At 38.8% G+C, this 47,501-nt stretch carries 46 protein-coding genes and 1 pseudogene (1 of these 47 cut by a window edge); 11 read left to right on the plus strand and 36 right to left on the minus strand.

What is annotated here, in order from left to right:
• Together J4G36_RS16085 and J4G36_RS16090 are read right to left on the minus strand one after the other, a co-directional pair.
• Window positions 1-963, minus strand: partial view of a C40 family peptidase gene (locus J4G36_RS16085; protein WP_246880670.1) — the 5' portion only. Its footprint begins 309 nt before the window's first position; the window shows 963 of its 1,272 coding nt (coding positions 1-963); the start codon lies at window positions 961-963; its stop codon lies beyond the left edge, outside the window.
• Between the two features lie 77 nt (window positions 964-1,040).
• On the minus strand, window positions 1,041-1,931 hold the full coding sequence (locus tag J4G36_RS16090) for a LysR family transcriptional regulator (protein ID WP_210471415.1): 891 nt from the start codon (window positions 1,929-1,931) through the stop codon (window positions 1,041-1,043).
• A 125-nt stretch (window positions 1,932-2,056) separates the two neighbouring features.
• Here J4G36_RS16090 and J4G36_RS16095 point away from each other — a divergent pair, with 125 nt between their 5' ends.
• Complete coding sequence (locus tag J4G36_RS16095; RefSeq protein WP_210471416.1) at window positions 2,057-3,247, plus strand: coenzyme F420-0:L-glutamate ligase; 1,191 nt, start codon at window positions 2,057-2,059, stop codon at window positions 3,245-3,247.
• A 113-nt stretch (window positions 3,248-3,360) separates the two neighbouring features.
• On the opposite strand, the gene J4G36_RS16100 is transcribed toward J4G36_RS16095, so the two are convergent.
• The 3 genes from J4G36_RS16100 to J4G36_RS16110 form a co-directional block, all read right to left on the minus strand.
• Complete coding sequence (locus J4G36_RS16100) at window positions 3,361-3,978, minus strand: NUDIX hydrolase (protein WP_210471417.1); 618 nt, start codon at window positions 3,976-3,978, stop codon at window positions 3,361-3,363.
• Between the two features lie 98 nt (window positions 3,979-4,076).
• On the minus strand, window positions 4,077-4,589 hold the full coding sequence (locus J4G36_RS16105) for a YehS family protein (protein WP_210471464.1): 513 nt from the start codon (window positions 4,587-4,589) through the stop codon (window positions 4,077-4,079).
• A 49-nt stretch (window positions 4,590-4,638) separates the two neighbouring features.
• Window positions 4,639-5,829: a DUF4317 domain-containing protein gene (locus J4G36_RS16110; RefSeq protein WP_210471418.1), complete on the minus strand. Its 1,191-nt coding sequence runs from the start codon at window positions 5,827-5,829 to the stop codon at window positions 4,639-4,641.
• A gap of 319 nt (window positions 5,830-6,148) precedes the next feature.
• Here J4G36_RS16110 and J4G36_RS16115 point away from each other — a divergent pair, with 319 nt between their 5' ends.
• Entirely contained in the window at window positions 6,149-7,213 is a 1,065-nt protein-coding gene (locus J4G36_RS16115) for a PTS sugar transporter subunit IIC (protein WP_210471419.1), read from the plus strand.
• On the plus strand, window positions 7,210-8,205 hold the full coding sequence (locus J4G36_RS16120) for a D-2-hydroxyacid dehydrogenase (RefSeq protein ID WP_210471420.1): 996 nt from the start codon (window positions 7,210-7,212) through the stop codon (window positions 8,203-8,205). Before J4G36_RS16115 ends, J4G36_RS16120 begins: the two co-directional genes overlap by 4 nt.
• 144 nt (window positions 8,206-8,349) lie before the next feature.
• On the opposite strand, the gene rlmH is transcribed toward J4G36_RS16120, so the two are convergent.
• The 17 genes and pseudogenes from rlmH to rpsF form a co-directional block, all read right to left on the minus strand.
• Window positions 8,350-8,829, minus strand: coding sequence for a 23S rRNA (pseudouridine(1915)-N(3))-methyltransferase RlmH (rlmH, locus tag J4G36_RS16125; protein WP_210471421.1), 480 nt, complete (start codon window positions 8,827-8,829; stop codon window positions 8,350-8,352).
• 79 nt (window positions 8,830-8,908) lie between these two features.
• Entirely contained in the window at window positions 8,909-9,073 is a 165-nt protein-coding gene (locus J4G36_RS16130) for a CxxH/CxxC protein (RefSeq protein ID WP_210471422.1), read from the minus strand.
• 148 nt (window positions 9,074-9,221) lie between these two features.
• Window positions 9,222-10,514, minus strand: coding sequence for a S1C family serine protease (locus tag J4G36_RS16135; protein WP_246880673.1), 1,293 nt, complete (start codon window positions 10,512-10,514; stop codon window positions 9,222-9,224).
• 106 nt (window positions 10,515-10,620) lie between these two features.
• Window positions 10,621-11,409 (minus strand): MBL fold metallo-hydrolase, encoded by a 789-nt coding sequence (locus J4G36_RS16140; RefSeq protein WP_210471423.1) that lies wholly within the window; start codon window positions 11,407-11,409, stop codon window positions 10,621-10,623.
• Window position 11,410: 1 nt separating this feature from the next.
• On the minus strand, window positions 11,411-12,265 hold the full coding sequence (locus J4G36_RS16145; RefSeq protein ID WP_210471424.1) for a two-component system regulatory protein YycI: 855 nt from the start codon (window positions 12,263-12,265) through the stop codon (window positions 11,411-11,413).
• Window positions 12,252-13,577, minus strand: coding sequence for a YycH family regulatory protein (locus J4G36_RS16150; RefSeq protein WP_210471425.1), 1,326 nt, complete (start codon window positions 13,575-13,577; stop codon window positions 12,252-12,254). Before J4G36_RS16150 ends, J4G36_RS16145 begins: the two co-directional genes overlap by 14 nt.
• On the minus strand, window positions 13,574-15,397 hold the full coding sequence (gene walK / locus J4G36_RS16155) for a cell wall metabolism sensor histidine kinase WalK (RefSeq protein WP_210471426.1): 1,824 nt from the start codon (window positions 15,395-15,397) through the stop codon (window positions 13,574-13,576). Before walK ends, J4G36_RS16150 begins: the two co-directional genes overlap by 4 nt.
• Window positions 15,398-15,402: 5 nt before the next feature.
• Entirely contained in the window at window positions 15,403-16,113 is a 711-nt protein-coding gene (yycF, locus tag J4G36_RS16160; RefSeq protein ID WP_210471427.1) for a response regulator YycF, read from the minus strand.
• 217 nt (window positions 16,114-16,330) lie between these two features.
• Window positions 16,331-16,534 (minus strand): annotated as a pseudogene (locus J4G36_RS18885) (M23 family metallopeptidase); the annotation flags it as partial.
• A gap of 15 nt (window positions 16,535-16,549) precedes the next feature.
• Window positions 16,550-17,788, minus strand: a complete 1,239-nt coding sequence (locus J4G36_RS16170; RefSeq protein ID WP_210471428.1) for a G5 domain-containing protein — start codon at window positions 17,786-17,788, stop codon at window positions 16,550-16,552.
• A gap of 333 nt (window positions 17,789-18,121) precedes the next feature.
• A complete protein-coding gene (gene dnaB, locus J4G36_RS16175) occupies window positions 18,122-19,474 on the minus strand; it encodes a replicative DNA helicase (RefSeq protein ID WP_210471429.1) in 1,353 nt (450 codons plus the stop codon).
• A 13-nt stretch (window positions 19,475-19,487) separates the two neighbouring features.
• On the minus strand, window positions 19,488-19,937 hold the full coding sequence (gene rplI, locus J4G36_RS16180) for a 50S ribosomal protein L9 (protein WP_210471430.1): 450 nt from the start codon (window positions 19,935-19,937) through the stop codon (window positions 19,488-19,490).
• A 5-nt stretch (window positions 19,938-19,942) separates the two neighbouring features.
• A complete protein-coding gene (locus J4G36_RS16185) occupies window positions 19,943-21,916 on the minus strand; it encodes a DHH family phosphoesterase (protein WP_210471431.1) in 1,974 nt (657 codons plus the stop codon).
• A gap of 16 nt (window positions 21,917-21,932) precedes the next feature.
• Window positions 21,933-22,871 carry a YybS family protein gene (locus J4G36_RS16190; RefSeq protein WP_210471432.1) on the minus strand — a complete coding sequence of 313 codons (939 nt, stop codon included), beginning with the start codon at window positions 22,869-22,871 and terminating at the stop codon, window positions 21,933-21,935.
• A gap of 221 nt (window positions 22,872-23,092) precedes the next feature.
• A complete protein-coding gene (gene rpsR, locus J4G36_RS16195) occupies window positions 23,093-23,329 on the minus strand; it encodes a 30S ribosomal protein S18 (RefSeq protein WP_172370283.1) in 237 nt (78 codons plus the stop codon).
• Window positions 23,330-23,402: 73 nt separating this feature from the next.
• Window positions 23,403-23,927: a single-stranded DNA-binding protein gene (ssb, locus tag J4G36_RS16200; RefSeq protein ID WP_210471433.1), complete on the minus strand. Its 525-nt coding sequence runs from the start codon at window positions 23,925-23,927 to the stop codon at window positions 23,403-23,405.
• A 60-nt stretch (window positions 23,928-23,987) separates the two neighbouring features.
• Window positions 23,988-24,275 carry a 30S ribosomal protein S6 gene (rpsF, locus tag J4G36_RS16205; RefSeq protein WP_210471434.1) on the minus strand — a complete coding sequence of 96 codons (288 nt, stop codon included), beginning with the start codon at window positions 24,273-24,275 and terminating at the stop codon, window positions 23,988-23,990.
• A gap of 144 nt (window positions 24,276-24,419) precedes the next feature.
• On the opposite strand from rpsF, the gene J4G36_RS16210 reads away from it, so the two are divergent.
• Complete coding sequence (locus J4G36_RS16210) at window positions 24,420-25,001, plus strand: DUF3267 domain-containing protein (protein ID WP_210471435.1); 582 nt, start codon at window positions 24,420-24,422, stop codon at window positions 24,999-25,001.
• Window positions 25,002-25,023: 22 nt separating this feature from the next.
• On the opposite strand, the gene ychF is transcribed toward J4G36_RS16210, so the two are convergent.
• The 3 genes from ychF to J4G36_RS16225 all read right to left on the minus strand — a co-directional run bounded on the left by ychF (window position 25,024) and on the right by J4G36_RS16225 (window position 27,288).
• Window positions 25,024-26,124, minus strand: coding sequence for a redox-regulated ATPase YchF (ychF, locus tag J4G36_RS16215; RefSeq protein ID WP_210471436.1), 1,101 nt, complete (start codon window positions 26,122-26,124; stop codon window positions 25,024-25,026).
• 101 nt (window positions 26,125-26,225) lie between these two features.
• The gene (locus tag J4G36_RS16220; RefSeq protein WP_210471437.1) at window positions 26,226-26,420 is read right to left on the minus strand and encodes a DUF951 domain-containing protein; all 195 of its coding nucleotides are present in this window, start codon (window positions 26,418-26,420) and stop codon (window positions 26,226-26,228) included.
• On the minus strand, window positions 26,410-27,288 hold the full coding sequence (locus J4G36_RS16225; RefSeq protein ID WP_210471438.1) for a mechanosensitive ion channel family protein: 879 nt from the start codon (window positions 27,286-27,288) through the stop codon (window positions 26,410-26,412). Before J4G36_RS16225 ends, J4G36_RS16220 begins: the two co-directional genes overlap by 11 nt.
• A gap of 72 nt (window positions 27,289-27,360) precedes the next feature.
• On the opposite strand from J4G36_RS16225, the gene yyaC reads away from it, so the two are divergent.
• Window positions 27,361-27,918, plus strand: coding sequence for a spore protease YyaC (gene yyaC, locus J4G36_RS16230; RefSeq protein WP_210471439.1), 558 nt, complete (start codon window positions 27,361-27,363; stop codon window positions 27,916-27,918).
• Here the strand turns inward: yyaC and J4G36_RS16235 are convergent.
• The 11 genes from J4G36_RS16235 to rpmH all read right to left on the minus strand — a co-directional run bounded on the left by J4G36_RS16235 (window position 27,913) and on the right by rpmH (window position 37,827).
• Window positions 27,913-28,617, minus strand: a complete 705-nt coding sequence (locus J4G36_RS16235) for a DUF554 domain-containing protein (RefSeq protein ID WP_210471440.1) — start codon at window positions 28,615-28,617, stop codon at window positions 27,913-27,915. The genes yyaC and J4G36_RS16235 overlap by 6 nt on opposite strands.
• A gap of 66 nt (window positions 28,618-28,683) precedes the next feature.
• Entirely contained in the window at window positions 28,684-29,541 is an 858-nt protein-coding gene (locus tag J4G36_RS16240) for a ParB/RepB/Spo0J family partition protein (RefSeq protein ID WP_210471441.1), read from the minus strand.
• Entirely contained in the window at window positions 29,534-30,295 is a 762-nt protein-coding gene (locus J4G36_RS16245) for a ParA family protein (protein WP_210471467.1), read from the minus strand. The genes J4G36_RS16240 and J4G36_RS16245 overlap by 8 nt, the downstream gene beginning before the upstream one ends.
• 73 nt (window positions 30,296-30,368) lie before the next feature.
• Window positions 30,369-31,229: a nucleoid occlusion protein gene (gene noc / locus J4G36_RS16250; protein ID WP_210471442.1), complete on the minus strand. Its 861-nt coding sequence runs from the start codon at window positions 31,227-31,229 to the stop codon at window positions 30,369-30,371.
• Between the two features lie 98 nt (window positions 31,230-31,327).
• Window positions 31,328-32,044 carry a 16S rRNA (guanine(527)-N(7))-methyltransferase RsmG gene (gene rsmG, locus J4G36_RS16255; RefSeq protein ID WP_210471443.1) on the minus strand — a complete coding sequence of 239 codons (717 nt, stop codon included), beginning with the start codon at window positions 32,042-32,044 and terminating at the stop codon, window positions 31,328-31,330.
• 74 nt (window positions 32,045-32,118) lie between these two features.
• Window positions 32,119-34,011 (minus strand): tRNA uridine-5-carboxymethylaminomethyl(34) synthesis enzyme MnmG, encoded by a 1,893-nt coding sequence (mnmG, locus tag J4G36_RS16260; RefSeq protein ID WP_210471444.1) that lies wholly within the window; start codon window positions 34,009-34,011, stop codon window positions 32,119-32,121.
• Window positions 34,012-34,034: 23 nt separating this feature from the next.
• Complete coding sequence (mnmE, locus tag J4G36_RS16265; protein ID WP_210471468.1) at window positions 34,035-35,420, minus strand: tRNA uridine-5-carboxymethylaminomethyl(34) synthesis GTPase MnmE; 1,386 nt, start codon at window positions 35,418-35,420, stop codon at window positions 34,035-34,037.
• Between the two features lie 185 nt (window positions 35,421-35,605).
• Window positions 35,606-36,370 carry an RNA-binding cell elongation regulator Jag/EloR gene (jag, locus tag J4G36_RS16270; RefSeq protein WP_210471445.1) on the minus strand — a complete coding sequence of 255 codons (765 nt, stop codon included), beginning with the start codon at window positions 36,368-36,370 and terminating at the stop codon, window positions 35,606-35,608.
• Complete coding sequence (gene yidC, locus J4G36_RS16275) at window positions 36,367-37,137, minus strand: membrane protein insertase YidC (protein ID WP_210471446.1); 771 nt, start codon at window positions 37,135-37,137, stop codon at window positions 36,367-36,369. The genes jag and yidC overlap by 4 nt, the downstream gene beginning before the upstream one ends.
• Before the next feature lie 59 nt (window positions 37,138-37,196).
• The gene (gene rnpA / locus J4G36_RS16280) at window positions 37,197-37,547 is read right to left on the minus strand and encodes a ribonuclease P protein component (RefSeq protein ID WP_210471469.1); all 351 of its coding nucleotides are present in this window, start codon (window positions 37,545-37,547) and stop codon (window positions 37,197-37,199) included.
• A 142-nt stretch (window positions 37,548-37,689) separates the two neighbouring features.
• On the minus strand, window positions 37,690-37,827 hold the full coding sequence (rpmH, locus tag J4G36_RS16285; protein ID WP_172370265.1) for a 50S ribosomal protein L34: 138 nt from the start codon (window positions 37,825-37,827) through the stop codon (window positions 37,690-37,692).
• A 491-nt stretch (window positions 37,828-38,318) separates the two neighbouring features.
• Between rpmH and dnaA the strand changes: the two genes are divergently transcribed.
• The 6 genes from dnaA (at window position 38,319) to gyrA (ending at window position 47,002) form a co-directional block, all read left to right on the plus strand.
• Window positions 38,319-39,668 carry a chromosomal replication initiator protein DnaA gene (dnaA, locus tag J4G36_RS16290; RefSeq protein WP_210471447.1) on the plus strand — a complete coding sequence of 450 codons (1,350 nt, stop codon included), beginning with the start codon at window positions 38,319-38,321 and terminating at the stop codon, window positions 39,666-39,668.
• A 166-nt stretch (window positions 39,669-39,834) separates the two neighbouring features.
• Window positions 39,835-40,971, plus strand: coding sequence for a DNA polymerase III subunit beta (dnaN, locus tag J4G36_RS16295; protein ID WP_210471448.1), 1,137 nt, complete (start codon window positions 39,835-39,837; stop codon window positions 40,969-40,971).
• Between the two features lie 99 nt (window positions 40,972-41,070).
• Window positions 41,071-41,310: a S4 domain-containing protein YaaA gene (gene yaaA / locus J4G36_RS16300; protein WP_210471449.1), complete on the plus strand. Its 240-nt coding sequence runs from the start codon at window positions 41,071-41,073 to the stop codon at window positions 41,308-41,310.
• Window positions 41,300-42,418: a DNA replication/repair protein RecF gene (gene recF / locus J4G36_RS16305; RefSeq protein WP_210471450.1), complete on the plus strand. Its 1,119-nt coding sequence runs from the start codon at window positions 41,300-41,302 to the stop codon at window positions 42,416-42,418. The genes yaaA and recF overlap by 11 nt, the downstream gene beginning before the upstream one ends.
• A gap of 80 nt (window positions 42,419-42,498) precedes the next feature.
• Entirely contained in the window at window positions 42,499-44,418 is a 1,920-nt protein-coding gene (gene gyrB, locus J4G36_RS16310) for a DNA topoisomerase (ATP-hydrolyzing) subunit B (protein WP_210471451.1), read from the plus strand.
• A 31-nt stretch (window positions 44,419-44,449) separates the two neighbouring features.
• Window positions 44,450-47,002 (plus strand): DNA gyrase subunit A, encoded by a 2,553-nt coding sequence (gyrA, locus tag J4G36_RS16315; protein WP_210471452.1) that lies wholly within the window; start codon window positions 44,450-44,452, stop codon window positions 47,000-47,002.
• Window positions 47,003-47,501 lie beyond the last annotated feature (499 nt).

The raw sequence follows: 47,501 nt of genomic DNA on the forward strand, positions 1-47,501 counted from the left end.
TGACGTGCCCGCCCAGAGATACGGCAAAGATAAAAACTGTTCACCTGCTTGAACTAATGTTTCCCCGGTTGGCTTTGGAATATCCTGTTCAGATTGAAAAACAGCCACTTCTTCAGATAAAATCCACTTTTCACCATCGCCGGGCGTCATAATCCGCGTGACTCCGCCTTCCAGCGAAATTACAGGGAGTCTAGTATTATAGCTGACTTCCATGAATTTCTTTTGCAATTGTTCATCAACGTATAGCCAACTGGTCGGTTTCATGATAACGACGAAATCGTTTTGTTCTTTTACCACAGCGAAGTCATAGCTTGTAGTTAGTTGTGTTTTGGGCATCCATCCCAGATAACCGAGCTCACTTTTCGGAGTCAGTTGGCCGTGAACTGCTACTTTCGCCCACTCGCCTGATTCTTCTACAATAGTGACTGATTGACCTAAAAGCGCTTGCGTTTCCAATCTTCCAACAAGCCATTTTCTTTGATCTATCGACATGCTCGTCGTCCATTTCCATAGGTCTACAGGATTCTCAGCAGAAGGGCTATCAATCGGCCGCGTATTCTCCGGTTCTGACCAAAGCGTTGCAACGGCCACGTTAATAAACGCTAAATCAGGATTGCTTTGTTCTATTTGTTTCTTTTCCAACGCTTCTTTTGCTTTCGCCTGAGCAGCTTTCCTTTTCTCTTCAGCTTCTTCCTTGGCAATCGCGGAACCTATCTCTTTATCTATCTGTTGATTGTCTGAAACAACGGGCTCATTTTCATGAACTTCTGATTCGTTGACCATTAGAATGATGGAAATAACCAATAGTAGGGCTAAATAACATGAATACACTTTTAAAAACTTTTTTCTCTTCGAGGGTTTACCGTGGAATTTCAGAAAGACTTTGGGCATACTTAACCACAACAACAAATAAATTATACTTGCTAGAAATATCCCGATAAATAGTAGTGTAATCGACGCCATTTAGATCCCCCCGTTCGTTACTTTATAAATTTAGAATAGCATGATTCTATGAAGATAAACCATCCTAGTAAAAACTATTACAGCATTTTATGCTCAATAATCTCAACAAAACGAGCTGCAGCTCTCGTCAGTGGAACACTTTTTAACGAACAGGCGCCGATACTCCTTTTTGGAATCTTTTCAACGAGCTCTACTTCATTCAATAAACCATTGGTTAAGTATTCCTGAGAGAATTCTTTCGTTACACAAGCTATTCCTAAATTGATTTTTGCAAACTCCAATAACAAGTCATGCGAACCTAATTCGAATTCTGGTGCTATCCGTATACCTTTTGAAAGTATAAAGTCTTCTACATATTTCCGTGAATTCGATTTCGATTCTAGAAATATTAAGGGCAACTTCACTAATTTATCGAAGCTAATGGGTTTAGATAATATACTTTTGTATTTCTCTCCACAGACAAAAACGTCGTGAACATCCGTAAAGGGTCGAAGCTCCAGCGTCGGATCATCTAATGGAAAATTACAAATGACAATATCCACTTCTCCCGCTTTTAGGATTGAAATCAATTCTAATGTCGTACCATTTTCAATTTTATATTTAATATTTGGATATCGATTGTGGAATACTTCTAAATAAGGAAGTAAATAATACCTAGAGATGGTGTCGCCAACGCCGATTCTTAATTCACCGGCGGTTAAGTTTTTGAATTCCAAAATCTTATCTTCACCAACATGCAACAGGTTAATTGCTGAATTGGCATACTCAAAGAGAAGCTGGCCTTCATGAGTGAGCGTCACACCCTTGGGCGTACGATTAAACAGACGCACGTCTAGTTCCCTTTCCAACTGCATAATCGCTTGACTGACTGCCGGTTGAGTCATATACATATCTTTAGCCGCTTCGGAAAAACTTTCACTTTTTCCGACCTGACAAAACACCTTGTATAAATCTAATTTGCTAACCATATAAGCACCCCTTATACCTACCATTCGTTATATTAATTTTACTTATACCATTAACCTAGTGTATATTACAAGTAGATACTTATCATAACTGACAGTGACGTTTATGTTAGTAAGGAGCGATTTGTGTGGAAAGAGTTGTAGGAACAGTTGCGAGAGGGCTTCGCTGCCCGATTATTAACGAAGGCGATAACATTGAAGAAATCGTTGTAGACAGCGTTTTAAAAGCTGCTGAAATTGAAAAACTAACCATTAATGATAAAGACATTGTGTCCATAACTGAATCGATTGTTGCACGTGCACAAGGGAACTATGCGACGATTGATCATATTGCTACAGATATTCAAGCTAAATTTGAAGACGATACGATTGGCGTCATTTTCCCCATTTTGAGCCGTAACCGTTTCGGGAATTGTTTACGTGGGATTGCCAAAGGTGCGAAAAAGATTGTGTTAATGCTTAGCTATCCTTCAGATGAAGTCGGTAACCACTTAGTTGATCTTGACATGCTTGATGAAAAAGGCATCAACCCTTGGACCGATGTGCTGACGGAAAAAGAGTTCCGTGATCTTTTCGGTATTAATAAACATGCATTTACGGGTATTGATTATATCGAGTACTATAAATCATTAGCTGCTGAATTTGGCACTGAGTGCGAAGTCATCTTCTCCAATAAACCAGAAACGATTTTGGAATATACAAAAAGCGTTCTCGCTTGTGATATCCATTCAAGAATTCGCACAAAGAAAATCTTGAAAGCCAATGGTGCAAAAAAGGTGTACAGCCTTGATAACCTGTTAAATGAATCAATCGATGGCAGCGGTTATAACAAAGAGTTTGGCCTTTTAGGTTCAAACACCTCAACTGATGACGGAATGAAATTATTCCCGCGTGATTGCCAACCCGTTGTCGACAATATTCAACAAATGTTAAAAGACAAAACTGGTAAAACGATAGAAGTAATGGTTTACGGAGACGGCGCATTTAAAGACCCTATCGGAAAGATTTGGGAATTAGCGGATCCAGTCGTATCCCCTGCTTACACTGCAGGACTTGACGGGACGCCAAACGAAGTAAAACTGAAATACCTTGCAGATAATAATTTCGCTGACTTAAGAGGCGACGAGCTAAAACAAGCAATCTCGGAGTTCATCGATACCAAAAATGACGACCTTACAGATTCCAAAGAGTCTTTAGGAACAACACCTCGAAAACTAACGGATCTAATTGGTTCATTAGCTGACTTAACTTCAGGTAGCGGGGATAAAGGCACGCCGATTGTCTTCATACAAGGTTATTTCGATAACTTCACAAAATAATACATGCGAAAACACCACCAACATGGAAAATTGTTGGTGGTGTTTTATTATCGTTTCTCACTGTATTTACGTTAACGGATTAGCTATAGAAGACTTGTATTTCCTTTTATCGCTTACTTTATGACTTCAATAAAATGTTTTAATATCCGAGCCGTTAGCCCCCAGATTGTGTACTGCTCATAGTCAAAGAACCATTCTTCAATTGAATGCGTTCTCCATTGATATTCGGCACCATTCGCTATCTTTTCAAAGGGAAAGTTTGCTGAAGGTACAGGTTCAACAGATACCGAATGCATATAAGGCTCATAATTCAATAGCCATTCGACCGGAACAGTAAATACCTCTTCAACCTCATCTGTGTTATAAGAAGGAATAATTTGATCATAATCTATGATAGCGACAAATGGATAGACAACAAATGTCGGGGAGGCAATATAAGGGCTTAACCCGCGTGTATGCGAGACCGTCTTCGGGTCTATCCCCAACTCTTCATGCGTTTCCCGCAAAGCAGCCGCTAAAGGAGTTGGATCCGAGGCGTCAATCCGACCACCTGGAAAACTAATGTCGCCAGGTTGCCTTCTCATTGTGGCTGAACGCACTTCGAAAAGAATATGCCATTCCCCGTTCACTTCAACTAATGGTATTAAAACAGCTGAACGGAAAGCAGTGTCCTCCCCTATAAATAGAGGCTGACCTTTGTTCAGCTGGTTTTTCAGTTTATCTAAGAACAAAGAATTCTCCTCATTTCAATGATTATATTAGTAATAGCGTATCACTAATTATGAGTGAAGAAGAATAGAATTGTAGACAAAAATTCATCTTCTTTAAATCAATCCCGGTAGCGCATTGCCAATCCCTTCAAGAAATTTCTGGCATACCGATCGCCGCATTCCTTGTAATTTCGGTGCCCTTCTTTTCTGAGTACAGCACTCAATTCGCTATTGGACAGAATGGTTCCTGTGTCACTTAAGATATCAAGCATATCTTCACTGGTAAGTGTAAGTGCAATTTTTACTTTCTTTAACAGGATATTATTCACGTTTCGATCATTCATTGTCATTGGAACTGGTTTTTCAGAATCAGATGCCCCTCTTTTAAATGTGATTAAACCATTTAAAAAGGATTCTAACATGTTGTTATCGAGTTTTTTCTTATAGTCATTCGCCTGGAATTCCTCTTCATCTACTTCATGACCATCTTTTTTTACTTTGGATAAAATCGCTTGAATATCATCTTTTGCGATTTCAATACCGCCCAATCCAAAAATCTCAACCATTTCAGCATCTTTTAGATTCAATGCATAGCGCAATCTAGTTAAAATATCATTATTATTCATTTTTATCATCAAAACCTTTCTGATTTATATTTGTAATAAGGTAATTATCGTTAAACTACTCCAGCAGCTCTTCTGAAAGTAGCGTAAACCCTTCAATCATCGTATCTTCTTCTACCTCAATCAATAAGCAGCGCTTACCATTGACATTGACCTGTCTGACATATCTCAAATCCTGCGGGCTAATGGCGATATTTGCGACTTTCGTTTGGATTTTAATCGATTTCGACGTATAACTCGGAACAACGTGGCTTGCTTTCAGTTCGTATGTTTCATCTTCAATCACTTGTTGGAAAGCTCTTTCCACTTTTTCCGAATTCACTTCTTCCACACCGCTCGCCTTCAGCACCCGGGTAACCTCTACCGTATCCAAAGTAGGAATGCTTTCCCCTACCTCTTCATCGTCTTCCACCTCCAACATGCGTTGGATTTCATCATACACACCTGCCAGAGTTTTTGTATCCATCTCATCACCAACAACCGATTTCACAATTTCTTCAAAAACAGCTTTATCATCGTCGGCTGTCATGATTTCTTCCCCGTTCAGCACATTCTCAATAAATTGGTAATCCGGCTTATTCGCTTTACCAGCAGCATAAAGGATGTGATTAACATCTGCCGCGTTATCTGTGAAGCAGGGGAACAAGAATCCGCCAATTGGCGACGTTAAGTTGACGACCGGATCAAGCATCGTAGGCGACCTAAATTCCTTCTCGGTGAAATCAAATACCAGTGACCGTTTCGGCAATACAGTCTGGTTCATACTACAAAGGATAAAAGGCGTGGTGTACACTTCATCCCGATCAGCCACTTCCCTTTCATCACTACGGCGTTTCGTTGGTTTGAAGTAGTCCCCGCGAATGAAAGTAATCACCACGTCCTTTTCATATTGAACGTCTTCGAACATCTTTTCAGCGATTCGTTGCATAGCCGCTTTCCATTCTTCTACATCTTTCGAATGGAGGCTTTCATATAAAAGCTGCTGTGTATGATCTGTTTGCTCTTCCTCTGGACGCTTGAACTTCACCTCAAACAGTTTCACACCCAATTTCCCGCCTAAGACCTTTTTAAAGTTTGTAAGAAATAACTCCTGCTGCTCCATATCCAATAGAGAAAATGACTGACTTTCCTCATGATAGATTTCACTGCTTTCCTGCCTAATATACACCTTGTAAATATCCGCGATTTTTAGTAAATCATTGTCTAACTTAAACTGCTTGCGAATCGCAGCAATATCCTTCTTGTTCATATATAATTCCAACTCCCATACTAGAATGAGTAGCCATATTGACTATAAAATCAAAAAGAGCATCCAAAGCTACTCTTTCACTTTAGACGTTCCTTTATTATAGCAATGTTTTTTAATGATGACAGGAACACAGTCCATTTCGAATAATGATTTCTGGGAATACACGGAAATCACCTCAGGGCTCGTCTAAAAACATAACTACTTGAATTCTAAAATATTGATCAAAAATGAACACTTTGTGAAACATTTCACAAACCCTTGTGAAGTATTTCACAAGGTGTTATGTTTTAGATAGCCAAACAAGAGGAGTTGAACATCTATGGAAAAAGTCAACGTAAAGGAATTTATTAATAAAGTATTAGCAGGCGTTGCGATGGGAATAGTTGTTGGCTTAATTCCCAACGCTATATTAGGTGAATTGTTTAAATACCTATCCCAATACCATGAAATATTTGCTACCTTGCAAAGTGTTGTTGTGGGTATCCAATTCACAGTACCGGTAATTGTCGGGGTACTAATAGCTATCCAATTTAAAATGAACCCGCTTCAAACAGTTATTGTAGGTACTGCAGCATTCGTTGGTAGTGGGGCAGCCAGCTTCCAAGAAAACATGTGGGTTTTAACTGGTATCGGGGATTTGATTAATACGATGATTACAGCCAGTATTGCTGTACTAATTATTCTCCTTATTAAAGATAAACTCCAAAGTCTAACGATTATCTTTCTACCCATTATTGCCGGAGGTATTGCAGGTTTTATAGGAATTTTATTGCTACCATATGTGCAATTACTTACCACAGGAATCGGACATGTCATTAATAGTTTTACAACTTTACAACCATTAGTCATGTATATTCTCATTGCAGTAGCGTTCAGCGTTTTGATTGTTTCTCCAATTTCAACCGTAGCTATTTCCATGGCCATTGGACTTTCGGGTTTAGCTGCCGGTGCTGCGAACATTGGTATTGCCGCGGCAGCATGCATGCTTGTTATTGGAACGGTAAGGGTTAATAATAGCGGCGTTCCGATTGCTGTCTTTTTAGGGGCTATGAAAATGATGATGCCAAACTTATTAAGACATCCAATCATTACAGTACCAATTGGATTAACGGCGGTAGTGACAGCTATTACCGCAAACTTTTTTGGAATCCAAGGTACAAAGGAGTCTGCAGGATTTGGTTTTTCCGGTTTAGTTGGCCCGATCAATGCGATTAAATTTATGGAAGGTAGCATGTTAGGGAATGTTTTCACCTTAGCCACTGTTTATTTTATCCTACCGTTTGTCGCTGCGTTTATTATTCATCATTTATGTACAAAAGTTTTCAAGCTTTACGATCCTTCAGTATTTAAATTTATTACAGAAGAAAGTGGGAATGAAAAATGAAAAAAATAATGATGTTTACTATTCGGGAACATGAAAGAGAAGCTGCAAAAGCTTGGGCAAAAAACAACCAAGTAGAAGTTACATTGTCTGAGGATGTATTAAACATGGAGACCGTTGAACAATTAAAAGGATACGACGGTGTTACTACACAACAAACAGGGAAATTAGATGATCGTATTTATGAAAGGTTAAATGAGTTAGGAATAAAGCAGATTGCCCAACGAAGCGCGGGATATGATATGTACAATCTTGAAAAAGCATCAAAAAATAACATTATTATCTCCAACGTACCGAGCTATTCACCAAACTCCATAGCAGAGTATGCTGTAACATCAGCTTTACAACTTGTGCGTAAAACCCATTTAATAGAACAAAAGGTTATGAAGAGAGACTTTAGATGGCAAGTTCCTATTATGGCGAAAGAGATTAAAAGCCTAGAAGTGGCCATTATTGGTACGGGGCAAATCGGCCAAATAACAGCGAAAATCTTTAATGGTTTTGGTTCTAAAGTTGTCGGCTACGATTTATATCCAAACGAACAAGCGAAGCAATACCTTGAATATAAGGAAAGTATTGAAGAGGCAGTTGCAAATGCAGACATCGTTTCCATTCATATGCCTGCGACAGCGGATAATCATCATTTATTTAACGAAGTATTATTTAATCAATTTAAAGACGGTGCAGTCTTTATCAATACGGCAAGGGGTTCCATTGTAGATACAAAGGCGCTACTTCAAGCATTGGATAGCGGTAAGCTTTCTGGGGCTGCGTTAGATACGTACGAAAATGAGAGCACCTATTTCCCCAAAGATTTCCGTGACAAAGAAATTTCTGATCCGATACTAGAGGAATTAATGATGCGCCAAGATGTTATCTTAACACCACATATCGCTTTTTATACGGATATCGCAGTTAAAAACTTGGTGGAAGGCGGACTAGATGCATCCCTATCCGTAATAAATACTGGTACGTATGAAACAAGGGTGAACTAAAAAGGTTATGCTCTCCTCGATGATTTAAACCCCCGATAAGTGGACACTTTAAAAAGTTGACCCAATCGGGGGTTTTTCTGTTAAGAAAACTTATATACTTTTAAAAAAACTTGGAATTACCGCCGCATTTCAACATGCTTGGCCCTATTTATGATAAGGTTCATTTTTCATAATTTTAAACGCCCGATACACCTGCTCCATCAAAATCAGTTTCATCAGTTGATGCGGAAAAGTCATTTTCGAAAACGACAAGAGTTCGTCTGATCTACTATAAATAGACTCATGCAAACCGAGTGATCCACCGATAATAAACGAAACCTTACTTCGACCATATGTCGCAAGTGATTCTAATCCGGCCGCCAACTCTTCCGAAGACTTCATCTTCCCTTCAATTGCCAGCGCAATGACATAATCATTATCACCGATTTTAGCCAGCAGTCGTTCAGCCTCATTTTTCTTTACAATTTCCATATCTGCTTCACTTAATGTTTCGGGAGCTTTTTCGTCAGCCACCTCAACAATATTTATTTTGGCATAAGGTTTTAACCTTTTACTAAATTCTTCAATACCCATTTTCATATATTTATCTTTTACCTTGCCCACAGTCGCAATCGTGATGTTCATAAGTTATCCACCCTTTTTTTATCGTTACAAACACATCTTATGCACATATCCACAGAAGTTATCTACATATTGTGTCCGACTATTTGTTCGCCACAACATACAATGCAGACTCATTACAGTATGTACACTTTGTGGATAACTTCTCGGATTCCGGTACCGCTTTCATTACCGGATAAACTTCTTCTTTTTCAATTAATTCGTCAAGTGCTTGATCTATATGCATTTGACAGCTATAAATTTTCATTAATAACCCTACTTTCGTTCATTTTCTTTTAAACATACTTATTCACAAATTCTGAGAACTATCCACAACTGTGAGAATTGACAAATAAATAAGCGGAACAGCCATCATTTTCGCTACTCCGCCTATTTGTGGATAAGTTATTTAACCTTTAAAACGAATTGCCATTTTCTAGCGTCATTTCAACTTCAAGCAATTGTCCCTCACGATATACTTTCATCGTCATCTTGTCGCCAACTTCTTTTACATTATATAGATGTTTCCGCAAGGCAACCATATCCTCTATTTTTTCGCCATCCATTTCAACAATGACATCATAACGTTGAATATCGGCTTTGGATGCTGGAGAATTCGGAACAACTTCATTAATGACAACGCCTTCTGTAACATCATTCGGTAACTTTAATACAATCTGTTGTTGCGCAGGAATACTCGAAAGATCGATTAATGTAACACCCATTGTCGGACGAATCACTTCGCCGTGCTGTTCAAGCTTTTCTATTATGGGAATCGCTAAATTTATAGGAATGGCAAGGCCGATGCCTTCAACTGTTTCCTGAGATATTTTCATCGAATTTATGCCGATTAACTGACCCGCCATATTAATAAGTGCACCGCCAGAGTTTCCTGGATTTATCGCCGCATCGGTTTGCAATACATCTGAATACCAGTCAACAATCCCATCTTCATTGAAATCTACTGGAATCGATCTGTCCTTACCAGATACAACACCTTGTGTTACAGAACCTGCGAATCCTAACCCCAACGGATTTCCAATCGCGATGACCGTTTCACCCCGTTTTAGCGCATCAGAATCTCCAAACTCCGCAACCGCTTTTACATCAGCGGCATCGATTTCAATAACAGCTAGGTCCGTCCACATATCGCTTCCAACAAGACGTCCTTGTGCTTTTTTACCATCATCAAATGTGACATCGATTTCTTGCGCGCCTTCAACAACATGATGATTTGTCACAATGTATGCTTTTCCATTCTGTTTTTTATAAATTACGCCTGATCCTGTTCCAGTTTCTTGCGTCGTTTCAGATGATGACCAGAAGTCACGAACCGTTTGTAAATTTGTCACACCAACGACTGCGTCAGTAACTGATTGAACAACATCTGTAATGTCTGTGTTAATATCAATCGATAATCGCTCTTCTTGCATGCCGATATTATTTTTTTCACCCGTATTATTTAGCACTTTATTCGATGTGGTTTCATTGGGAAGTAGAAACCATACAAGTAGCGCACCTACAACAACGCCAAGTAATCCATAGATAAACCCGCCGCCTTTTCTGGGAGGTCGAGTTTCTCGCTTTATAGGCCGATCATAATCCGTTTTTTCTATTTCAGGTGAATGTGTTTCGGTATTGTTCAATGGTGTTTTCGACTCAATCGATTCGGATTCAGTCGGTTTATTGTATTCATCCATACGCTTCATCCTTTCTATTCTTTCTTTACTTAAACATACCCTTATTTCGTTCAGTATAACGAAAAAACCTCACCAATTAGAGCGTTGACAACAACTCTTCAGGCAAGGTTTTCCCTCATACTCTAACTAATTCAGTTGGCGCGTCTGCATCCGTGTCAAATAGATGAACGTATTCACCCGTAATGATGCCGCAAGTTTCCAACGTTTGCGTAACACTCATCCTCGCCAAGTCCTTCATATTATTATCCTTACTTAAATGAGATAGGTAAATTTTTGTTTCTTTCTCAAATACAACCTCACTCATAGCCACTGCCGCATCTTCGTTTGATACATGACCAACATCGCTTAAAATTCGTCTTTTGACGGACCATGGATAACGACCCATTTGCAACATGCTAACATCGTGATTACTTTCGAACACAAATGTATCAGCCCCGCTAATGATGCCTTTCATGCGATCGCTCACATAACCGGTATCCGTTATTATCGCCAGCTTTCGATCGTTTTGATGAAAGGTATAAAACATAGGATCTGCTGCATCATGCGACACTGCAAAAGACTCGACATCTAAACTTCCAAATGATTGAACGGTTTCCATATCGAATTGAAAACGTTGATCAAGCGGGATTTTCCCAATGAGTCCATCCATCGCTTTCCACGTCTTTTCATTCGCATAGATCGGTGTTCCGTACTTTCTGGCAATCACACCAAGGCCTTTTATATGGTCGCTATGTTCATGCGTAACAAATATTCCATCCAAATCATCCATTGAACGATTGATATTTGCAAAAAGGCTTTCTAGTTTTTTTCCACTAAAACCGGCATCTACTAAAAATCTATGTTCATCATTCTCTATATATATTGCATTCCCGCTACTTCCGCTTGCGAGTACACTAAAACGCATATCAAAAATCTCCTTGATTTTCTATTTCCAAGTCTTCAACATTCTCATCTATTTCTGGTTCCTCTAGTTCATCTGTAAACTCAATCACTTTACCATCTGTCGCATTGATAAAATAGTCTACAATTTCATCATCCTTTAATTTTACACGAACATGCCATGTCGGTGCAAACACTTGAGTTTTGGTTAATTGAATATGTGTTGAATACCCAAGCGAGATATCTATGACAGTTGAACCTCTTTCCAAGTAATCCTTCGAATACAATGCGTTTATGGCTTCAATCGGCAATAAAATGTCTTTTTTCTTATTGAAATTAATAAACTCTCCAAACATACTTTGCTCGTAACTGATAATATTCTCGTCTTCATCCCAATTAATTGTTAGCATCGCATTTTTGTTGAAAAAGATTGGATAGTCATCAACCTTTTGAAAAAATATCGCCTGTTTTTTTTCCTTATCACGATTCCACAGAACATATTCTTTGCCGTTCAACACATGTGTTGCAAGAAATTGTGAAAACTGTTCTTCACCTTTGGCATTTTTCAATGGATAAGGGACTTCCAACATCGAAATGAGATGAGCCTCGTCTTCGAACGTAAAACTTTGGTCGTCAAACTTCTTAAGTTTTTCTTCTGGAAATTCGGCTATATCCGCTGATACATAATAAGATTCATCAGTAAAGATTGGAAGTTCGCCATAAGATATATCATCTAGTTTCAAAGACTCTTCAATCGATGTTTCGCCCATTACTTTCAGGCTCTGGGCATCATTATGACGGTCCAAATAAAGCGAGTATAGAAAAACATTTAAAATAGAAAACACGACAATCAGAATCGTTTTTGTTTTATTCCAATCCAATCATTTCACCCCCAAAGTTTTCCGGTGAAAAGCGGGTCCAATTGCCTTTAATTCGATAGAACCATGAAGGCTCTAGCATAAACAGGTTCGGATTCGTATCGTGTTTCATATAATACCCTGGAATAATTTCATCGACTAGACTACCCGTAACGTCATCTGATTCCAGCAACATTTTTACAACATCTACACCCGATGGCAGGGAGACCGTTTCAGTTTCAGATGGTAAATTGGAATCTAATATATAATAGGGGCGTTTATAACGAAAAACCCGGTCAACTCCCCATACTTGTTCAATCATTGTTGAAGTAGAATCACTAAAGACTGGTAATCCATGAACATGCAGTTGAAACTTTACCGTACGCGACAAAGGATTCAAATTTGCTAACCTATATTCATTCGACCATCCGCCATGTTCATTAATATAATCAAACACGTCCAGAAATAATTCAGAAGGAATGGATACATCACTCGTTTTCGGTGTTGTTGGATGAACATAATCAAGAATTTTCTTGTCCGTATTGATCGTCATAAGCGCATTATCGTCTTGAAACTCTTCTACATTTTGTCCAACTTGACTGCGACGCACTGCATTTGGATCATTAAATAGCGCATCCCTGAAACGTGATGGACTTATCGCGTCTTGATAATACGTATTTCGAATAATCTCCAATGAGTTTACGGGTATCATTAGTAAACTTTCCTCATTCGTTTTTACTTGGGTATATGGTGAGAAGTTTTTACCTCTTAGCAATATCGTTTGGTTAAACTTCTGCATATCTGGAACATGAACTTGCGCACTATAGCGCCATTTATGCAAACTACTTACAAGATGCATATCCAATCTTGTATTTAATGAATTCCATTCAATAATTACTCGGTCAAATGACGTATCAGGTCCTTTCATCTCATCAATGTTTACAAGGTCTTCAAAGACCCCCAGTGGTATTTCAGTGTGATAAAACAATGTAAAGCTATTTCTTTTATTCAATAACAAATTCAATTTTCCAGCGTCAAAGTTTTGGTCTTTTGATACGACGTCTGATATCGTCCAATTCTTCATCGCCTTTAATATATGTTCAATTTCAGTCGAATCCGTCGTTCCAGTTAAACTGTCTTCAAAACGGAATGTTGACTTGTACGGTTTAATAACATCGTCAATGGTAGCTCTCTTGGAAATGGAGATATCGACGGTCGGTTTTTGTTCTAGTGTTTTTAAGTTTGGCGTATATGTCCAGATGGAAAAAGTTAAGGTAATACTCAAGGCAACGAGCAAGAAAAGAACAACCGACTTAATGATTTCTACTTGTTTCATTCCCACTCACCGCCTTCATCAAGTTCGAACGGCAATGTGAAGAATATTGTCGTTCCTTGTCCTTCTTGGCTCTCCGCCCATATTTCCCCTCCGTGCGCCGCTATCATTTCCCGGGCAATCGCAAGTCCTAAACCCGTGCCCCCCATGGCTCTGGAGCGTGCGCGATCGGCACGGAAAAACCTGTCGAAAATTCGGTTAACGTTTTCATGAGGAATTCCCATGCCATCATCTGAAATCATTACTTTAATGTATTTATCCAAAATGGAGACACCAAAGTAGACATCTCCACCTTCTGGAGAATATTTTAAAGCATTTGAGATAATATTATCGATGACTTGTGTCATTTTATCGGTATCAATTTCGACAAATAACTCGACATCAGGAAGAATCCGCCTAAAACTTACATTTTGCGATTTAGATAATTCAAATCGATCAATGATAAAGTTGAAAAACACATTAAACTCGACCCATTCCTTATGCAAATCATAATCCTGACTATCCATTCGCGATAATTTCAGCAAATCCTCGACAAGTCGTATCATTCTCTCTGTTTCAGTTTGTGTAACGTGTAAAAATGATGGTGCAATTTCTTTATCTTTCCAAGCACCGTCCGCAAGAGCTTCCAAATAACTACGCATCGTTGTTAGAGGCGTGCGTAATTCATGCGAAACATTGGAAACAAATTCACGACGTTCCATATCTATTTTTTCTTGCTCTGTATTATCATGAAGAACGACGATGAGCCCATTGACGAACCCAGTTTCCTTTTGCGTTACTGAAAAACTTGCGCGTAAAACATAGGATCTTTCAATCGTGCTGAAGTCTAGCGCTAGAGACTCTTTAAGCTGTACCAAATCCTCAAAGGTATAGTCGGCTTCAAGGCCAAGTACGGATGTTATAGGCCTGTTCAATACATTATCTGCAGTTACTTTCAACATTTGAAGTGCTGCATCGTTTATGAGCACGACACGACCTTTACGATCTGTAGAAATTACGCCATCAGTCATATTTTCAAGGACCGATTCAAGCTTTTTTCGTTCTCCTTCAGTCGAAGCCTGTGATTCCTGCAAGCGATTCGTTAAATGGTTAAAGGCGACAGCAAGTTGTCCCATTTCATCATTTCCGTATACACGTACTTTGCGAAGGAAGTTACCTTTTGCCATTTCCTGCGCTTGCCTTCGCATATCAGAAACGGGTCTCGTTATTGTCTGAGCAATAAAAATGCCTAAAATAACTGTAATTGTTAAAGAAACGAATGCCCCACCTGCAAGAATTTGATTGATTTCGTCCATTTGTTTATATACTTTTTCGATATTTGATTTTAGATAAAGTGTTCCAATTACTTCATCCTCGACTTTAATAGGGGTTACCCAGACCAAAATTCGATTCCTCGTATGTTCATCAAGATAAGTGTTATCACTCGGTGCCCCAGATGCAATAGACCGTCTTACTGAGTCATCCATTGAACGCTGCCCAACCATCACTTGATTATCCAACGCTGAAGACGCTAGAATTCGATTACGCGAATTGATGACACGGATTTCAATAATATCATCTGAAGGGAACCCTGAAAGGACGGTCCGTAAACTCTCTTCGAGTTTCGGATCGTCCTCAGATCGATCTTTTTGCATTTCTTCTCGCACGCTAAATTCAACAAGTTTCATCCTGTCTGCAATAGAAGTTGTAAAGTTTGTTTTCAATGTTTCCTCAAGCTCTCTAGCAAAATAAAGTCCAATAATTTGCATGGCAATTAATATGAGCAAGACATAGATGAGCACAAGTTTTACGTGAATGGACCGAAAAAAACTAACTTTTTGCATGCTAGTTACTCCTGTTCTGGGTCTCGTAAGTAATAACCAACGCCACGTCTAGTTACAATCCAACCTGGATGGCTCGGATTATCTTCAATCTTTTCGCGAAGCCGGCGAATTGTAACATCTACAGTGCGCACATCACCAAAATAGTCATAACCCCAAACAGTTTGAAGAAGGTGTTCACGGGTCATTACTTGTCCGACATGCTTGGATAGATAATGTAGCAATTCAAATTCACGATGGGTCAACTCAATCGTTTCTCCGCGCTTTAACACTAAATACGCATCGGGCTGAATAATCAAATTCCCAACTGTAATATTGTTGGTCTCATTTTCGTTTTCTTCTGATTCAACTTTCATATGTCTGCGTAAATTCGCCTTCACGCGCGCAATAAGTTCACGGGTGCCAAATGGTTTTGTAACATAATCATCTGCCCCTAGTTCGAGACCGAGAACTTTATCAATTTCAGAGTCTTTGGCAGTTAACATAATGATTGGAAAATCATATTTTTTTCGAACTTCACGACAGACTTCCATACCATCTACCTTGGGTAACATTATATCAAGAAGCATTAAATCTGGCGAAACCTCTTCAACTTTCTTAAGGGCTTCCTCACCGTCATATGCACAATAAACATTAAAACCTTCTTTTTTCAAATTAAATTCGAGTATATCAGCAATCGGTTTCTCATCATCAACAACGAGAATTGTTTTATCTTGCATGTTTAACCCCTTTCCCGCTCTACTAGCGCCTCTTATTCGTTCCTACTACTCTATCACTCTTTACAAGCTTTCGCACGTTCTAAAGCGCAGTAACACGTAGTCATTTAATGGGAATGGTTAACGGACAAAGTGTATAACATGAGTACTTGAATAATATTTTTTGCAAACAAAAAAAGTACAGAAAGAGCATTAAGCATCTCTTCCTGTACTTAAACATTTATTTTAACACACTCAAAGGATTCACAAGCGAACCATTTTTCGTCACTTCAAAATGAAGGTGAACGCCTGTTGAACGACCCGTTGAGCCCATTACACCAATCTTAGATCCTCTTGAGACTGTTTGACCTACGCTAACATTAATCGAAGATAAGTGCGCATACAGCGTTCTGTATCCATTATTATGATCGATTTCGATGCGATTACCATAAGCTCCGCTCTAACCAGCAGAAACAACCACGCCATTATCCGACGCTAAAATTGAACGGGATGACGGTCGGGCAATGTCTATTCCGCGATGCATTCTACCCCAACGCGTTCCCATTTTGCTAGAAATATAACCGCCAACAGCCGGCCATGCGAACGAACCTTCACCTCTTGACGGCATTACCTTCGTTCCAACGACAGTTATTTCATCTTTCGGTTCAATAACTATTTTCTTATCAATTTCTTTTTTACCAATCACTTTTCCATTCAGTTTAACGATTTCTTCAGTAACAACTTTTTCTCCATCAGAACCTTTTTGTATTACCTTTTTATCGCCCTTATTGAGCGATTTGTCATTTTTGGAAACCTTTTTAAAAGAAATCGTTTCTCTTTTTTTAGACTCAAAGTACACTTCAACTTCCACAAGTGGTTCTAAGATTGTTACGTTTAATTTATCTCCTGGCTTTATGACTGACTTGTCACTCAAACCTGGATTAATTTTAAGCAATTTAGCTGTTGCCATACCATGCTTATTAGCAATTTTACCGAGTACATCGCCTTTTTGCACAGTATATTCCTTTTCTTCTAGCGTTCCTTTGTTTAAAAGTTTAACTGCTTCCTCTACAGTCAATACTTCTTTCGGAGGCACAACTGACTCGACTGCTTTTAAGTCTGCATTCATATCTATTTTAGTAACTCTTGTTTCATTTTCTTTTAATGGTGGTATATCTGTAGTAGATTCTTCAAATTCAATCAGTTCCTGTTCGGTAACCGATTGTAGTTTTAACGTGCGAACGACTTCATCATAGGCGGTTTTATCTTTGACGTTGAGTTGCCGCTCTCCGTCAACTTCAATCCCGACCGCTTCCGCTTCTACGGATAATAGCTTTTGAAGTTTTTCAATGACTACACTATCGTTAATCTCTATTTTGAAAACCCGTTCAGGAACGATTGATAGATCCGTTGTTATCCTAAGCGATAAACCTCTGAATTCTTTAGCTGCTTCATCTAGTTTTAAAGCTTTCAATTCGTCTAACTTGGCCTTATCTGAGAGGCCACCAATATACTCCCCGTCCCAATACACATGGTAAATCGTTTCTATTTCTGATTGATCTTCTTTTGCGAATGTTGCTTCAGTGCTTAATCCTGTAAGCAGCAACAAAATAATAAGAATTTTTCCGACTACTTTTAACAATGACTTTCCAAAAATAGAGGGTGAAATCTTATTATCCTTTATTCTGTTCGAAAACATATAAATCTCCTTCCATCCTGCCAACAATATATAACTCTAGTAATTACGTATTTTTTACACCTCCTATAATTTATCACACCTTTTTGACTAATAGTTGAATTGTCGAGCTTTGTAATAAGAATGTATAATAGCATCCATTTTCTTGAAAATTGTAGGCAATGGAGAGTGTATTGCGTCCTTTCTTTTTGAATTATGTATATTTTAATCTATTTCCTTGTCTTTTTGTCATATTCCCGACTAGTATTTTATATTAAAAAAGCCCCCTCATTGAACGGAAATTCCATTGTTAATGAGGGGGCTTTTTATTTGTATAGTAGATTAATCAGAGAGTAATTAAAAACCTGCTGGTGAATGTTGACTCCAATCAACGTTCACAAACTTGTTGTACTCTTTGGCAAAGGCCAGCGTAACCGTTCCTGTTGGACCATTACGTTGCTTTGCTATAATAATTTCTATCATATTTTCATTTTCTGTTTCTTTATCGTAATAATCTTCACGATATAAGAACGAAACAATGTCCGCATCTTGCTCAATACTTCCCGATTCTCTCAAGTCTGACATCATTGGACGCTTGTCTTGTCTTTGCTCAACTCCACGTGAAAGCTGCGATAGTGCGATTACTGGTATTTCTAATTCTCTCGCTAATCCTTTTAATGAACGCGAAATCTCGGAAACTTCTTGTTGCCGGTTTTCGCCGGTTTTTCCGCTTCCTGAGATTAGTTGCATGTAATCGATGATAACCATTCCCAGACCGTGTTCTTGTTGAAGACGGCGACACTTTGAACGAATTTCGTTAACTTTAATACCTGATGAATCATCTATGAAAATACCGGCGTTCGAAAGACTACCCATTGCCATCGTCAGTTTACGCCAATCTTCTGCCTGAAGGGCACCTGTACGCATTACTTGTGCATCAATATTACCCTCTGCGCAGAGCATCCGCATAACTAGTTGGTCAGCACCCATCTCCAAACTGAAGATTGCCACGTTTTCCGTTGTTTTTGTTGCGACATTTTGAGCAATGTTTAATGCAAATGCTGTCTTACCAACTGACGGACGTGCTGCAACAATAATTAAATCATTTCGCTGGAATCCAGCGGTGATCTTATCTAAGTCTGTAAAACCCGTTGGAATTCCCGTAACATCGCCTTGTTGCGTATGCAGAAGTTCGATATTGTCATACGTCTGTACAAGTACGTCTTTTATATGCTTGAAGTCCCCTGCATTTTTACGATTTGAGACTTCCATCATATTTTTCTCAGCTTCGGAAAGAAGTGCTTCTACTTCATCCTCGCGCGTATATCCGTCTTCGACAATTGTCGTAGCAACGCGTATGAGTCTGCGCAGTAGTGCCTTTTCCTCTACAATATTAGCGTAATGGACAATATTTGCTGCAGTTGGAACTGAGTTTGCAATTTCCGTTAAATAAGAAATTCCACCGACGTCTTCTAGTTCTTTTTTCGCGGAAAGTTCTTCTGTGACTGTGACAACATCGATTGCTTGGCCCTGGTCGCTAAGATTCAGCATCGTCGAAAATATTTTTTGATGCGCCATCCGGTAAAAGTCCTCTGGCATTAACACTTCAGATGCGGTTAATAATGCCTGCGGTTCCAGGAATATTGCCCCGATGACCGACTGTTCCGCTTCGTTGTTATGTGGTGGGATTCGATCGATCATCTCATTCATTTCTCATATCTCCTTAAGATTCCTCAGTTACATGGACCTTTAATGTTGCCGTGACTTCCTGATGAATTTTAATTGGAATATTTGTATATCCAAGGGAGCGAATTGGATCAGGTAGGTCCATACGGCGGCGATCGACTTTAATGCCATTTTCTTTACTTAGTTCATCTGCAATTTGTTTTGACGTGATTGAACCAAACAAACGACCGCCTTCACCAGATTTAGCCTTCATTTCAACAGTCACTTTCTCGATTTGCTCTTTCAAAACTTTGGCTTCTGCTAATTCTTCAGCTGCATTTTTCTCTTCTCGTTTTTGTTGCCCTTTTAATTTGCTTAAATTTGCAGGCGTTGCCTCAATTGCAAGGTTATTTTTTAGTAAGAAGTTTTGAGCATAACCGACTGAAACATCTTTTATTTCGCCTTTATTCCCTTTACCTTTAACATCTTTTATAAAAATTACTTTCATTATAATTATCCCCTTTCCATTTCCATTATGTTTTCGATTATTTGCTTTAATTTTTCAATAGCTTCTGCTATCGTATCTACATCTAATTGGCATGCCGCATTCGTCAAGTGTCCTCCGCCGCCGAGTTCTTCCATTATGACTTGAACGTTGACCTCGCCAAGAGAACGTGCGCTAATGCCAATTTTTCCATCAGCACGTGATGCAACAACAAATGAAGCAGAAACATCTTGCATGGACAGTAATATGTCAGCGGTCTGCGCAATCAGAACAGATCCATACACTGCACCTTCTTCTCCTTTTGCAATGACAATTCCTTTTTCCAACCATTCAACGGTTTCAATAATTTTAGCTCGTTCCATATAAGTATTTATATCTTCTTTTAACAAGCGTTGAACGAGAACGGTATCCGCACGGTTCGTACGAAGGAATGACGCTGCCTCGAACGTCCTAGAGCCAGTCCGAAGGGTGAAGCTTTTTGTATCGACAATGATGCCTGCAAGTAACGCTGTGGATTCTAGCATCGATAATTTTTCATGCTTTGGTTGATATTCAAGCAATTCCGTGACCAGTTCTGCAGTCGATGATGCATACGGCTCCATATAGACTAGCATTGTATTATTGATAAATTCCTCACCGCGCCTATGGTGATCAATTACAACAACTTTTTCTGTCTTATCCAGTATCCGTTCATCAATGACCATACTTGGTTTATGTGTATCTACAACTATCACAAGTGATTGCTCGGTAAGCAATGATAAGGCATCATCCGGTTCGATAAATTGAGAATACAATTCCTCATCTTGGCGTATTTCGTGCATTAAGCGTGTAACGCTTGCATCGAGTTCATCGTAGTTAATAACGACGTAACCATCCACGTTATTCATGCGCGCCATTTTTCTGACCCCAATTGAAGCCCCAATCGCATCCATGTCAGGGAACTTATGCCCCATGATAAACACTTTATCACTATCTTGTATTAAATCTCGTAGTGCATGCGAGATGACCCTAGCACGGACTCTCGTTCGTTTTTCGGCAGGATTTGTTTTCCCTCCGTAAAACTTAACTTTTCCATCCAGTTGCTTAATCGCCACTTGGTCGCCACCGCGTCCTAATACTAAGTCTAGACTTGACTGCGCAAGTTCACCAAGTTCAATCAGCGACGTGGAGCCTGTACCAACACCAATACTTAATGTCAGCGCTGTGCTTTGTTCTTCTGTTGCCTCGCGTATATCATCCAGGATTGAAAATCTAGCTTTTTCTAGAAGTCGAAGAGAAGCCTCGTTGAAAACCGTTAAAAACCGGTCGGATGCAATGCGTTTTACGTAAATCCCGTTTTCTTTCCCCCACTTTGTAACAAGTGACGTTACGAGTGAATTTAACTGGCTTCTTGTCTGATCATCCATTGCCTGGGAAAGTTCGTCGTAGTTATCGACGAGTAAAATTCCTAGGACGGTTCGATCTGCATGATACAGTGTTTCAATCGCCAGTTGTTTTGTGACATCAAATAAATAAATCAATTTTTCTGCTGCATTATAAGAAACTTTATATGATTTTTCGTTCACAGACAGAATATCCTGCTCGCCATTTTCAAGGTCAACAATCGAATATAACTGATTTGATAGGTCTTCTAGTTCCATACCAATCAGCGAATTCAAATCGAATATATTAGATGCATAAGGGTTTGCCCACTCAATGCCTTTTTTATCATTTATAAGTATAATCCCGATTGGTAGTTCGAGAAGTGCTTCTTCCCCAACCTTTTTCATACGATAGGAAAGTGTTTGAATATGTTTTTCAGTTTCAAGATAGGTTTGCTCTTCTACCTTCCACGCAATTCCAATCGCCAAAGTAAACAGAACAGCGAATATTAGCCCTGGCCAAAATTGAAACATAAGTAAAAACACTGCCGCCATCAATCCCAGAAGCGACAACACTGCCAATGGATAGCGTATTGATCTTTTCCTGAAAAAAGAAGTCATTGTTGTCATCTCCTAGTTATTTCGATTTCTTTCTTCCGATCCATGCCCGAATGTTCATACCTACATCAAGTACGCCAAGTAAAACAGTTAGTTGACTTAATAATATGGCAACAATAGTTGAAATGACAACCAACCATTTTTTTGATTTCACTTCATTCAAATAATAATGAAGGAATGAAATCCCTTGGATGAAAAATAGAAACCTTAAAATCACGGAAGCATTCACGATAGACAGCTCCATAGTAGATCCCGGTTCTGGCGTTGAAAATAGCGGCAATAACATGACAACTAAATAACACCATAAAAGAATTAATGGTAATTTCATGTTTCTAAATAACGGGAATTTAGGCGGATCAAATCCAAAACGTTTTACGACGAACAGGTTAAGAACAACGATGAGCAAGGCTAAACAAAAGGAAACAAGAATAATAAACGATGGAATCGCAAGTTCGTAGAACGCAATTATTTCGTCCATTTGTGTTTGAAAACTTTCAGGCAGTTCCCCGAATTCCACTAAAGTTGTTGAGATAAAGTCTTGCGTTTGCTGTAGCTGGTTCACCATTTTGTCGATAACATTTACCCCGAAAATTAATACAGCGCCAACGTATGCCAAAACTAGGCCTAATAATAGTGTTAGACCAGTTGCCATGAACGTATACAATTTGGTTTTTTTCAGGCTAACTGTATCTCCAATGACAAATCCGATAACGCCGCATATTAAGGCAAAAGACGCTAATAATACGCCACCTACGACGAGTGATAAAATTATACTGATTCCTAGTATGAGAAGAGATGCATTACGGTCATAACGCAACCTGAAGAGAATAATGGGTAGTGGAATGAAAAGTGCCGTTAATCCGCCTACTAGCGGAATAAAAATTGAAACGGTCAGTAAGATTGTAAATAACGCAATCATCAACATTCCGTCTATAAGTCGTTTGGTGTTATCTTGCATAGTTGTAATTCCTCCGATAATTCGAATGCTCGTTTCTGTCTCTATTCAGCGCAAACGGATTCCGATTTATAAATCCGTGTCATAACTTTAATTATATCATGATTATTGTTTATAAACCAAAGAAGAATATACGTTCCTATAATGATTCGCCCGCTATAAAGTTAAAAAACCGCCCTAGACTGGATTAAGCCAGTGTAAGACGGTCTATATATAGTGTAAGATTATCTTTCTTCCGAGCTAAACGGAAGAAGTGCCATCGTACGTGAACGTTTAATTGCAACTGTAAGTTTACGTTGATATTTAGCGCTAGTTCCAGTTACACGACGAGGTAAGATTTTTCCACGCTCAGAAACGAATTTTCTAAGTAGGTCTGTATCTTTATAATCGATGTGTGTAATATTATTTGAGTTGAAATAACATACTTTACGGCGTTTGCGGCCTCCACGGCGTTGTCCCATATCATTTACCTCCTTGGTAAAAGGAATAATCGCTTATTCCTCGTTTTAATTTTGGTACAAAATCGCTAATCATTTAGAACGGCAAGTCGTCGTCCGACACTTCTATCGGACCTCCTCCTGTCGAAAATGGATCATCGTTTGTACGTGTATAGTTTTGCTGATTTGGTTGGTGATTCGATTGCTGATACGATGGTTGTTGTTGTTGTTGGTTGCCACCTTGGAACGATGCTCCTTGATAAGGCGCATTCGAACCTTCTTCGGACCTTCCAGCATTTGCACCACGCGGTTCAAGGAATTGCACGCTATCAGCTACAACCTCTGTCATAAAGACACGGTTGCCATCCTTACCTTCAAAGTTACTCGTCTGTATACGACCTTCAATTCCAGTAAGGCTGCCTTTCCTTAAAAAGTTCGCCGTGTTTTCTGCTTGCTTGCGCCAAGTTACACAGTTTACAAAATCAGCTTCACGCTGGCCTTGTTGGTTAGTGAATGGTCTGTTCACAGCAAGTGTGAAACGAGTGACCGCAACACCACCTTGGGTATACTTAAGCTCAGGGTCTTTAGTTAAGCGGCCAACTAAAACGACACTATTAATCATCAGAATTCGACCTCCCTCATCATCTTGTAGGTTTCAACTGTTACGTCATCTATAAATAGATTAAGCATCAAGGCGAATAGCCATATGGCGAATAATGTTTTCGTTGATATTCGCAAGACGTTTAAATTCTTCAAGTGCATTTTCTTCAGCGTTAAGCGTTACAAGTTGGTAATAACCTTCACGGAAGTCGTTGATCTCGTAAGCGAGACGACGTTTACCCCACTCTTTCGACTCGATGATTTCTGCACCGTTTGATGTAAGAACCTCATCGAAACGTTCGATTAGCGCTTTTTTTGCATCTTCTTCAATTGTTGGTTGCACAATGTACATAATTTCGTATTTTCTCATCTTCAGTCACCTCCTTATGGACTTTGGCCCTACTGATGACAGTGGGCAAGGAGCAAGTAATTGTATTACTCACATCAATACATACTACCATGTTTCTATCTAATATACAACCTTTTATACTATAATTGAATTGAGGTGATCATTATGAATGAACTTCCGGCACCAGATGAAATCGTAGATGTCGATTTAAGCACGATTGCCAAGAAAGGAATTTACCTTACAACTATCCCATTAGCCATTTTACTGCTTATTCATTTTATAATTGAAGCGGGACTTTATTTCAAAGTTACTGGCTATACCTTGCTACTGTTTTCTGTCGGTTATATCCTATTGGTCGTTTTGCATGAATTTTTTCATTTATTCGGGTTCCGCGTATTCGCAAATGTTCCGTGGAAGAAAATGAAAGTGGGTATTGACATAAAAGCAGGCATTGCCTATGCCACAACAGATCAGCTTATGACGAACCGTGCGATACGCAAAGCTCTCCTACTGCCATTCTGGTTAACAGGTATCCTGCCAGCCCTCATTGGCCTTTATATCGGCAGTGGTGTGCTTGTAATATTATCCGCGCTCTTAATTGGCGGAGCTGTCGGTGATTTCGCTATGTATAACCAACTAAAGAGGTTACCCGACGATTGGCTCATTAAAGACGATCCGCAATTGCCCCGTTTATATGTTTATTCTCCTGATAGAATTAAAAAGAACACTCTACGCAGCGGTAGCTGACGTAAAGTGTTCTTTTTTACGATTAAACGTTAAAACGGAAGAGGATTACGTCCCCGTCCTGGACAACGTATTCTTTTCCTTCTTGTCGAACTTTCCCATTTTCTTTTGCAACAGTCATCGAACCCGCTTCGACTAAGTCATCATAAGCAACTGTTTCCGCGCGTATGAATCCTCTTTCGAAGTCCGTATGAATAATTGCAGCACATTGCGGTGCCTTCATCCCTTTACGGAATGTCCATGCACGAACTTCTTGAACGCCCGCTGTAAAGTAAGTGGCGTAGCCGAGTAGATTATAGGTCGCTCTGATTAATTGATCCAAACCGGATTCTTGAATGCCAAGTTCCTCGAGGAACATTTCTTTATCCTCGTCATCAAGCTCAGCCATTTCTTCTTCAATTTTTGCACAAACAACAATCACTTCTGCGTTATCTGATTTCGCAAAATCACGCACTGCTTTTACATATTCATTTTCTTCAGTATTCGCAATTTCATCTTCATCAACGTTTGCTACATATAACATTGGCTTGATTGTCAATAAATGCATGCCTTTTATAAGAGAAAACTCATCGTCAGTAAATTCGACTGAACGTGCTGGACGTTCTTCTTCAAATGCTTCTTTCAACTTCAACAGTACTGGCTCTTCTAACATCGCTTCTTTATCTTTTTGCTTTGCCATCTTAGACACGCGCTCTAATCTTTTGTCGACACTTTCCATGTCGGCAAGGATTAGTTCAAGATTAATCACCTCGATGTCATTAATCGGGTTAACTTTTCCTGAAACATGAGTAATGTTTTCATCCGCAAAACAACGAACAACCTGACAGATCGCATCCACTTCACGAATATGTGATAAAAATTTATTCCCCAATCCTTCACCCTTGCTCGCACCTTCTACAATTCCAGCGATATCTGTAAATTCAAATGCCGTTGGGACGGTCTTTTTAGGTGTTACAAGTTCCGTTAGTTTCGCGAGTCTTTCATCCGGTACTTCAACAATTCCGACGTTTGGGTCAATCGTACAAAACGGATAGTTAGCGGCTTCTGCCCCGGCTTTTGTAATTGCGTTAAATAATGTGGATTTTCCAACGTTCGGAAGACCAACAATTCCTGCTGTTAATGACATTCAAGTCAACTACCTTTCATCTATATGAATTCTTATTAGTTTATATAATGCAACCCTTCTAGTATAAAGACTAGGGTTGTAAATGTCCATTTCCTCAAGTTTCAGACAGCTTTTTCAATGACCTTTTTCATTTTCTTTGCAAACTCATTTCGCGGCATCATAATACTATGTCCGCAACCTTCACATTTAATGCGAATATCAGCGCCCATGCGAATAATTTTCCACGCATTCGTTCCGCAAGGGTGTTGTTTTTTCATTTCAACAATATCATTTAAAGCAAATTCTTTATTGTTCATCTTGACTGATCCCCTCTTTCCTTTGATAAGTCATAATTTTAGGATATGGAATTTCGATGCCATGCTTATCTAAAAAGACCTTTAAATCCTTTCTGAACTTACGAGCAAAAGCCCATTGCATAACAGGTTCGGTCTCAGCCGTAACCCTAAAAACAATTTCCGACACGGCCAGATCTTGAACTCCGATCAAAGTCGGACTATCGATTAATCCTCCATAGCCTATCGGCAAGGTAGTCAAAAATTCTTCTAATAACGTTTCAGCTCGGTTAATATCTACTTCATAACCAATTCGCACATCAATGATTGCGAGCGAGTTATTAATCGAATAATTGATAACCTGGGTGATTTCACCATTCGGAAGAATATGGATTTCACCACCATAGGCACTGACTTTTGTTGTGCGCAGCCCGATTTCTTCGACTGTTCCAACGGTCGTCCCGATTTCTACATAATCCCCGACTGAAAACTGGTCTTCAAAAATAATGAAAAATCCTGAAATGATATCCTTCACCAAGCTCTGAGCACCAAATCCCACAGCCAACCCAAGGACCCCTGCACTTGCTAACAATCCGCTAACATTCATAAACTCCGACAAAATCGCAAGAATTGCCGAGAAATAAACAACATAGGCAAGCGTGTTTTCCAATAACTTTAACAGCGTTTTTTCCCGCCGCTCAGACGGTCTTAATCTAGATTTAATTTTCAGTGTAAACATTCGCCGAATGATCATTTTTCCAATCGCAACGACAATCATCGCGGCCAACACAATTGTTGCAATTTTAATAGCTAAGAGCCCTAATTCAATCCAAGTTTCCTGATTGAATAAAATCTTTTCGACTTTCTTAGTTGTCTCTCCTATACTTTCCACATTACTCCTCCTCTCGTATAATCACCATTCAGTTTGCATATACTAATTTAAAAAATGAAATGGAGTGTTCACATGAGGGCTACAGTCACAACAACATATGATTACCGTATTCATTATAAAGATTCCGGTGCTATTTGGAAATTAAGTACGCATTTTCTTGAACATATTCCATTCCATAGCCCCGACCTGGTTTTTTTCTGTATTGGTACCGATCGCTCCACGGGAGATTCTTTTGGCCCTCTCACAGGGTCAAGATTAACGGAGTTTCAGGCTTTCCCCTTTCCCGTATTCGGGACACTTGAAAGCCCGCTACACGCACTTAATCTAGAGCAAAGGAATAGCGATGTCATAAATGAAAATCCGAACGCCTACATAGTTGCAATTGACGCATGCCTCGGAAAGGACAGCGCGATTGGACAACTTATCGTTCAAGATGGTTCAATGCAGCCTGGACTAGCTGTTGGTAAAATTTTACCCGCGGTCGGTCATGTTTCGATTAAAGGAATTGTTAACATTGGCGGGTTCATGGAATTTGCGGTTCTGCAAAGCACCCGACTTCACCTTCCATTTGAAATGAGCCGAACAATCGCACGTGCTTTACAGCTTGCCTATAATCGTTCTAAATTATAGAACAAAAACAACTGAAACAACAATGGCTACGACTAAAATTCCCGGGATTAAATTAGCAACTCTAATTTTAGTTAGTCCGATTAAATTTAACCCAATCGCCAAAATCATAAGACCGCCCGTTGCTGTCATTTCCGAGATAAAAAAACTTAACAGTTCATCGGGTATGTACTTACTAATTTGTGTTGAAAATAGTGTGATAATACCTTGATATAAAAGTACTGGAACCGCTGCAATCGCAACGCCGATTCCAAGCGTTGAACTTAATATGATTGACGTAAAACCATCGATAATGCCTTTCATCAATAATACGTCATGATCATTTCTTAAACCGCTATCGATAGCGCCTATAATTGCCATTGATCCGATAACAAAAATAAGCGTAGCCGTTACGAATCCCTGTGCAACTCCGGGACCTTCTGTTTTTTTCGGCATTTTACTTTCAATCCAATGGCCTAACTTGTTTATCTTTTCATCCAGATCAATCCATTCCCCAATGACAGCACCTACTACAATACTTACGATGACTATGAGAACTTGAGTACTTTCAAAGGTCATTTGAATCCCTATAACTGAAACCGCCAAGCCGATGCCGTACATGACAGTTTCTTTCATACGTTCAGGTATATTATGTAGGAATCTACCAATTACTGCCCCGATAATAATTAACAAAGCGTTTAAGACCGACCCGAATAAAATCAACTTATCACTTCCAATTAATAAATTAAAAAGATACCTATTCTGCATAGCTGCAAAATAGGTACTATATTACTCATTCAATAAATCTAGTATTCTTTCTAAATCATCTTCCGAGAAGAATTCAATTTCAATTTTACCTTTATTTTTGTTCTTTTTAATGACTACATTCGTCCCAAAATAATCTCTTAACGTTGATTCACGTTCCATTAAAAACAAATCTTCAGTTTCCTTCTTTTTTGTTTCACGTGGAACATTTTCGTTTATTTTTTGTACAAGTCTTTCTAGCTGTCGTACGTTTAATCCTTCTTTAAGCACTCTTTCCGCAACTACATGCATTTGCTCTTTTGTTCTTAGACCGAGTAATGTTCGTCCATGTCCCATTGACAATTTACCTTCAGTAATTGTATCTCTAATTTTCTTTGGAAGAGATAGTAGACGAACATGGTTTGCGATATGTGATCTACTTTTCCCAAGTCGAAATGCTAATTGCTCTTGCGTGAGTTTTAAGTTTTCCATAAGATTGTGATACGCTTCTGCTTCTTCAATTGGCGTCAAATCTTCCCTTTGAAGGTTCTCAAGTATCGCCAATTCCATTGTCTCTTCATCCGTTAATTCACGAACGACAGCCGGTATTTCGTCCAATCCTGCGAGTTTGGCTGCTCGAAATCTTCTCTCGCCAACTACAATTTCATATGTCATTCCAGTTTTCCTTACAATGATAGGTTGAAGAATTCCATGTTCTTTAATCGAGTCACTTAATTCTTTGATCGCAACCTCATCAAACACTTTCCGTGGTTGGTATGGATTCGGCTTTATACTTTTCACATGTACTTTTTCAACAGTTTCTGCTTTACCTGCTTTATCTGCTTTCAATAATGATTCGCCTGGAAATAATGCATTAATTCCTTTCCCAAGACCTCTAGCCATTGTGCACCACTTCCTTTGCAAGCTCTAAATACACTTCTGCACCACGTGATCTTGAATCATAAACAATGATTGGTTCTCCGTGACTCGGTGCCTCGCTCAGTCTTACGTTTCTCGGAATAATTGTTCTGTATACTTTGTCTTGAAAATACTTTTTAACTTCATCAATTACTTGAATCCCTAAATTTGTTCTCGCATCAAACATTGTCAGTAAAACGCCGTCGATTGATAATTCTTCATTCAGATGTTTTTGAACAAGACGAATTGTACTTAATAATTGACTTAATCCTTCAAGTGCATAATATTCACACTGCACCGGTATTATTATTGCATCTGATGCCGTTAACGCGTTGATTGTCAATAAACCGAGCGAAGGTGGACAATCTATAATGATATAATCATAGATATCCTTAGCCTCATGAATGGCATGTTTCATTCGAACTTCTCTTGAAATTGTTGAAACCAGTTCAATCTCTGCCCCTGCTAATGAAATTGTAGCCGGGATAATATCTAAGTTATCTACTTTCGTTTGTAAAATAACGTCATTCATATCAACATCATCAATCAAAATATCATAAATGCAGTTTTGGACGTCTCCTTTATTGATACCTACCCCACTTGTCGCATTACCTTGTGGATCTGTATCAATTAGTAAGACCTTTTTGCCTATATGGGCAAGGCAAGCACTTAGATTTACAGATGTTGTCGTTTTCCCGACGCCCCCCTTTTGGTTGGCGATCGCTATAATTCTTCCCACGCTTGCACCTGCTTTCCTAGATGAAATTAAATAAGTCATAAAAATACTCCTGCCATGACTTAGCAAGAGTATTTTATTTTTTCTTAGGTATTTTAACTGTAATCGTGTAAAAATCCTCTGAATCTTCTTCCTCTGTTTCTACATCGATTCCACTTTTGGATACAAGACTTAGAGATTGTTTAATGGTATTAAGTGCTATTCTAACATCGCGGCTTACTGATTTTCTCTTTGGTGTTTTATTCTTTGGATCTTCTTTTTTTGGATGTAAAACTTTATAAACTCTTTCTTCCAATTGCTTCACGTTTAATTGGTTCGCAATGGCTTCTTCATGCAAGGCTATTTGAAGTTCAGGATCTTTTAATGGCATCAAAGCACGTGCATGTCGTTCAGATAGTTTTTTGCTCATAATTGCCGCTTTAACTTCTTCAGGCAATTTTAGTAGTCGTAACTTATTTGCAATTGTGGATTGCCCTTTGCCCAACCTTTGCGCTAAAGCTTCTTGCGTCAATGAGTGTAACCCCAATAATTGTTCGTAGGCATAGGCCTCTTCTATCGGTGTTAATTCCTCCCGTTGCAAGTTTTCTATTAAAGCAATGGAGGCAGTTTCCCTATCATCTAAGTCCCGGACAATGGCCGGAACTTCTGTCCATTCTAAAAATTTCATCGCTCGATATCTTCGTTCACCTGCAATAATTTCATACTCACCATTACCGACAGAACGAATAACAATTGGTTGAATGACGCCATGTGTATGAATTGTTCTTGCAAGTTCCTCAATTTTCTCTTCAGAAAATACAGATCTAGGCTGATATTTGTTAGGTTTTATCGCGTCAATTGCAATTTTTTCTATCTGTTCTTGACGTTCCCCACTTGGTTCAATATCAGCTTCAGTTTCTTTTTCTCCACCAAAAAAACGTGAAAAAGGACTTTTCATTCATTGCACCACCTTTTCAAACTTCCCCGTACTATATTACTAATTCGACAAATCTATTAATAAACCTTCTATCAATAAAACGTTCCACGTGAAACATTTTATTGAATTGGTGCTTTATTTGGAATACCAGGTTTACGAGGATATTTTCCTGGAGTGTTTTTCACCTTAGTAAATACAAATATATTACGTTCACTTTCTTCGATCGGCAATAAAAATGAATGTTTTTCCTTAATCTTTGCGCCGAGAACAGCAAGTGGTTTTTCAGCATCTATTAATTCATCTTTCGCTGCTGCACCTTTCATCGCAATGAATTGACCGCCTTTTTTAACGAGTGGAACACATAATTCCGATAACACGGATAATCTTGCCACCGCCCTAGCAGTAACAATGTCAAATTTCTCACGGTATTGTTTATTTTGTCCGAAGTCTTCTGCTCTAGAATGGACAAAGTTCACATTTTCGAGTTCAAGTTCTTTTGCTAAATGTTCCAAAAAACCAATACGTTTATTTAATGAGTCCACGATTGTCAATTCTAGCTCAGGATAACAGATTTTGATGGGAATACTCGGAAATCCCGCACCAGCACCGACATCGCAAAGTGTAGTTTTTTTATCGAAATCTATATAAAACGCGGCTGATATAGAGTCGTAAAAGTGTTTCAAATAAACATCAGGCTCATCAGTAATCGCCGTAAGATTCATTTTTTCATTCCATTCAACAAGTTGATTGAAATAGATATCAAATTGACGCTGCTGCTTTTCGGATAATTCAATACCATGTTCTTGTAAAGCGACTAGAAATTGATCTTTATTCACATACATTCCTCCTTATGTACAAAAAGCTGGCGCGGATAACATATATCTCCGCACCAGCAGGCTCAACGCACCCTTTAACCGGATACTTTTGCAATTCTACCTTGTTCAATATAGACAAGTAAAATTGATATATCCGCTGGGTTTACGCCCGGCATACGTGATGCTTGAGCTATTGAAAGTGGTCTAACTTTATTCAACATACCTTTCGCTTCTGATGCAATACCGGAAATTGCATCATAATCGATGTTTTCAGGAATTTTTTTATCTTCCATTTTGTTCATTCTTTCAACTTGTTGCATGGATTTCTCAATATAACCTTCATATTTAATAAAGATTTCTACTTGTTCAGCAACTTCGCTCGATAATTTCTCTTCCGGTGGAACGATTCTTGAAATTTGCTCATAACTAATTTCTGGACGTTTTAATAGATTAGCAGCTTTCATCGGTTCTTTTAACTCAGAACTTGTTGTTTCTTGCATAACTTCATCTACATGTGCTGCAGGTTTTACAGTAACTTTTCGAAGTCGATCAACTTCTCCTCTAATTTGTTCTTGTTTTAACGTATATTTTGCATAACGTTCGTCACTAACAAGTCCAAGCTTATAGCCGATTTCAGTAAGACGAAGATCCGCATTGTCATGACGGAGAAGCAAACGATATTCTGCACGTGATGTTAGAAGTCGATAAGGCTCATTCGTACCTTTCGTTACTAAATCGTCAATGAGAACGCCAATATAGCCATCGGAACGACCAAGGATAAGTTCATCTTTTCCGAGTGCTCGAGCGGCTGCGTTAATACCAGCCATTATCCCCTGACCTGCCGCTTCTTCATAACCGGATGTTCCATTTAGTTGTCCAGCCGTGTATAAATTACGGATTTTCTTAGTTTCCAGTGTCGGCTTGAGTTGTGTAGGCACAATTGAATCATATTCAATCGCATAGCCCGCACGCATCATTTCAGCTTTTTCCAGTCCTGGAACACTTTCGATGAGTCTTTTTTGAATATGTTCAGGCAAACTCGTCGATAAGCCTTGAACGTAGACTTCTTCTGTATTTCGACCTTCAGGTTCAAGGAAGATTTGATGACGAGATTTATCGTTAAATCGGACAATTTTATCTTCGATTGATGGACAATAACGTGGTCCGGGACCAATCTTCTCTCCAGAATACATAGGCGACAAATGAAGATTTTCATTTATGATTTCATGTGTCAGTGGTGATGTATGCGTGAGCCAACAAGGTAATTGATCTAAAATATACTCTGTCGTTTCAAAACTAAATGCACGAGGTTCTTCATCGCCCGGTTGAATTTCAGTTTTACTATAATCAATCGTGCGGCTATTAACACGTGGCGGAGTTCCTGTTTTGAAACGAACCATATCAAAACCTAATTCGCGAAGATTGTCTGCAAGTTTAATGGATGGCATTTGATTATTCGGACCGCTTGAATACCTTATATCTCCGATCACAATTTCACCGCGTAAAAAAGTACCCGTCGTGATAATAACAGTTTTAGCGCGGTAAATTGCGCCGACTTGTGTAATAACACCTTTTACTTCGTCGTCTTCTATGATTAACTCATCTACTGAAGCTTGACGTAAAATTAAGTTTTCCTCTTCTTCCATAATACGTTTCATTTCTTGTTGGTAAAGCACTTTATCTAGTTGTGCACGAAGCGCACGAACTGCTGGGCCTTTACCGGTGTTTAACATTCTCATTTGAATATGTGTTTTGTCGATGACTTTACCCATTGCGCCGCCAAGTGCATCGATTTCTCGCACAACAATTCCTTTAGCGGGTCCTCCAATGGATGGATTACACGGCATAAAAGCTACCATATCTATATTTAACGTTAATACGAGCGTTGATGCGCCCATACGAGCTGATGCTAATGCTGCTTCTACGCCAGCATGACCGGCTCCGATGACAATACAATCGAACGTGCCGGCTTCAAATTTGTTTGGCATGTTCTTTTCCTTCCTTCTATAAGTTATTTTCCAAGGCAAAAACGAGAAAATAATTCATTTATTAAACCTTCTTGTACAGTATCCCCAACAATTTCTCCGAGAATTTCCCACGTACGTGTAACATCGATTTGAATCATATCGACTGGAACGCCTGCTTCAGCAGCTCCAAGTGCATCTTCAATCGTTTTATGTGCTTTTTGCAGCAATGCAATATGTCTTGCGTTTGAGACATATGTCAAATCCTCTGATTCAAGGTTCCCTTCAAAAAAGAGCGTTGCAATCGCTTCTTCTAGTTCGTCAATTCCTTCATCTTTAAGAAGGGATGTTGTAACGATTTTGCCCTCTTCAACGAGGCTTTCTACCTTTTTCAAATCGACTTTTTGAGGAAGATCCGTTTTATTACTCACAACTATTGTATCCATTCCAGATACTGCTTCAAAAAGTCGTTCATCTTCCACCGATAACTCTTCAGCGCTATTTATCACCAGAAGAATTAAATCAGCTTCTTTTAAGACTTGTCTTGACCGTTCTACACCGATCCGCTCGACAATATCTTCCGTATCGCGAATACCCGCAGTGTCAACCAAACGCAATGGGACACCCCGCACATTCACATATTCCTCAATTATATCACGCGTTGTCCCTGCTATGTCGGTAACAATCGCTTTGTTTTCTTGCACCAAGCTATTTAAAAGCGAAGATTTCCCTACGTTCGGTCTACCGATAATTACCGTAGATAAGCCTTCCCTTAATATTTTTCCCTGAGAAGAAGTCAGAAGTAATTTGTTGATTTCTTCTTTAACCCATGTACATTTTTCCAACATATGAGGTATTGTCATTTCTTCAACGTCATCATATTCAGGGTAATCAATTGTTACCTCAACTTGAGCAAGTGTTTCAACGAGGGCATTTCTAAGTTCGCCAATGAGTTTTGAAAGTTTTCCTTCCATTTGACCCAATGCGACATTCATCGCGCGATCGGTCTTCGCACGGATTAAATCCATGACGGCCTCAGATTGCGACAAGTCAATACGACCGTTTAGAAATGCACGCTTTGTAAATTCACCAGGTTCTGCAAGACGAGCCCCTTCATTTAAAATGAGCGTTAATACTCGATTCACCGCCACAATCCCACCATGACAGTTCACTTCAACAACGTCTTCCCTAGTGAAAGTTTTTGGTGCTTTCATCAAAGAGACCATTACTTCTTCTACAGTTTCACCTGAAACTGGATCGACTAAATGTCCGTAATGAATTGTATGTGATGGTTCTTCTATTAACTTTTTTCCGCTTGGGGATTGAAATACACGATCAGCTATTTGTACTGCTTCGTCTCCGCTCAATCTAACAATGGCAATTGCTCCTTCTCCCATCGGAGTTGAAATTGCAGCTATCGTATCAAAATGCAAAGTTCTCACCTTCCTGGTTAGTTACTCACATGTGGATAAAGTGATTCCGGACATGACTTCCTAACATAGTATAATAACATAAATACGTCGAACGTCATAGTCCTACATCGCATTTTTGTGGATAAATCAAATTTTTGAACATAAAAAAACCGTAAAGCGTTGAACTGCTTTACGGTTTTTTACTATTATCGAATTGGTTCAATGACTAGATAGCGGTATGGATCAGATCCTTCTGAATAAGTTTCAATATCCAATCGGCTCGACAAAGAATGATGAATGACTTTTCTTTCATAAGCCGGCATCGGTTCAAGTTGAACTTTTCGTCCTGTTCGAACTGCTCGGTCTGCCATTCTTTCCGCTAATTGTTCCAATGATTGTTCACGTCGTCCGCGATAATCGCCAACGTCGATTCGAACAACTTTAAATTGACTTGAATTTTTATTTGCCACCAGTTGACCTAACTGTTGCAACGCATTCAATGTTTGACCACGTTTACCAATTAATAAAGCAGCTTTTTCACTTTCCAATTGAAAATTAACATACTTCCCATCTATTTCATAAGAAATATCAAGATCATCGATTTTCATTTCTTCTGCTACACTGGATAAATACTGCTTAGTTTCCTTTATTGCATCTTCATCTGAATCTACATCTACATCATTTGATAAATTTCTACCTTCTTTTACAACATCTTCTATTGATTCAATAGATTCGTCGTCAAGCGCTATACTTTTCGTTTCGGGCGTCTCTTTTTCATTCGTGTGAATAGGAATAACTTTGTCAATGACAGTAATTTTCACTTCTGCTTCTTTTGATCCGATACCAAAAAAACCTTTTCTTCCTTGATCAAGTACTTCAACTTTTACTTTATCACGGGAGACATCGAGTGTTTGTAATGCCGCTTTGATCGCCTCTTCAACAGTGGCTCCCCTTTGCGTCATCATTGTCATTTTCTTTTCCCTCCTACTTTTGCAGGTATCACTTCATCTTTTTTCGCTGGTTTATAAATGAAATAGTTTTGAATGACAGAAATAATATTACCGATTACCCAATAAAGTGATAGTGCTGCTGGTAATACAGTACCGATTCCGATAATAAATAAAGGCATAATATACATCATCATTTTCATCTGCGGATTGCCCATTGCAGGACCAGTACGGAGAACAATGAATTGCATGATTCCTGCAATAACTGCAAGTGTAATACTCGGCACGGCTAGTTCGAACCAAAGAATCGATCCAAGTTCAATTTCCGGCGTATTATTCATACGGCTAATTGCATGATAGAAACCAATCAGAATCGGCATTTGAACAAATATCGGTAAACAACCTGCTGCTGGATTGATTTTTCGTTCCGACATTAATTGTTGCATTTCAGTACGATACTTTTCTTGCGTCACTGCATCTTTTGATTTGTATTTTTCTTTTAAAGCATTTAGTTCAGGTTGCAACTCTTGCATTTTTTTCGAGCTTTGTGTTTGTTTAATCATTAATGGTAGTAAGACAAGTCGAATAATGATTGTTACCGCGACAATTCCATAACCGTAAGTACCCAATAGGTCTTTAAATAGTGTAATTAGAGAAACTAACGGCCAAACAATGTATTTATTCCAAAACCCATCACTGTTTTCATAAATTGGTTCACTAAATTCAGTACATCCAGCCAAAAATAATGTCAGCATCGTCAACATTAGGACTAATCCTATTCTTTTGTTCAAATCGGCTCCCCCAAATCGTATCTTCTTACATTAAGTTTATCATTTTCATATGTATGTTTCTACTTACCATTTTTTTTTATCACACGTGCAATACGCAAAACATGCTGCAAACTTTTCTTCGTTTCATGAAAGTCCTTTGATGCCGCTTGATGCCTTGCAATAATAATGTAATCCATATCATTTTGAATTTCATCTTTCATTTCCAAAAAAGATTGTCTAATATAGCGTTTTATGCGATTTCTTGTCACCGCATTGCCAATTTTTTTGCTAACAGAGAGTCCAATACGAAATTCGGCTTGTCCCTCTTTTCGGTAACAATAAACGACAAATTGTCGATTCGCAAATGATTTTCCTCTTTTAAAAACAAATTGAAATTCTTTATCTTTTTTAATTCGCTGGCGCTTATTCATTAAACTTACACCTGCTCCGTTACTAGTATTGGTTTTATATAAAATTTCGAAAAGGCTGTCTGGCTTCATAATATCATGTTCCAGATCAACCTTTTCGAAACAACAAGTTCTACAAAAAAAAGACCACTGGATGTCAGTGGCCTTATGCTGAAAGTTTTTTTCTTCCTTTGAGCCTACGAGCTGCGATAATTCTGCGCCCGCTTTTCGTGCTCATTCTTGCACGGAAGCCGTGAACTTTACTACGTTTTCTTGTATTTGGTTGGAATGTACGTTTTGTCATATTAAGACACCTCCTGCTTGATTGTCATTGAAACCGCGTGACAGTCCTAATAAGTATAATGAAATTCTTATAAGATGTCAATCATTTATTTTAACAAAGTACTCTCCACATTTATTCTTTCCAAGATTAGTTATCCACATACCGAAATCAAAAATCTGAAAATCCTTGTGCATACAAATTTAATTATTTTTTTCTCTGTCGACAGTTATCGACAAGATTTTCACATATAAACGCCTGTGGATAAGGGTTTTATCAACAACGAATTAGATTGTGGATAAGGCCTTAGACTCCTTGTAATAATCGACGTTGCCTGTTACAATGAGAAAGATTTAATTGTGCACAATCTAAAAACCAAATTTGTTATCCACAATTGTTGATACGTTGTGGATAATTTTTTCCCCACTTTTGCATAATTGTTATCCACACGAGTGAATTATGTGTATAATACATATTTCCGCATATGTAGATTACATAGTAAAGGAGGTAACTAGTTGAAGCACTTAGAAGAATTATGGACAAAAGTGTTGTCGCAAATAGAAGAAAGAATTTCAAGGCCTAGTTTTGAAACGTGGCTCAAATCGACGAAATTAATCTCTTATGAAGAAGAGGTTGTTACAATCGCCGCTCCAAATACGTTCTCTAAAGATTGGCTTGAAAATCATTATGTCCATTTAATAACTGGCATTTTATCCGAATTAACTGGGGAGGATCGGTTAATTCGATTTATCGTGCCTAAAGACATGCAAGAAAATGACTTTATGTTACCGAAACCGATTGAAAAAACTGTCGAAACGGTGAATTCAAATTCAAGGGCTGGCATGTTGAATTCCAAATACACGTTTGACACATTCGTTATTGGCTCGGGTAACCGTTTCGCGCATGCTGCTTCGCTAGCTGTTGCAGAGGCACCAGCCAAGGCTTATAACCCTCTCTTCATATATGGAGGCGTTGGTTTAGGAAAAACGCACTTGATGCATGCGATTGGTCATTATGTAATTGATCAAAAACCAGATGCAAAGGTCGTTTATTTAACATCTGAAAAGTTCACCAATGAATTTATTAATTCAATTCGTGACAATAAAGCCGTTGAATTCCGAAATAAGTACCGGAATGTAGATGTCCTATTAATTGATGATATTCAGTTCCTTGCTGGAAAAGAACAAACACAAGAAGAATTCTTCCATACATTCAATACGTTGCATGAAGAATTCAAGCAAATCGTCATATCCAGTGATCGGCCGCCAAAAGAGATTCCAACTTTAGAAGATCGCCTCAGATCCCGCTTTGAATGGGGGCTTATCACAGATATAACGCCGCCAGATTTGGAAACGAGGATTGCGATTTTACGGAAAAAAGCTAAAGCAGATGGTCTACTGGATATTCCAAACGAAGTCATGATGTATATCGCAAATCAAATCGACACGAATATACGTGAATTAGAAGGCGCTCTTATTCGAGTCGTCGCTTATTCCTCATTGGTTAATAGCGACATAACAATGGATTTGGCAGCAGATGCTTTAAAAGATATTATTCCAAATGACACGCCGCGTACTGTGACAATCTTAGATATCCAAAAAACAGTTGGTAGTCACTTTAACATGCGTTTAGAAGACTTTTCTGCGAAGAAACGTACGCGTGCTGTTGCATTTCCGCGTCAAATCGCTATGTATTTATCACGAGAGCTTACTGATTTTTCTTTACCGAAGATTGGTTCTGAGTTTGGTGGACGAGATCACTCAACTGTTATACACGCGCATGACAAAATTCGATCAATGCTAAAAGATGATCAATTACTACAACAAGATATTCAAGATATAAAGAAACTACTTGGGCGCGGTTAGACTGTTAGTAACCTAGAATAACTAGTGCATACTTATAAACTAGTTATGAACATGTGGAAAACGTGAGACTAGTAATGAAATAGGACTTATCCACGTATCCACAGGCCCTATTACTATTACTACTATTTTTAATAACTAATATAAATATATAGGCGAGGGGTATGACATGAAATTTGAAATTAAAAGAGATGAACTTCTCGATGGCTTAAATGATGTAATGAAAGCAATCAGTCAAAAAGTAGCCATTCCAATTTTGACAGGTATAAAAATCGAAGTGAATGAAAAAGGAATGACGATGACAGGTAGTGATTCTGACATTACAATCTGTACATTCATTCCAGCGGAACGTGACGGAGAATCATTAATTAAAGTAATCGAAACTGGTAACATCGTTTTACAAGCAAGAGTCTTTAGTGAAATTGTTCGTAAACTACCGACCAATGAAGTGAAAATCGAAATTAAAGATGGTTTCCAAACATTAATTCGCTCAGGTAAATCTGAATTTAAATTAATCGGTTCAAATCCTGATGATTACCCTGTTCTTCCGGATGTAAAGGACGAACATAGTTTTTCACTTCCTGCCGATCTCATGAAATCAATTATTCGTGAAACGGTATTCGCCGTATCTCAACAAGAAACGCGGCCAATTTTAACAGGCGTACAATGGGTAGCTGAAAACGGAAAACTTTCTTGCGTAGCTACAGACAGTCACAGACTTGCAAGAAGGCTTACTTCTCCAGAAGAAATGCCGACAGATCCATTAAGCATTGTTATTCCAGGTAAAAGCCTTCAGGAATTAAATAAAATATTGCCTGATAATAATGATCCGATTGAAATTCTAATCACTGAACAACAAATACTATTTAAAACGGCTAACGTATTGTTTTATTCCCGATTACTTGAAGGAAATTATCCCGATACATCTAGATTAATCCCAAATGAAAATAAAACATCGGTGATAGTTAACGGTCGTTCTTTACTACAAGCGATTGATCGTGCATCATTACTAGCAAGGGAAGAACGTAATAATATCGTTCGTTTTTCAACAGATGAAGGCAAAGTCATTGAAGTTTCTTCAAATTCACCTGAAGTAGGAAATGTTGAAGAAATGGTTGAAGCCATTAACGTAACAGGTGAAGAACTAAAAATTTCATTTAGTGCTAAATACATGATGGATGCTTTACGTGCAATTGACGGGCAAGATGTAGAAATACAATTTACCGGCGCAATGCGACCATTCATTTTAAAATCAGTGAACGATGACTCAATTCTTCAACTGATTCTTCCGGTTCGAACATATTAATAAAAAAGGATAGTCGATAAAAGACTATCCTTTTTTACTTATTGCCGAACTTCTTGTAAAATAGAAAGAACCATTAAATTATGAAAGGTTGAACGCGAATTGAATGATTTAAAAATAAATACAGAATTCATAACGCTTGGCCAGCTACTCAAGATGACGAACGCTATTAGTTCCGGTGGCATGGCTAAATGGTATCTCGATGAACATATTGTTTATGTGAACGGTGAAGAGGAGCAGCGTCGTGGAAAAAAACTACGCAATGATGATGTTATAAAACTGCCCGAGGTCGGCACTTTTAAAATTATTGAAGAGACAAATGGCTCATCGGATGTTTATTGAGCAACTTGCTTTAACTAATTACCGAAACTATAAAACCCTTGATTTATCTTTTTCCCCGCAAATCAACGTATTAATCGGCGAAAACGCACAAGGAAAGACGAATATCATGGAAGCAATCTATGTACTTTCAATGGCAAAATCGCACAGGACATCAAATGATCGTGATTTAATACGTTGGGACGAAGAATATGGTAAAATAGAAGGTAGCGTCCAGCGTAAATATGGGAGACTTCCGCTAGAACTTATTATTTCTAAAAAAGGAAAGAAAGCGCGAGTCAACCATCTCGAGCAAAATCGTTTAAGCCTTTATATCGGGCAATTAAATGTTGTGATGTTCGCACCTGAGGATTTAAATCTCGTGAAAGGAAGCCCGTCCGTAAGAAGACGATTCCTTGACATGGAGATTGGCCAAATATCTCCGGTATATCTTCATGATCTTTTAACGTTCCAAAAAATATTAAGGCAACGAAACGCGATATTGAGAGATAATCGCGGTAAATCTAATTTTAATGATGTCATGTTTGATGTATATACAGAGCAGTATATTCAAGTGGCTGTACAAATTATTCGTAAAAGATTTTATTTCATGGAACTTCTTCAAAAATGGGCGGAACCGATTCACCAAGGTATTTCCCGCGGAATGGAATCACTTAAAGTATCATATGGAACACTAAAAGGCATTGAATCGGGGCAGACTCAAGAAGAAATGGAATCCGTGCTTGAACAAAGACTACTTGAAATGCGGCAACGCGAATTGGATAGAGGTTTAACACTCATCGGTCCTCATCGTGATGACCTGCATTTTTTCGTCAACGGATATGATATCCAAACTTTCGGTTCGCAAGGTCAACAACGAACAACAGCTTTGTCTTTGAAACTCGCTGAAATTGAACTTGTGAAGCAAGAAGTCGGGGAATCACCCGTATTACTTTTGGATGATGTGTTATCTGAGCTAGATGATTATCGACAATCTCATTTATTAAACACGATTCAAGGAGAAGTTCAAACCTTTGTTACAACGACGAATATAGCTGGGATTGATCATGAAACAATTCGCCAAGCCAATATTTTTGAAGTAAATGCAGGATCAGTAGTTAACAAAGAGTAAAAGTTAGGTTTTGTGCATATGCACGCACGTATCATGCTAGGTGGTATACGTTCAGAAAGGAAAGGTGAACAAGCTTGGCAATGGAAGAAAAGAATTTACAGGCCTATGATGAAGCCCAGATTCAAGTACTAGAAGGATTAGAAGCTGTACGAAAACGTCCCGGCATGTATATTGGGACAACAAGTTCAAGAGGCCTTCACCATCTTGTATGGGAGATAGTTGATAATAGTATTGATGAAGCGCTGGCTGGTCATTGTGATCACATTGAAGTAGTAATGGAGAAAGATAATTGGATTCGCGTCGATGATAATGGTCGTGGGATTCCGGTCGGGATTCAAGAATCTACAGGAAGACCTGCTGTTGAAGTAATTTTTACAGTTCTTCATGCCGGAGGTAAATTTGGCGGTGGTGGGTATAAAGTTTCAGGTGGATTACACGGTGTTGGTGCTGCTGTAGTTAACGCATTATCCGAAACTACTGAAGTTTACGTTAACCGAAACGGGAAAAGGTATTATATTAAGTTCGAAAAAGGTGTACCTGTAGTTGAATTGAAAGAAATAGGTACCTCTGAAGAAAACGGTACAAGTGTGCGATTCAAGGCCGACCCTGAAATTTTTAAAGAATCAACGACATTTGAATATGATATTCTTGCAAATCGTTTACGTGAGCTAGCTTATTTAAACCGCGGTCTTCGTGTTTCTATTTTCGATGAACGTGATGACGAAGAAAGAACTAACTCATACCACTATGAGGGCGGTATTAAATCTTACGTAGAGCATTTAAATAAGAAAAAAGAACCGATTCATGAAGAACCTATTTTTATTGAAGGTGAACGGGATGATATAGCTGTTGAAATTGCGATGCAATACAATAGCGGTTTTTCAGAAAATATCCATTCATTCGCGAATAACATTAATACGTACGAAGGCGGAACGCACGAGTCAGGTTTCAAGACCGCATTAACACGTGTTGTAAATGACTATGCGCGTAAAAATGGTGCACTTAAAGAAGCCGACCCGAACTTATCGGGAGATGACGTTCGAGAAGGTCTAACAGCGATTATTTCGATAAAACATCCAGATCCGCAATTTGAAGGCCAAACGAAAACTAAACTGGGTAACTCTGAAGTAAGTACCATTACAAACTCATTGTTTTCAGAAGGACTGCAAAGATTTTTACTTGAAAATCCATCGACTGCCCATAAAATTATTGATAAAAGTTTAATTGCAGCACAAGCACGATTAGCTGCAAAAAATGCGCGTGAATTTACACGTAGAAAATCTGCATTGGAAGTTTCAAGTTTACCGGGTAAACTATCCGACTGTTCTTCTCGGGATCCAGCAATAAGTGAATTATATATTGTTGAGGGTGATTCAGCCGGCGGTTCTGCTAAAAATGGTCGTGATCGACACTTCCAAGCAATTCTGCCACTCCGAGGAAAGATTCTTAACGTTGAAAAAGCACGGTTAGATCGAATTTTGGGGAACGCTGAGATCCGTATGATGATTACTGCACTAGGTACGGGAATCGGTGAAGAGTTTGCGCTCGAAAAGGCGCGTTATCATAAAGTTGTTATTATGACGGATGCCGACGTTGACGGTGCTCATATTCGAACACTATTACTAACGTTCTTTTTCAGATTTATGCGTCCGTTAGTAGAAGCAGGATATATTTATATTGCCCAGCCACCGCTTTACAGAGTGAAGCAAGGCAGGTCTGAGCAATATTGTTATACAGAAGAGCAGTTAAACGAAATATTAGAAGGTCTTCCGCAGACTCCTAAACCTGTCATTACCCGCTATAAAGGGTTAGGTGAAATGGATGCGGAACAATTATGGGATACAACAATGGATCCAGATCAAAGAACATTGTTACAAGTAGAACTAGAAGATACGATTACCGCTGACGAGACATTCCAGCAATTAATGGGCGATGATGTCGAACCGCGTCGAAAATTTATCGAAGCAAACGCTCAATATGTGCAAAATATAGACACGTAATAACAGAAGGTATTGAAAGGAGTTTACCAACATGGCAGATATGCCGAATCGTGGTGTCCAAGGGATTAACATTAGTACGGAAATGAAAACTTCATTCCTCGATTATGCAATGAGTGTTATCGTTTCTCGTGCACTTCCAGACGTAAGAGATGGACTAAAACCGGTTCACCGCCGTATTTTATACGCAATGCAGGATTTAGGGAACACTGCAGATAAACCGCATAAAAAGTCTGCACGTATTGTCGGGGATGTAATCGGTAAGTATCACCCGCATGGTGATAGCGCTGTTTACGATACGATGGTACGTATGGCACAAGACTTTAACTATCGGTATATGCTTGTTGATGGACATGGGAACTTTGGTTCTGTCGATGGTGACTCTGCAGCCGCAATGCGTTATACAGAATCTAGAATGTCCAGAATTGCAATGGAACTTTTAAGAGATATCAACAAAGATACAATTGATTATCAAGATAACTATGATGGTCAGGAAAGAGAACCTATCGTTTTACCGAGCCGTTATCCTAATTTGCTCGTCAATGGATCTTCCGGGATTGCTGTTGGAATGGCAACAAATATTCCACCGCATCATCTCGGAGAATCAATAGACGCAGTATTGGCGCTATCGGAAAACCCAGAAATCACGACTGAAGAATTAATGGAGATAATGCCTGGTCCTGATTTTCCGACAGGTGGTATTATTTTAGGCCGTAGCGGAATTAGACGAGCCTATGAAACTGGTCGTGGATCAGTGATTATTCGAGGAAAAGTCGAGATTGAACAAAAGGCAAATGGTAGAGAAACCATACTCGTTAACGAATTACCCTTTCAAGTAAACAAAGCACGATTAATAGAGAAAATTGCCGAATTAGTTCGAGACAAAAAAATAGACGGTATTACCGATTTAAGAGATGAATCAGATCGTACTGGAATGCGAATTGTTATCGAGGTTCGTCGTGATGCAAATGCCAATGTATTATTAAATAATTTATATAAACAAACCGCGTTACAGTCAAGTTTCGGTGTTAACATGTTAGCACTGGTCGACGGTCAACCGAAACTACTTGCATTAAAAGAAATCTTATACCATTACTTAGAACATCAAAAAGTCGTTATTCGCAGACGTACGCAATATGATTTAAAACGTGCAGAAGATCGCGCACATATTTTAGAAGGTTTGCGTATTGCGCTAGATAACATAGATGCAATCATCTCACTCATTCGTGGTTCTAAGAATACGGATGAAGCTAAGACTGGTTTAATTGATAAATTTAGTTTATCTGAGCGCCAGGCTCAGGCGATACTCGATATGCGTCTACAACGTTTGACAGGTTTAGAGCGAGATAAGATTGAAGATGAATATAATTCACTTCAAGTACTAATTACTGAACTTCGAGCGATTCTTGCAGACGAAGTAAAGTTGTTAGAAATTATTCGCGAAGAATTACTTGAGTTAAAAGAACGTTACGGCGATAAACGTCGAACTGAAATTACTCTAGGTGGCGCGGAAATGATTGAGGATGAGGATCTTATTCCAGTCGAGAACTCTGTACTGACACTAACCCATAACGGTTATATTAAACGTTTACCTGCGAGTACATACCGTAGTCAACGTCGAGGCGGTCGTGGAATTCAGGGAATGGGAACAAATGATGATGATTTCGTTGAACATCTGTTAAATACGTCAACACACGACACAATTCTATTCTTTACGAGCAAAGGACGAGTTTTCCGCACAAAAGGCTATGAAGTTCCAGAATTTAGCCGTACGGCGAAGGGTCTTCCAATCATTAACTTGCTTGGTGTAGATAAAGAAGAAAAAGTAACAGCAATGATTCCAGTAGACGAATTTGAAGAAGATAAGTATTTCTTCTTTGTTACTCAAAATGGGATAGCTAAAAGGACGCCTGTTGCAGCATTTGCAAATATTAGATCGAACGGACTCATCGCACTTACACTTCGCGATGACGATGAACTGATTGGCGTTAAAATGACGAGTGGCGAGGAAGAAATTGTCATCGGAACAAGAGATGGCATGCTTATTAAATTCAACGAAACCGATATTCGATCAATGGGTCGTATAGCCGGCGGTGTTCGCGGTATCCGTTTACGCAAAGGTGACATTGCAGTTGGCATGGATGTTGTGGATGAAGGGAAAGAAATCCTGGTCGTAACAGAAAAAGGGTTTGGAAAACGTACACCACAAGAAGAATATCGTATTCAATCACGTGGTGGTTATGGACTTAAAACACTTCATGTAACCGAACGAAACGGATCACTTGTTGCAATGAAAGCTGTAGATGGATCAGAAGACTTGATGCTTATTACAATACATGGCATCTTAATTCGAATGGACATCAGCGATATTTCTGTAATTGGAAGAAGTACGCAAGGGGTTCGCTTAATTCGACTTGGAGAAGATGAACTCGTTGCGACTGTTGCAAAAGTTGTAAAAGATGATGAAGAAGATAATATCGAAGAAGATAGTAACGCAATAGGTGAACCTCAGATTAACGAAGAAGATTCTATAGTAGATGAATCTGACTCCTTAATAGAAGAAGATCCAAATGACGGGGAAGAATAAGTTGATTTAATACACTCTGCCAACGGGCTAACCTAGCCTCGTTGGCATTTTTTCTTCTATGGAATCAACAAAGAGCTTAAGAATAGTTAATGATTAAATCGACCACAAGTTATTTCAATTAACTTTCTATTGTTTTGCTATTGTAATTAAAATAATAAGGTGGTATAGTTATGAATGTCGCCAAACCGACCATATAAAGACCACATAAACGACGAAAAAGAAATTATAAATAGTTGTTGACACAGTCAAGCAAGTTTGGTATGATATAAGAGTTGCTGTCGAGAGATGGTAACGCAGAAGATAATATGTAAGCGAAATTCATACTTATATAATGAACCTTGAAAACTGAACAGCAAAACGTCAAGATATAATGTTTCGTTAAATCGAAACAAAACGAATCTTCGGATTCAAAGTCAGCAAAATGAAACTCGAGCTATTCAAGTTTCTCTATTATGGAGAGTTTGATCCTGGCTCAGGACGAACGCTGGCGGCATGCCTA

Source organism: Sporosarcina sp. 6E9, assembly GCF_017921835.1.
Taxonomy (GTDB): domain Bacteria; phylum Bacillota; class Bacilli; order Bacillales_A; family Planococcaceae; genus Sporosarcina.

Coding starts and splice junctions, on each gene's coding strand:
- J4G36_RS16090 (WP_210471415.1), bottom strand. CDS start 1,931: ATGGTTAGCAAATTAGATTTATACAAGGTGTTTTGTCAGGTCGGAAAA.
- J4G36_RS16110 (WP_210471418.1), bottom strand. CDS start 5,829: ATGAACAAGAAGGATATTGCTGCGATTCGCAAGCAGTTTAAGTTAGAC.
- J4G36_RS16115 (WP_210471419.1), top strand. CDS start 6,149: ATGGAAAAAGTCAACGTAAAGGAATTTATTAATAAAGTATTAGCAGGC.
- J4G36_RS16120 (WP_210471420.1), top strand. CDS start 7,210: ATGAAAAAAATAATGATGTTTACTATTCGGGAACATGAAAGAGAAGCT.
- rlmH (WP_210471421.1), bottom strand. CDS start 8,829: ATGAACATCACGATTGCGACTGTGGGCAAGGTAAAAGATAAATATATG.
- J4G36_RS16130 (WP_210471422.1), bottom strand. CDS start 9,073: ATGAAAATTTATAGCTGTCAAATGCATATAGATCAAGCACTTGACGAA.
- J4G36_RS16135 (WP_246880673.1), bottom strand. CDS start 10,514: ATGAAGCGTATGGATGAATACAATAAACCGACTGAATCCGAATCGATT.
- J4G36_RS16140 (WP_210471423.1), bottom strand. CDS start 11,409: ATGCGTTTTAGTGTACTCGCAAGCGGAAGTAGCGGGAATGCAATATAT.
- J4G36_RS16150 (WP_210471425.1), bottom strand. CDS start 13,577: ATGAAACAAGTAGAAATCATTAAGTCGGTTGTTCTTTTCTTGCTCGTT.
- walK (WP_210471426.1), bottom strand. CDS start 15,397: ATGCAAAAAGTTAGTTTTTTTCGGTCCATTCACGTAAAACTTGTGCTC.
- yycF (WP_210471427.1), bottom strand. CDS start 16,113: ATGCAAGATAAAACAATTCTCGTTGTTGATGATGAGAAACCGATTGCT.
- J4G36_RS16170 (WP_210471428.1), bottom strand. CDS start 17,788: ATGTTTTCGAACAGAATAAAGGATAATAAGATTTCACCCTCTATTTTT.
- dnaB (WP_210471429.1), bottom strand. CDS start 19,474: ATGAATGAGATGATCGATCGAATCCCACCACATAACAACGAAGCGGAA.
- rplI (WP_210471430.1), bottom strand. CDS start 19,937: ATGAAAGTAATTTTTATAAAAGATGTTAAAGGTAAAGGGAATAAAGGC.
- J4G36_RS16185 (WP_210471431.1), bottom strand. CDS start 21,916: ATGACTTCTTTTTTCAGGAAAAGATCAATACGCTATCCATTGGCAGTG.
- J4G36_RS16190 (WP_210471432.1), bottom strand. CDS start 22,871: ATGCAAGATAACACCAAACGACTTATAGACGGAATGTTGATGATTGCG.
- rpsR (WP_172370283.1), bottom strand. CDS start 23,329: ATGGGACAACGCCGTGGAGGCCGCAAACGCCGTAAAGTATGTTATTTC.
- ssb (WP_210471433.1), bottom strand. CDS start 23,927: ATGATTAATAGTGTCGTTTTAGTTGGCCGCTTAACTAAAGACCCTGAG.
- rpsF (WP_210471434.1), bottom strand. CDS start 24,275: ATGAGAAAATACGAAATTATGTACATTGTGCAACCAACAATTGAAGAA.
- J4G36_RS16210 (WP_210471435.1), top strand. CDS start 24,420: ATGAATGAACTTCCGGCACCAGATGAAATCGTAGATGTCGATTTAAGC.
- ychF (WP_210471436.1), bottom strand. CDS start 26,124: ATGTCATTAACAGCAGGAATTGTTGGTCTTCCGAACGTTGGAAAATCC.
- J4G36_RS16220 (WP_210471437.1), bottom strand. CDS start 26,420: ATGAACAATAAAGAATTTGCTTTAAATGATATTGTTGAAATGAAAAAA.
- yyaC (WP_210471439.1), top strand. CDS start 27,361: ATGAGGGCTACAGTCACAACAACATATGATTACCGTATTCATTATAAA.
- J4G36_RS16240 (WP_210471441.1), bottom strand. CDS start 29,541: ATGGCTAGAGGTCTTGGGAAAGGAATTAATGCATTATTTCCAGGCGAA.
- noc (WP_210471442.1), bottom strand. CDS start 31,229: ATGAAAAGTCCTTTTTCACGTTTTTTTGGTGGAGAAAAAGAAACTGAA.
- mnmG (WP_210471444.1), bottom strand. CDS start 34,011: ATGCCAAACAAATTTGAAGCCGGCACGTTCGATTGTATTGTCATCGGA.
- jag (WP_210471445.1), bottom strand. CDS start 36,370: ATGACAATGATGACGCAAAGGGGAGCCACTGTTGAAGAGGCGATCAAA.
- rnpA (WP_210471469.1), bottom strand. CDS start 37,547: ATGAATAAGCGCCAGCGAATTAAAAAAGATAAAGAATTTCAATTTGTT.
- rpmH (WP_172370265.1), bottom strand. CDS start 37,827: ATGACAAAACGTACATTCCAACCAAATACAAGAAAACGTAGTAAAGTT.
- dnaN (WP_210471448.1), top strand. CDS start 39,835: ATGAAATTTGAAATTAAAAGAGATGAACTTCTCGATGGCTTAAATGAT.
- recF (WP_210471450.1), top strand. CDS start 41,300: ATGTTTATTGAGCAACTTGCTTTAACTAATTACCGAAACTATAAAACC.
- gyrB (WP_210471451.1), top strand. CDS start 42,499: ATGGAAGAAAAGAATTTACAGGCCTATGATGAAGCCCAGATTCAAGTA.
- gyrA (WP_210471452.1), top strand. CDS start 44,450: ATGGCAGATATGCCGAATCGTGGTGTCCAAGGGATTAACATTAGTACG.